At 42.4% G+C, this 57,671-nt stretch carries 63 protein-coding genes and 3 riboswitches (1 of these 66 running past the window's edge); of the genes, 1 reads left to right on the top strand and 62 read right to left on the bottom strand.

Translation table 11 applies throughout. The features are described from left to right. From CARFE_RS0106090 to fusA, 61 genes are all read right to left on the bottom strand, one after another. Positions 1–49, bottom strand: partial view of a DUF2225 domain-containing protein gene (locus CARFE_RS0106090; protein WP_028052112.1) — the 5' portion only. The gene continues 614 nt to the left of window position 1, outside the view; the window shows 49 of its 663 coding nt (coding positions 1–49); its start codon is at positions 47–49; its stop codon lies beyond the left edge, outside the window. A gap of 18 nt (positions 50–67) precedes the next feature. Then, the gene (locus CARFE_RS0106085) at positions 68–1,579 is read right to left on the bottom strand and encodes a DUF342 domain-containing protein (RefSeq protein ID WP_161625131.1); all 1,512 of its coding nucleotides are present in this window, start codon (positions 1,577–1,579) and stop codon (positions 68–70) included. Positions 1,580–1,636: 57 nt separating this feature from the next. Further along, a riboswitch (cyclic di-GMP riboswitch) is annotated at positions 1,637–1,721 on the bottom strand. 7 nt (positions 1,722–1,728) lie between these two features. Continuing rightward, positions 1,729–2,121 (bottom strand): flagellar motor switch protein FliN, encoded by a 393-nt coding sequence (gene fliN, locus CARFE_RS16440; RefSeq protein ID WP_051250195.1) that lies wholly within the window; start codon positions 2,119–2,121, stop codon positions 1,729–1,731. Then, positions 2,122–2,772, bottom strand: a complete 651-nt coding sequence (gene fliY / locus CARFE_RS16435; protein WP_051250194.1) for a flagellar motor switch phosphatase FliY — start codon at positions 2,770–2,772, stop codon at positions 2,122–2,124. Continuing rightward, complete coding sequence (fliM, locus tag CARFE_RS0106075; protein WP_028052110.1) at positions 2,765–3,772, bottom strand: flagellar motor switch protein FliM; 1,008 nt, start codon at positions 3,770–3,772, stop codon at positions 2,765–2,767. Before fliM ends, fliY begins: the two co-directional genes overlap by 8 nt. A 20-nt stretch (positions 3,773–3,792) precedes the next feature. Then, positions 3,793–4,158 carry a response regulator gene (locus CARFE_RS0106070; RefSeq protein ID WP_028052109.1) on the bottom strand — a complete coding sequence of 122 codons (366 nt, stop codon included), beginning with the start codon at positions 4,156–4,158 and terminating at the stop codon, positions 3,793–3,795. A gap of 30 nt (positions 4,159–4,188) precedes the next feature. Beyond that, positions 4,189–4,794, bottom strand: coding sequence for a chemotaxis protein CheC (locus CARFE_RS0106065; protein ID WP_028052108.1), 606 nt, complete (start codon positions 4,792–4,794; stop codon positions 4,189–4,191). A 22-nt stretch (positions 4,795–4,816) separates the two neighbouring features. Then, on the bottom strand, positions 4,817–5,581 hold the full coding sequence (locus CARFE_RS0106060) for a CheR family methyltransferase (RefSeq protein ID WP_051250193.1): 765 nt from the start codon (positions 5,579–5,581) through the stop codon (positions 4,817–4,819). Then, positions 5,581–6,060: a chemotaxis protein CheD gene (locus tag CARFE_RS0106055; protein WP_028052106.1), complete on the bottom strand. Its 480-nt coding sequence runs from the start codon at positions 6,058–6,060 to the stop codon at positions 5,581–5,583. The genes CARFE_RS0106060 and CARFE_RS0106055 overlap by 1 nt, the downstream gene beginning before the upstream one ends. Positions 6,061–6,074: 14 nt before the next feature. Next, complete coding sequence (locus CARFE_RS0106050; RefSeq protein ID WP_028052105.1) at positions 6,075–6,809, bottom strand: flagellar hook-basal body protein; 735 nt, start codon at positions 6,807–6,809, stop codon at positions 6,075–6,077. Continuing rightward, a complete protein-coding gene (locus CARFE_RS0106045; protein WP_028052104.1) occupies positions 6,809–7,573 on the bottom strand; it encodes a sigma-70 family RNA polymerase sigma factor in 765 nt (254 codons plus the stop codon). Before CARFE_RS0106045 ends, CARFE_RS0106050 begins: the two co-directional genes overlap by 1 nt. Beyond that, positions 7,563–8,210 carry a flagellar brake protein gene (locus tag CARFE_RS0106040; protein WP_084138816.1) on the bottom strand — a complete coding sequence of 216 codons (648 nt, stop codon included), beginning with the start codon at positions 8,208–8,210 and terminating at the stop codon, positions 7,563–7,565. Before CARFE_RS0106040 ends, CARFE_RS0106045 begins: the two co-directional genes overlap by 11 nt. A 7-nt stretch (positions 8,211–8,217) precedes the next feature. Next, the gene (locus tag CARFE_RS0106035) at positions 8,218–9,084 is read right to left on the bottom strand and encodes a MinD/ParA family protein (RefSeq protein WP_028052102.1); all 867 of its coding nucleotides are present in this window, start codon (positions 9,082–9,084) and stop codon (positions 8,218–8,220) included. 3 nt (positions 9,085–9,087) lie between these two features. Continuing rightward, entirely contained in the window at positions 9,088–10,140 is a 1,053-nt protein-coding gene (locus CARFE_RS0106030) for a flagellar biosynthesis protein FlhF (RefSeq protein WP_028052101.1), read from the bottom strand. 2 nt (positions 10,141–10,142) lie between these two features. Next, the gene (gene flhA, locus CARFE_RS0106025) at positions 10,143–12,194 is read right to left on the bottom strand and encodes a flagellar biosynthesis protein FlhA (RefSeq protein WP_028052100.1); all 2,052 of its coding nucleotides are present in this window, start codon (positions 12,192–12,194) and stop codon (positions 10,143–10,145) included. A gap of 12 nt (positions 12,195–12,206) precedes the next feature. Further along, entirely contained in the window at positions 12,207–13,268 is a 1,062-nt protein-coding gene (gene flhB, locus CARFE_RS0106020) for a flagellar biosynthesis protein FlhB (RefSeq protein WP_028052099.1), read from the bottom strand. Beyond that, positions 13,258–14,025 (bottom strand): flagellar biosynthetic protein FliR, encoded by a 768-nt coding sequence (locus CARFE_RS0106015; RefSeq protein ID WP_011343930.1) that lies wholly within the window; start codon positions 14,023–14,025, stop codon positions 13,258–13,260. The genes flhB and CARFE_RS0106015 overlap by 11 nt, the downstream gene beginning before the upstream one ends. 14 nt (positions 14,026–14,039) lie before the next feature. Beyond that, positions 14,040–14,309, bottom strand: a complete 270-nt coding sequence (fliQ, locus tag CARFE_RS0106010; protein ID WP_011343929.1) for a flagellar biosynthesis protein FliQ — start codon at positions 14,307–14,309, stop codon at positions 14,040–14,042. A gap of 20 nt (positions 14,310–14,329) precedes the next feature. Next, positions 14,330–15,001, bottom strand: coding sequence for a flagellar type III secretion system pore protein FliP (gene fliP, locus CARFE_RS0106005; RefSeq protein WP_456064302.1), 672 nt, complete (start codon positions 14,999–15,001; stop codon positions 14,330–14,332). Between the two features lie 76 nt (positions 15,002–15,077). Continuing rightward, a complete protein-coding gene (gene fliO, locus CARFE_RS0106000; protein WP_028052097.1) occupies positions 15,078–15,425 on the bottom strand; it encodes a flagellar biosynthetic protein FliO in 348 nt (115 codons plus the stop codon). Further along, on the bottom strand, positions 15,418–15,792 hold the full coding sequence (locus CARFE_RS14475; RefSeq protein WP_051250192.1) for a FliM/FliN family flagellar motor switch protein: 375 nt from the start codon (positions 15,790–15,792) through the stop codon (positions 15,418–15,420). The genes fliO and CARFE_RS14475 overlap by 8 nt, the downstream gene beginning before the upstream one ends. Positions 15,793–15,808: 16 nt before the next feature. Continuing rightward, positions 15,809–16,279: a flagellar basal body-associated FliL family protein gene (locus CARFE_RS15530; RefSeq protein WP_161625130.1), complete on the bottom strand. Its 471-nt coding sequence runs from the start codon at positions 16,277–16,279 to the stop codon at positions 15,809–15,811. A 20-nt stretch (positions 16,280–16,299) separates the two neighbouring features. Beyond that, on the bottom strand, positions 16,300–17,085 hold the full coding sequence (gene flgF / locus CARFE_RS0105985; RefSeq protein ID WP_028052096.1) for a flagellar basal-body rod protein FlgF: 786 nt from the start codon (positions 17,083–17,085) through the stop codon (positions 16,300–16,302). A gap of 80 nt (positions 17,086–17,165) precedes the next feature. After that, on the bottom strand, positions 17,166–17,540 hold the full coding sequence (locus CARFE_RS0105980; RefSeq protein ID WP_034541752.1) for a TIGR02530 family flagellar biosynthesis protein: 375 nt from the start codon (positions 17,538–17,540) through the stop codon (positions 17,166–17,168). Continuing rightward, complete coding sequence (locus CARFE_RS0105975; RefSeq protein WP_028052094.1) at positions 17,541–17,948, bottom strand: flagellar hook capping FlgD N-terminal domain-containing protein; 408 nt, start codon at positions 17,946–17,948, stop codon at positions 17,541–17,543. 12 nt (positions 17,949–17,960) lie between these two features. Beyond that, on the bottom strand, positions 17,961–20,069 hold the full coding sequence (gene fliK / locus CARFE_RS0105970) for a flagellar hook-length control protein FliK (protein WP_028052093.1): 2,109 nt from the start codon (positions 20,067–20,069) through the stop codon (positions 17,961–17,963). Between the two features lie 17 nt (positions 20,070–20,086). Further along, on the bottom strand, positions 20,087–20,506 hold the full coding sequence (locus CARFE_RS0105965) for a flagellar export protein FliJ (protein WP_011343920.1): 420 nt from the start codon (positions 20,504–20,506) through the stop codon (positions 20,087–20,089). A 3-nt stretch (positions 20,507–20,509) separates the two neighbouring features. Further along, positions 20,510–21,814 carry a flagellar protein export ATPase FliI gene (gene fliI / locus CARFE_RS0105960; RefSeq protein ID WP_028052092.1) on the bottom strand — a complete coding sequence of 435 codons (1,305 nt, stop codon included), beginning with the start codon at positions 21,812–21,814 and terminating at the stop codon, positions 20,510–20,512. After that, a complete protein-coding gene (locus tag CARFE_RS0105955) occupies positions 21,807–22,523 on the bottom strand; it encodes a FliH/SctL family protein (protein ID WP_028052091.1) in 717 nt (238 codons plus the stop codon). The genes fliI and CARFE_RS0105955 overlap by 8 nt, the downstream gene beginning before the upstream one ends. After that, positions 22,507–23,523, bottom strand: coding sequence for a flagellar motor switch protein FliG (gene fliG, locus CARFE_RS0105950; RefSeq protein ID WP_028052090.1), 1,017 nt, complete (start codon positions 23,521–23,523; stop codon positions 22,507–22,509). Before fliG ends, CARFE_RS0105955 begins: the two co-directional genes overlap by 17 nt. A 21-nt stretch (positions 23,524–23,544) precedes the next feature. Next, positions 23,545–25,131 (bottom strand): flagellar basal-body MS-ring/collar protein FliF, encoded by a 1,587-nt coding sequence (fliF, locus tag CARFE_RS0105945; protein WP_028052089.1) that lies wholly within the window; start codon positions 25,129–25,131, stop codon positions 23,545–23,547. Between the two features lie 25 nt (positions 25,132–25,156). Then, the gene (gene fliE, locus CARFE_RS0105940; protein WP_028052088.1) at positions 25,157–25,444 is read right to left on the bottom strand and encodes a flagellar hook-basal body complex protein FliE; all 288 of its coding nucleotides are present in this window, start codon (positions 25,442–25,444) and stop codon (positions 25,157–25,159) included. An 11-nt stretch (positions 25,445–25,455) separates the two neighbouring features. Further along, positions 25,456–25,872, bottom strand: a complete 417-nt coding sequence (gene flgC / locus CARFE_RS0105935; RefSeq protein ID WP_028052087.1) for a flagellar basal body rod protein FlgC — start codon at positions 25,870–25,872, stop codon at positions 25,456–25,458. 6 nt (positions 25,873–25,878) lie between these two features. Then, positions 25,879–26,289, bottom strand: coding sequence for a flagellar basal body rod protein FlgB (flgB, locus tag CARFE_RS0105930; protein WP_028052086.1), 411 nt, complete (start codon positions 26,287–26,289; stop codon positions 25,879–25,881). Between the two features lie 167 nt (positions 26,290–26,456). Continuing rightward, positions 26,457–26,543, bottom strand: a riboswitch (cyclic di-GMP riboswitch). 77 nt (positions 26,544–26,620) lie between these two features. Next, entirely contained in the window at positions 26,621–26,965 is a 345-nt protein-coding gene (locus CARFE_RS0105920) for a hypothetical protein (protein WP_028052084.1), read from the bottom strand. Between the two features lie 21 nt (positions 26,966–26,986). Beyond that, complete coding sequence (locus CARFE_RS0105915; protein ID WP_161625129.1) at positions 26,987–27,313, bottom strand: hypothetical protein; 327 nt, start codon at positions 27,311–27,313, stop codon at positions 26,987–26,989. A gap of 9 nt (positions 27,314–27,322) precedes the next feature. After that, positions 27,323–27,700: a flagellar export chaperone FliS gene (fliS, locus tag CARFE_RS0105910; RefSeq protein ID WP_028052082.1), complete on the bottom strand. Its 378-nt coding sequence runs from the start codon at positions 27,698–27,700 to the stop codon at positions 27,323–27,325. A gap of 14 nt (positions 27,701–27,714) precedes the next feature. Then, a complete protein-coding gene (gene fliD, locus CARFE_RS0105905) occupies positions 27,715–29,139 on the bottom strand; it encodes a flagellar filament capping protein FliD (RefSeq protein WP_028052081.1) in 1,425 nt (474 codons plus the stop codon). Between the two features lie 12 nt (positions 29,140–29,151). Beyond that, complete coding sequence (locus tag CARFE_RS14465; RefSeq protein ID WP_051250190.1) at positions 29,152–29,532, bottom strand: flagellar protein FlaG; 381 nt, start codon at positions 29,530–29,532, stop codon at positions 29,152–29,154. Between the two features lie 18 nt (positions 29,533–29,550). Continuing rightward, positions 29,551–31,548, bottom strand: coding sequence for a tetratricopeptide repeat-containing glycosyltransferase family 2 protein (locus CARFE_RS0105895; protein WP_028052080.1), 1,998 nt, complete (start codon positions 31,546–31,548; stop codon positions 29,551–29,553). Between the two features lie 75 nt (positions 31,549–31,623). Then, complete coding sequence (locus CARFE_RS0105890; RefSeq protein ID WP_028052079.1) at positions 31,624–32,451, bottom strand: flagellin N-terminal helical domain-containing protein; 828 nt, start codon at positions 32,449–32,451, stop codon at positions 31,624–31,626. Between the two features lie 119 nt (positions 32,452–32,570). Beyond that, entirely contained in the window at positions 32,571–35,057 is a 2,487-nt protein-coding gene (locus CARFE_RS15900) for a glycosyltransferase (protein ID WP_084138809.1), read from the bottom strand. Positions 35,058–35,184: 127 nt separating this feature from the next. Beyond that, a complete protein-coding gene (gene rfbB / locus CARFE_RS14455; protein ID WP_034541750.1) occupies positions 35,185–36,138 on the bottom strand; it encodes a dTDP-glucose 4,6-dehydratase in 954 nt (317 codons plus the stop codon). Between the two features lie 46 nt (positions 36,139–36,184). Continuing rightward, on the bottom strand, positions 36,185–37,036 hold the full coding sequence (rfbD, locus tag CARFE_RS0105875) for a dTDP-4-dehydrorhamnose reductase (protein WP_034541748.1): 852 nt from the start codon (positions 37,034–37,036) through the stop codon (positions 36,185–36,187). Positions 37,037–37,073: 37 nt separating this feature from the next. Next, entirely contained in the window at positions 37,074–37,550 is a 477-nt protein-coding gene (locus tag CARFE_RS0105870) for a dTDP-4-dehydrorhamnose 3,5-epimerase family protein (RefSeq protein WP_028052077.1), read from the bottom strand. Beyond that, a complete protein-coding gene (locus tag CARFE_RS0105865) occupies positions 37,550–38,614 on the bottom strand; it encodes a glucose-1-phosphate thymidylyltransferase (RefSeq protein ID WP_028052076.1) in 1,065 nt (354 codons plus the stop codon). The genes CARFE_RS0105870 and CARFE_RS0105865 overlap by 1 nt, the downstream gene beginning before the upstream one ends. 12 nt (positions 38,615–38,626) lie before the next feature. Continuing rightward, complete coding sequence (csrA, locus tag CARFE_RS0105860) at positions 38,627–38,845, bottom strand: carbon storage regulator CsrA (protein WP_028052075.1); 219 nt, start codon at positions 38,843–38,845, stop codon at positions 38,627–38,629. Further along, entirely contained in the window at positions 38,829–39,284 is a 456-nt protein-coding gene (gene fliW / locus CARFE_RS14450; protein ID WP_034541746.1) for a flagellar assembly protein FliW, read from the bottom strand. Before fliW ends, csrA begins: the two co-directional genes overlap by 17 nt. Positions 39,285–39,304: 20 nt before the next feature. Further along, positions 39,305–39,607, bottom strand: coding sequence for a DUF6470 family protein (locus CARFE_RS0105850; RefSeq protein WP_028052074.1), 303 nt, complete (start codon positions 39,605–39,607; stop codon positions 39,305–39,307). A 21-nt stretch (positions 39,608–39,628) separates the two neighbouring features. Next, positions 39,629–40,492: a flagellar hook-associated protein FlgL gene (flgL, locus tag CARFE_RS0105845; RefSeq protein ID WP_028052073.1), complete on the bottom strand. Its 864-nt coding sequence runs from the start codon at positions 40,490–40,492 to the stop codon at positions 39,629–39,631. Between the two features lie 14 nt (positions 40,493–40,506). After that, on the bottom strand, positions 40,507–41,928 hold the full coding sequence (gene flgK / locus CARFE_RS0105840) for a flagellar hook-associated protein FlgK (RefSeq protein WP_028052072.1): 1,422 nt from the start codon (positions 41,926–41,928) through the stop codon (positions 40,507–40,509). A gap of 12 nt (positions 41,929–41,940) precedes the next feature. Next, positions 41,941–42,315: a flagellar export chaperone FlgN gene (gene flgN, locus CARFE_RS0105835; protein ID WP_028052071.1), complete on the bottom strand. Its 375-nt coding sequence runs from the start codon at positions 42,313–42,315 to the stop codon at positions 41,941–41,943. Next, positions 42,316–42,585 (bottom strand): flagellar biosynthesis anti-sigma factor FlgM, encoded by a 270-nt coding sequence (gene flgM / locus CARFE_RS14445; RefSeq protein ID WP_051250189.1) that lies wholly within the window; start codon positions 42,583–42,585, stop codon positions 42,316–42,318. 58 nt (positions 42,586–42,643) lie between these two features. After that, on the bottom strand, positions 42,644–43,666 hold the full coding sequence (locus CARFE_RS0105825) for a protein-glutamate methylesterase/protein-glutamine glutaminase (protein ID WP_028052070.1): 1,023 nt from the start codon (positions 43,664–43,666) through the stop codon (positions 42,644–42,646). Continuing rightward, entirely contained in the window at positions 43,653–45,752 is a 2,100-nt protein-coding gene (locus CARFE_RS0105820) for a chemotaxis protein CheA (RefSeq protein ID WP_245570759.1), read from the bottom strand. The genes CARFE_RS0105825 and CARFE_RS0105820 overlap by 14 nt, the downstream gene beginning before the upstream one ends. A gap of 14 nt (positions 45,753–45,766) precedes the next feature. Then, a complete protein-coding gene (locus tag CARFE_RS0105815; protein ID WP_028052068.1) occupies positions 45,767–46,237 on the bottom strand; it encodes a chemotaxis protein CheW in 471 nt (156 codons plus the stop codon). A gap of 26 nt (positions 46,238–46,263) precedes the next feature. Then, positions 46,264–47,892 carry a methyl-accepting chemotaxis protein gene (locus CARFE_RS0105810; protein WP_028052067.1) on the bottom strand — a complete coding sequence of 543 codons (1,629 nt, stop codon included), beginning with the start codon at positions 47,890–47,892 and terminating at the stop codon, positions 46,264–46,266. Beyond that, on the bottom strand, positions 47,846–48,646 hold the full coding sequence (locus CARFE_RS0105805; RefSeq protein ID WP_028052066.1) for an OmpA/MotB family protein: 801 nt from the start codon (positions 48,644–48,646) through the stop codon (positions 47,846–47,848). The genes CARFE_RS0105810 and CARFE_RS0105805 overlap by 47 nt, the downstream gene beginning before the upstream one ends. Then, positions 48,627–49,430, bottom strand: a complete 804-nt coding sequence (locus CARFE_RS0105800) for a flagellar motor protein (protein WP_028052065.1) — start codon at positions 49,428–49,430, stop codon at positions 48,627–48,629. Before CARFE_RS0105800 ends, CARFE_RS0105805 begins: the two co-directional genes overlap by 20 nt. Before the next feature lie 81 nt (positions 49,431–49,511). Then, complete coding sequence (locus CARFE_RS14440) at positions 49,512–50,630, bottom strand: HD-GYP domain-containing protein (RefSeq protein ID WP_051250188.1); 1,119 nt, start codon at positions 50,628–50,630, stop codon at positions 49,512–49,514. A gap of 149 nt (positions 50,631–50,779) precedes the next feature. Next, a riboswitch (cyclic di-GMP riboswitch) is annotated at positions 50,780–50,868 on the bottom strand. Positions 50,869–50,960: 92 nt separating this feature from the next. Then, positions 50,961–52,979, bottom strand: a complete 2,019-nt coding sequence (gene fusA, locus CARFE_RS0105790) for an elongation factor G (protein ID WP_028052064.1) — start codon at positions 52,977–52,979, stop codon at positions 50,961–50,963. Positions 52,980–53,139: 160 nt separating this feature from the next. Here fusA and spoVB point away from each other — a divergent pair, with 160 nt between their 5' ends. Next, positions 53,140–54,639 (top strand): stage V sporulation protein B, encoded by a 1,500-nt coding sequence (gene spoVB / locus CARFE_RS0105780; protein ID WP_028052063.1) that lies wholly within the window; start codon positions 53,140–53,142, stop codon positions 54,637–54,639. Here spoVB and CARFE_RS0105775 read toward each other — a convergent pair. After that, positions 54,629–57,523, bottom strand: a complete 2,895-nt coding sequence (locus CARFE_RS0105775) for a DNA polymerase III subunit alpha (RefSeq protein ID WP_028052062.1) — start codon at positions 57,521–57,523, stop codon at positions 54,629–54,631. The two genes, spoVB and CARFE_RS0105775, sit on opposite strands and share 11 nt — an antisense overlap. Positions 57,524–57,671 lie beyond the last annotated feature (148 nt).

Below are 57,671 nucleotides of genomic sequence, written 5' to 3'. Positions count from 1 at the left end.
TGCCACAAAGGGGACACTTTATGGTTTTTGCGTAAAGGTCTTGGTTCAAAATAATCACTCCATTCCCTTATAAATCTTTTTCACCGGCAAAAAGCACCCCGTATTCCGTTTCCCTGAAGGTTTTCTGAAAACGACCGATTTTTAGTACCACCCCGGGGTTTACTTTTTTAATTTTTACGGTACTTTCCTTTCCCACAACAATTTCCATTGTCGTGCCCATCGGGGTTCCCACTTCGTCCAGAGCAACTACCTTTCCCGCCTGCAATCTTCCCCCTACTACTACCGTACCCCCTTCCGCGATGATTGACCCGGTAGCCGTCACAGTACAGTGGTAGAGGGATTTACCGTTTAAAATAAAATCCCCAAAAACATTAAACTTGCTGTTTTGACCGGAATAAACCGTTAGTTGAAATGGATTAGCGCGAGCGTTTTGCTGCTCCTCCTGAAAATATTTTACACCCATTTCTATTAAATGCCACCACAGATTTATTTTTTGATTTAAAACAGTGGCAGGAAAAGTTTCAGAAAAACTTCTTAAAAGAGCGGCAAAAACCCTTTCCACTTCCAGGAGCCGTTCCAATCCAGCCCGCCAAAAAGCCTCCAGTTCCGGTTTATTTTCGGAAATTCCCTGAAAAGTTTTTTTAATTTTCTCCAAAAGTTTATTAAGTTCCTCCGGCTTTTTATAAAGCTGCTGTAAGATCCGAAATAGCGTAACCGGTTTTTCATTTAAATGCGGCAACAACTCTTGAATTAAAATCAGCAAAGGATGAAAGCTTTCTCGAAACTCGTTTAAAACCCGGACGATCTTTGCCGCTAACATCGGTTTTAACCCTACGGTAATTTCGGAGTTAATCACATTTTTTCTCCCAATAAACGATTCCCCGGCATAAATTTTGGCCGAATCCACATTCCCAAAAACTTCCACCGAACCTTCGGCTTTTAGTAAAACGTTTTCCAGGACATTACCGTTAACTTTTATGCTACCAACAAACTGGTAATTTCCAGTCTTGTAGGTGAGGTCCCGGTCTAAAGTTAACAAATTTTGTACCCCGAATCCGGTATGACCGATTCGTACCGGTAACCCTTTCACGGTGGCATAAACTTTATCGTCCTTAATTTCAGCCCCCTTCTGGGCTTTTAGTTTCACCGGGATATAACCTTTGGCCTTTACCGGTTTTCCGAAAACATCAATCCCATCTTCCCCGGGTTTTCCCCTTTTTACTTCGGCTAAAAGCTGACCTTCGTTCACCTGCGGGAGCGATTTAAAATAATAAATCCGGTGGCCAAGCTTATCAACGGTATATTTTTCTTCTTCCGCTGTAAAATAGGTAATTATTTCATCGGGCACCGGCGGTAATGGTTCCTTACCCCGGGCAATTAGCATAAACTGGCCGGGATTGGCCAAAACTTCAGGTATGTTTTCTTCAATTATCCCGTACACAATGCCTTTCTGGCTTAAAAACTCTTTTAAATCCTGTTCCGTTACCGGAACTTCTCCCCCTTTCTCCCCTTCCAGCAAAGAATATTTGACATAAGCCTCCAGATTATTGTTGGTTAACTTTAATTCCCAGTTGACCACCGTGCCCCCCACCTTTTTTAAAATTAAAAACCTCCTGCCAGAGGAGGTTTTTTATCCTTTGGCAGCTGGCTGGCATAGCCTTACGGCTTTAGCCCCTGTAGCTTTGCGTCGCCGGCTTTCGCCGGGTTTGCCCTTAACGTTTTCTCTCATTAAATTTTGCTTAACCGTTCCTTGGGAGAGAGGATTTGATTTATTTTGATGCCAAAATTCTCCCCGACTACCACAATTTCGCCTTTAGCCACAAGGGTACCATTCACCAAAACTTCTACATCTTCGTCCACCAATTGGTCCAGGTCAATTATTGCTCCCGGCCCAAAGCTTAAAATTTCCTTGATGGGACGCCGGGTTCGTCCTAACACGACCTCAACTTTAAGAGGAATATCTAAAATTAACTCTAACTTTTCATCTGCCGGCAAAACAAATTGTTCTTCCGCTTTTTCAACTTTTTTCTCACTATTCGTAGCTTTTGCTCCTTCAAGCATTTCATGAGCCATCACGGCCGGTTCCGTCTCCGGGCTCCCATACACTTTGGCCAAAAGCATCTAGGCCACTTCCTTGGCCGTTGCCGGCTCCATCACCTGCATGATATCGGTATCGATCAGACCTTCAATTTGCATATTAAAATAAATTACCACTACTTCGTGGCCGCCAAAAGGTTCGTAGGTATCGTTTTCCCGGGAATTGATCATTTTGGACCTGGGCGGCGAAATGTTAATCTTTCTTTTAAATATTTCCGATAAAGCAGTGGCACTGCTGGCAATCATCTGGTTCATTGCCTCTTGGGCGGCACTTTGTTCTAACTCCGTTATCTCCCCCGAATGGGTGCCGTCCCCACCCATCATTAAGCTGGCAATTACACCCACTTCGTTTTCCTTTATAATCAGGACATTTTTCCCCGACAACCCCTCGGTAAATTCCACTTCGATAACCATATACGGCTCGCGGAAGCTGGCAAAAAATTCCTTTTCCTTTTGCACTTCCACCCGGGGGCTGGTAATGATAACCTTCCTGCCCACCAGCTGGGACAGGGAAGTAGCCGCCGAACCCATGGAGATATTGCCCGCTTCCCCCAGGGCATCTTTTTCCGCATCGGTTAGGATAATTCCGGTGCCGCTTCCGTCGGATTCGGAAGGAACTGGCTCGCTTCTTAAAAGAGCATCAATCTCTTCTTGGCTTAAAAACTGGTTATCCATCGGCTTCATCCCTCTCTATCATCCCAGTTATCTGGCAACAAAGCTTCTCCCCTACACGGCCGGGTTGCACCTTAAATAGCCTCTGGTCTTCGACAAAAAGTTCCAATTCTTCGTCAACCTTCCGATTCAAAACCACTATATCCCCAACCTCAATTTTCAAAAATTCCCGCACCCGCAGTTCGGTCCCCCCTAAAAGAGCAGATACTTCCAGCTCACTTTCCGCTAAAAAACCTTCCATGTGCCGGGCAAAAGCTTCCCGGTCGGCTGCGGTGGCATGGGAAAACCAGTAGCTGGCCGAAAGCTTTGCCAGTAAAGGATCCAAAACTTCAAAGGGAAGGCAAAGATTAATTAAACCATTGTTCCCTAAAATTTCAGTAGTAAACGTAATTATCGCGACAATTTCATTGGGGGAAAGTACCTGATGTAATCTTGGGTTGTTTTCTAAAGCCTCGATCTCCGGCTCGACCTTGATAATTTCCGCCCAGGCCTGGGCCAGGTTTTCCAAAAGCCGGTAGTTAAGCTTTTTAATCACCGCCAGCTCGATATCGGTAAGTTCCCGAACTTCCGGCGGCATATCACCGCTCCCACCAAATAAAAGGCTTATTATCGGGAAAATAAATTGCAAATTGGTCTCCATTACCATGCTGCCTTTCAGGGGATGAAGCTTAAAGGTTGTTATCAGGGTAGGGGTAGGAACCGAAACCAAAAAATCTTCATAGGTTGCCTGGTCTACCGAAGCTACTTTCACAGAAATATTAGTCCGCAAATATCCGGTCAGAAAGTTAGAAATTAACCGGGCATAATTATCGTGAATTAAATGAAGCGTGCGCAGGTTTTCCTTGGAAAATTTGTTGGGACGACGAAAATCATATTTGCGGTAGCGAACTTCTTCTTTTTTCTTTTCGGTGACTTCATCAATATTTCCCGAAGCAAGAGCTGCTAATAACCTGTCTATTTCTTCTTGAGATAAGACTTCTTTGCTATCACCAAGCTCCGGCAATTATATCCCGCCTTTCACCATTACCTCTTCAAAGTTTTCTCAAAGGCTTGTAAAATCCTGTCCTGCTGGAAAGGCTTTACAATAAAATCGATTGCCCCCGCTTGAATCGCTTCCATTACCAGCGCTTGCTGCCCCATAGCACTGCACATAATAATTTTAGCATTGGGGTCAATTTTTTTAATTTCGCGCACCGCTTGAATACCATCCATCTCCGGCATGGTAATATCCATCGTTACGATATCCGGTTTGAGCTCTTTATACATTTCCACCGCCTGGACACCGTTTTCCGCTTCGCCCACAACTTCATAACCGTTTTTTACTAAAATATTTTTAATCATCATCCGCATAAAAGCTGCATCATCCACAATTAATACTCGCGCCGACATTCATTTCCCTCCTGTATGAATTTAGAATATTTAGCTAAGGCCTAAGGCCGCAAAAATCTTCTGAAGCGAACCGGGCTTAGGAACAAAGAAAAAATGTCCTTTAATCTTTTCCCCCTGTTCGATTAAATTGGTGTCAATCACCAGAACCTGATCGTCAAAAGCCCCCGAAGCAATAAGCCCGGTCGAAAGGGTAGCCGCTAACATGTCATAGCTAAAAAGCGGCACTTCCGACAGCAGGGTTAACCCCGTTAAACTGCTAATAGCCTGGGCAAAAGAGCCGGCCAGGATGTTGCAGATTTCTTTTAAAACCGATGCGGAAAATTCATCCATTTCGTAACCGGTGGTCTCGGTACCGATTACCAGCTTCAACAATTTATTGGTACTTTCCTGATTAAAAATAAAAAGAATATCGCCAGGGGCATCCCCCTTTATCCCCAAAAAAACGCAAGCCACCAGTTCTTCGGGGCTCCCGATGCGCTGCAGGATTTCATCAAAATCAATCACCACTGCCTCGGGCACATCCATATCGATTCTTCGCGCCAGAAATTGGGCCAAAGCAGTAGCGGCATTAGCTATACCGATATTTCCTATTTCTTTTAAAGCGTCCATTTTTAAGGAATCGTTCACCTCGGCCACTTCCTACCCCCCCTTTTTTTTCTCACCCCAGGCGCCGGTAGAAACAGGGCTCCAAACGGATTAATCGATATTTTTCGGGATTGAAGATTACTTCGCTCCCTCCAATAAATAAAATGCCCTGAGGTACAAGGCTTTCGGAAAACTTGCGGTACAGGCCATCCTGGGCTTCTTTGGTAAAATAAATAATGACATTGCGGCACAAAATTAAATGGTAGCCTTTATCAAAACTATCTTTTAAAAGATTTTGTCTTTTAAAGTTAACTTTTTGCCTCAAAGCCGCTTTTACCTGGTAAACCTCCCCTTCTCGGTCAAAATATTTGGTTATCCATTCCCGGGGAACATTTTTCAGTGCCTCCGGCCCAAATTTGCCCTCCCGGGCGGCTTTTAAAATATTTTCGTCTAAATCCGATGCATCCAAGCGATAATTTTTAAATCCCAGTTCTTCCAGGAAAATGGCTACCGAGTACGGTTCAGCTCCCGTCGAGCAACCGGCGCTCCAAATCTTTAAATTCCCTTTTCCTTTGAATTCGGGCAAATATTTTTCGTACAGCTTGAAGAAAATCTTGGGATCGCGAAAAAATTCGGTAACGTTAATGGTCAGCGTATCGATAAATTTTTCAAACATTTTGGCATCTTTATCCATTGCTAAAAGAAGGTTACCGAAATCCTTCAATCCCGATTTTTCCAAAAAGAGATTGAGCCGCCTTTGTACCTGATTTTCCTTGTACTGGTTTAAATCAAGTCCGTATCTTTTATAAACTTCTGCTTTAAATTCGGCAAAGTTCATCATATCACCTTTACTATGTTGCCAATTATTTTTACCGTAACGTTGCCGGTAGCGGTATCTAAGATCATCGTCCTACCCTTATTCCCACCAACATCCTCCGCCACTAACTTCAGCCCCATCTGGGCTATTACCTTCCGGCACATGGCGATGTTTCTCTCGCCAATATTCATGACCGTCTGAGCCCCGGGGCCCGAAAACATCTGGGCTCCGCCCACCATTTTAACCTCCAGTGAACTTTTTCTCGCCCCCTGCTTTTCTAATTCCCTGACCACCAGAGGGATGCCGGTATCAGCAAATTTTTCCGGTTTAAGCTGCCCGCTAAACTGGGTACTATCGGGAAGCATGATATGTAACAGGGCACCCAACTTTAACCGCGGTTCGTAAAAACTTACCCCAACACAGGACCCCAAACCGTAAGTAACAATTTTGACAGGACTGCTGCCAAGCTTGTAATCGGCAATTCCCACCTGAAGTTCCATTTTTTTCTCTTAACCTACCGTACTTTTCCTAAATCATTTACCGCCTTGCTTAGCAGCTCATCCTGTACTTTGAGCCCCCGGGCATTGCTTTGAAGATACCTTAAACTTTCTAACAACGCTGGATATTCGCGATTGGGGTCAACATTGCTTTGCTCTAAATAGCCCTGCAAAACCAAAGCATTACCCCGACGTAAGTTGTTGGCCGCAGTTACAAAAAAATTCCCTCCGACTTTTTCCAAAGCCACAGGATCCACCGGCTCAACAACGCGCAACCGGTCAATATAACGCGAGCGTTCTTTATTGTAAATCCGCCCGTCTTTTTCCACGTAAAGTTCTTCATTATCGATTTTAATCGGTCCCTTTTCGCCCAAAACTCTGCTGCCGTTAGGTAAACACAGATAACCGTCCCTATTTACCTGAAAATCGCCGGCCCGGGTATATCTCAAGCCTGCAGGTGTTTCAACCACAAAAAAACCGTTTCCCACCAGGGCAAAATCTAAATTCCGCCCGGTAGGAACATACTTCCCGGAAGACAGGTCCAAATAATTTATATCGGGATTAACCCCGTACTCTAACATCCCCACCTCTTTACCCGCATAATTAAGTATCTTTTCCTCAAAACCGGAATTGACCGTTATATCGGCCCGGTACCCAACGGTATTGATGTTGGCTATGTTGTTGGCAATGGTATCTAACTGTTTAAGCCCTGCTTTCAGGCCAGTAGCGGAAATATAAATGCCCCTTAACATTAAACTCCAACCCCTTCATTTAACAATTTCCGTAATTTTCCTAAAGCCTTTGAAGCTATCTGGGAAACCCGGGATGTGGAGATGTCCAGCACTGCGGCAATTTCCTTAAGCGATAGCTCTTCTACATAAAATAACTGTAAAATTAACCGTTCCCGATCACTAAGCCTCTTTAGCGCTTCTCGCAATTCTTCTATCTCAACCCTTTGTAAAAATTTGTTTTCCGGCGAATATTTTTCATCATCTGCCAGCCCTGCAAAACGGTCAACCGAACCTTCGGGGTCGATAATCTCATCTAAAGAAAGGTGATTTTTTAAAGCAATTAAGGTTTTTATCTTTAAAACATCGCTGACGCTTACTCCCAGCTGCTCCGCTACCTTCTCTACCGGCACCTCTTCCCCCAGGGCGTTTAACAGCATTTCTTCGCTGGTTGTTACTTTTTTTATCTTATCCCACACCGAACGGGGTAGGAAGTTTTGCTTCCGCAGCTCGTCAATGATTGCCGCCCGAATCTTAAGAGAGGCGTACGATTCAAACTTCACACCGCGGTTCTGATCATACGTTTCCACCGCTTCAATCAACCCGATAATGCCGTAGCCCTCGATATCCTCCCGGGAAAGGTGGGTAGGAAGTTTTAAACTCATGGCCGCGGAAACCTTGCGGACCAAAGGCAGGTAATATTCCAGCAACTCATTTCTCAGTTGCAATGATTTATTTCGCCGATATTCCCTCCACAAACCGGCCACATCCAAGCTCTCACTTCCCATCGGCCAACATCCTTCGCGACTTCTGCATTTCCTGGAACAAATACGCAAAAAGTGTATCCTGCTCCTGTCTGCTGATGTTTACAAATTCAATTCCGTAATGATACACATGGTTTTCTTTTTTTTCTTCCCGTTTGACCAAACCATCCAGTACAAATTCCACAACATTTCCTTTCAATTCTATGTAAAATCGAACCTTTACACAGGCATCCACGGGCAAAGGCTCGTTAGTTGCCAGCTTAATTCCGCCGATACTTATGTCTACCGATTTCCCCTTTTTCCAGTTTAATTCGTCATCCTTTTTAACCAGAGCATAAAAAACCTCTAAAACTTTTTTCACCCGAACAAAACGGCGCAACTGAATCCTTTGTATCTCTTCGGGAGCCGGTAGCAGTAACTCGTAACCGAAAAAAGGCTTTTGCAACCGGCGTACTACCCGGGTAGAAAATTGATAACGGCACTCTTCAGCAACGTATTCAATTAAAACTTCCTGGGCAGGATACAGGAAAAGCAAAGTGCCCCGGTCAAAAGGTCCAAGAATTAGAAAGGTTTTTTCTTTAACCTCCTGAACCTGCGCCGGAAAGCTTTTTTTTACCGCCGGGTTGGGATAAAGCTCAAGTTTTAAAAACTCCTGCAACATAAATCACCTATCCAAAAATTCTTAAAAGCTTGGTGAAAAATCCGGCAAAACCGTCGGTTTTTTGTTCGACTAACTTATCTGAAGTAAGCTTTAGGGCAATTTTTTTCAAGTTTCTGGTGACCAAACTATTGGGAAATTGCAAATAAAACGGTTTCATCTGCCTTACCGCTTCGGAAAGGGAGCGGTCTTCCAAAAGATACCCCAAGTTTTCAATATTGAGGTTTAGAAATTTATTGGCGGCAAGAGTAATGCGTTCGGCAATTTTTTCTCCCTCTTTTTTATCCCGTACGCGGTTTACCACCAGGTAGATTTTTTGCTTGAGCTTGTACCGGGCTAACATTTTGAGCATTGTATAGGCATCGGTTATAGACGTAGGCTCCGGGGTAATAATTAACACTACTTCCCGGGCTGCCGCAACAAAGCTCATTACTTCCTTGTGGATCCCGGCACCGGTATCAATTAAGATTATATCATAATTTTGGGGAAGATTTTCAATTAACTGGATAATTTTTTTCCTTTGTTTTACATTTAACGAAGCCAGTTCTAAAAGTCCGGCACCGCCGGAAATTAAATCGACATTATTTTGTAATGGCGTGATTAAATCCTCAATATTTTTTTCGCTGTTTAAATAATCCAAAAGCGTACAGCGGGGAGTAACGCCAAAAAGGAGCTCCACATTGGCCAGGCCTAAATCCGCATCCAAAATTAAAATTTTTTTCTGTAAATCGGCCAGCGCGAGTGCTAAATTCGCCGTGAAATTCGATTTGCCCACTCCGCCTTTACCGCTGGTTACCGCAATTATCCGCTGCAGAGTAGCATTTTCTTTTGCTTCCCCTTTATTACCTTTAATTAATCCCACCGCCTGCCGGTACATCTCCTACCACCCCTTCCACACCTGCTCAACGATAAGCTCCGGGGTAGCAGATATTAAGTCCTCGGGAACATTCTGCCCAACGCCCAGGTAAACAATTGGCTTTTTAAATTTAACGATTAAGTTAATCAATACTCCAAATTTATCGGTTTCATCTATTTTGGTTACGATAAATTTATTAAAACCGCAAGGGGAAAAGTCTTTAGCGATTTTTTCCGCATCTTCGGGTTTGACGGTAGCGCTTATCACCAGATAGATGTCTTTTTCCTTTTTAACCGCATCCAAAAAACCGGCCAGTTCCTGAATTTGATTTTGCTTTTTGGATGGCCGGCCAGCGGTGTCAATAAAAATAGTTTCTCCCTCATTTTGCTTTTGCACCGCCCGCCAAAGCTCCATCGGTGAGCCGGCAACTTTAACCGTTGTACCGAGGTACTTGCCGTAAATCTTGAGTTGCTCGACTGCCCCCACGCGAAAGGTATCCAGGGTAATGAACCGTATTGGTTTTTCTTCATGAATTGCCAAACGTCCGGCAATCTTGGCCAGGGTTGTTGTTTTTCCCACACCGGTCGGACCAATTAATGCTTTTAAAGGAAAGTCCTGGATGTTTTCATAATAGGGTTTAATTAAATTTATTAAGTACTCTTTTACCCGCTCCACTCCGGAAGTTTCCTCCGGCGCCACTTCTTCAAAAAAATCCTGCAGTTCCAGCAAAATCTGCTCCACAATATCCGGTGCCAGTTCAAGCTTTAAAAGGCGTTCCTGCCAGCGGGCAAAATTACCCGTTTCGGTCCCGGTTACCCGCGCTAAATCCTTAACCATTAATTTTAATTCGGCCAAATCCTTTTTAACTTCAAAAGTTTCTTTAGCCACGTCTTTTCTGGGTTTTGCCGCTTCATCAACCGCCGCCAACACCTCCAAAACGGGCGGTTTAAAAAACCCGAGAATACCGGGCTGCCGAACTTTCCGGCTCTCCAAAATCATTGCTTCCGGTCCTAAATCAAATTTGATCATCTGGAGGGCTTCCGCCATATCTCTGGCCGTATACTTTTTGATCTTCACCGCTAATTCACCGTCCCTAAAATTTCTACCTCAACATCCGGTGGAATTTCATTAATGCCCAGCAAAATCGCCTGCGGATAAAAACGGTCAAGTAGCCGTCGCAGGGGTAAGCGCACCCGGCTGGAAGTAATGATTATCGGGTACAGTCCCCTCCGGCTAACTTCCGTCAGGGTTTGCTTTACCTTTTCAATAAACTGCTCGGTTCTTGCAGTATCCAGCAAAGGAAAAATTCCCAGGCTTGTTGGTTGCAAACTTTCGGCAATTTGCTGTTCCCACTGCGGGGTCAAAGTAACGGCATAAAGCTTACCTTCGTGCAAATACTGGCGTACGATTTGCCGGCGAATTTTTTGCCGCACCTGTTCGATTAAAAAGTCGGGATCCCGGTTCTGGCGTACGGCATCGGCCAAAGCTTCTAAAATGCTGGTTAAATCCCGAATGGAAACATTTTCTTTTAAAAGGCTTTGCAGCACCTTTTGAATTTCTCCGAGGGTTAAAAGTTCCGGATATACCTCCTCAACCACCGCCGGCTGGTTTTGCTTGAGGGTTTCTAAAAGTTCTTTTACTTCCTGGCGCCCCAAAATTTCCGCAGCATTCTTTTTAATAAACTCTGTAAGATGGGTAACCAAAACCGCCGATGGTTCGATTACGGTAAAACCTTCCATCTCTAAATTTGCTTTTTGGCTTTCCCGTACCCACCAGGCCTCCAAACCAAAGGCCGGCTCTTTGGTGGGAATGCCCTGTTCCGGAGTTTTTTCCCCGGTCGGGTCCAAAACCAGGAGGTACCCCGGCAGCAATTCGCCTTTTTCCGCTTCCACCCCGCGCAATTTAAAGACGTACTGATTGGGCGGCAGCTGCAAATTATCCCGGATGCGTATGGGCCGAACGTACAGACCAAGTTCTAAAGCCAACTGGCGCCTTACCGCTGCCAGCCTTCCTAATAAATCTCCTCCCTGGGTTTCATCGGTCAGGGTTATTAAATTGTAACCAATTTCAATTTCCAGGGGGTCTATGTTAAAGTAGTTTAACACATTTTCCGGCTCCCGCTTTTTGGGTACTTCTATTACCTGCTGGGTTTTATCTTTTACCTGACCGGTGTAACGAACCGCCAAATACCCGCCGTATCCTAAAAGACCTGCCAGGGAAATAAACAACAGGTTGGGCATGGCCGGAATCAATCCCAGCAGAAAGATTATGATCGCCGCCATAATCAAAACCTTGGGAAAAGCACCCACCTGCTTGGTAAACTCCCGGCCAAAATTTTCATCGGCTGACGCCCTGGTTACCAGAATACCGGTAGCGGTTGAAATTAAAAGTGCCGGTATCTGGCTAACCAGTCCATCACCAATGGTCAGCACGGTATAAGTTTGCAACGCCTGCAGCACAGGCATTTTCATCTGGATAACCCCAATTATCAACCCGCCCAGGATGTTTATCAGAAGGATAACAATCCCGGCAATGGCATCCCCGCGCACAAACTTGCTGGCACCGTCCATCGCTCCAAAAAAGTCCGCTTCCCGCTGCAATTTGCGGCGTTTTTGCCGGGCCTCCTGTTCGGTAATTAGACCGGCATTAAATTCAGCATCAATGGCCATTTGTTTTCCGGGCATCGCATCCAGGGTAAACCGGGCTGCCACTTCCGCCACCCGGCCAGCCCCGTTGGTGATAACGACAAACTGAATTACCGTGATGATTAAAAATACCACAAATCCCACTACATAGCTTCCACCCACCACAAAGCTACCGAAGGCCTGAATTACCTGTCCGGCCGAAGCCTGACTTAAAATAAGCCTGGTGGACGAAATGTTTAAGGCCAAACGGTATAAAGTCATTACCAGCAGAAGAGTGGGAAATATCGAAAATTGCAGCGGTTCGGTGGTAAACAGGGTAATGAGTAAAATAACCAGGGAAAAGGTTATGCTAAATACCAGTAAAATATCCAGCATAAAGGGGGGCAACGGAATAATGATTAAAACCAAAGTTAAAACGACAAACCCCGCTACGATTAAATCGTAATTATTTTTTAAGAAGGCGTTACCTTTAGAAACGGTAGCCACAGTCTCACCAACTTATCTTTTTCTTTTTTTGCGGTAAACCCAGGCGATAATCTCCGCCACAGCATTGTAAAGCTCTTCGGGAATTTCCTCGCCCACTTCACAATTTTTATATAAAAACCGGGCAACCTCAACATTCTCGACAATCTCCACGTTATGGGCCCGGGCTATTTCCTTAATCTTTTCTGCTAAAAATCCGGCTCCTTTCGCCACTACCTTCGGAGCCGCCATTTTGCCCCGTTCGTATTTTAACGCCACAGCAATGTGCACCGGGTTAGTAACCACAACGGTAGCCTGCGGAACCTCCCGGGCAATTTGGTTTAAAGCAATCTGCCGCTGCCGTTCCCGCAGCCGGGCTTTAATTAAGGGATCTCCTTCCGTTTGGCGGTATTCTTCTTTCAACTCCTGTTTGGTCATTTTCAGGGATTGATAATATTCCCGTCGCTGATACCAGTAATCAACAGCTCCAAAGACAAAGAGCACCAGAAGCGTATCCAGCGCAATCTTTTTAATTAAGCTAAAATAACCGTTAAAGTATTCAGCTGGCGCCTGACCGATTTTCTGAAAAATAAGCGGTAAATTACTTTTAATCCGGAGGTAAATTACTAAAGCCAAAAAGCTAAATTTCAAAAAGTTCTTAAGAAGCTCCACCCAGTTTCTCCGGCTAAAAATCCTGCTAAAGCCTGAGAGGGGATTTATTCTTTCCCAGCTTGGCTTTAACGGCTCCGTTGTAAAGATAAATCCTACCTGCACTAAATTTAATGCTATTCCGGCAAGCATTCCCAGGAGTAAAAACGGCAAAACAATTTTAAAACTCCAGCCAAAATAATAAAGTAACAGTCCCCGGACAGCAGATGGGGTAAGTTCAATAAACATATTTCGAAGAACATTTCGACTTAAAAGATAAAATTGCTGATAAAAGTAGCCTCCCAGTATCAGCAAAAGCAAAAAGAATATTAAGAACATTACCGCAAAGTTTAATTCCTGACTCTTAAAAACCTGCCCACGGCGCCGGGCTTCAGCTAACCTTCGGGGAGTGGGGGCCTCGGTACGCTGGTCTCTCTGCTCATCTGCCATAGCCTATTCCCCTTATGATGGCTAAAAGATTTTTTTCCATTAATTCCAGGTAAATTCCGGTAAAATACGCAATCCCGGGAAGTAAAAGCCATAAAGTGAAGATGGCCAGTAAAATCTTTAAACCAAAACTCAGCAGAAACACATTCATTTGCGGGGCAGTTCGCGCTAAAATGCCAAGAGCTAAATCGCTGATAAGCATCACCATGAGAAACGGTATGGCAATTTCAATCGCTACTAACATAACCAACGCGAAAATCTTTATTAGTAATTCGCTTAACCCCGGGTGCAGTAAACCTTTGCCGGGCGGAATTAGCTCAAAACTCACCGTCAAAAAAGTTAAGAGGCGGTGGTGTCCGTTGGCCAAAAAGTAGTTTAAGATGCCGTAGAGATAAATAAAATTGGCCATTAATCCGGCATTGGTCTGGGTCAGGGGATCAAATAGGGTAGCGGCGCTGAGTCCCGAAGTCAGGTCCATATACTGTCCGGCAACGAGATATAAATTGGCAAAGATTAAAGTTACGAACCCCAACAAAAGACCAATTAAACTTTCACCGATTAAGAGGAGAAAAAAATTCCGCTGAACGTCCGTTGCCGTAAAGCTTCCTGCCACCGTCGGCAGTAACAAATAGGCTACAATCAGGGTAAAAAACCCTTTGACCGCCGGCGGTACACCCCGTACCGGAATGATTAAAGGCGAGATGCCAAAAAAGCCGGCCAGCCTTGCCGCAATTATAAGAAAAATAAGCCACTGGGTCATCGTATCTTGAACTCCTAAAAGCGAACTTTAGCCATTTCCTGAAAGATTTGTCCGGTAAAGTCTACCATAATATTTAGCATCCAGCCGCTTAAGAGTAAAAGGGTTAAAAACACGGCAATTAATTTTGGAACAAAGGTTAGCGTTTGCTCTTGAATCTGGGTTGCCGCCTGCAAGATTCCCACTATTAAGCCAACCACCAGCGAAACAATAAGCGGTGGTCCTACCAGCAAGCTCAAAACGGTAAAGCTTTTTTGGGCCAAATGGATGAAATAGAGCGAAGCCATTTTTTCCCTTCTCTCCCGCTTTAAGAAAAACTGCTTACCAAACTCTTGACCACCAGGTACCAACCATCGGCCAGAACAAAAAGTAAAAGTTTAAAGGGTAAAGCTACGAGCATCGGCGGAATCATGAACATGCCCATGGACATTAAAATACTGGCAACAACCATGTCAATAATCAAAAACGGTAGAAACAACATAAATCCCATCTGAAATGCCGTTTTTAGTTCGCTGATGATAAAAGCCGGAACCACTACGGTAAAAGGTACGTCGTCTTTGGTTTGCGGCCGCGGCAATTTGGCCAATTCAATAAAAAGGGCCAGGTCTTTTTCCCGGGTTTGTTTCAGCATGAAATCCTTAAGCGGCGCTTCAGCCGCCCGGATAGCCTGCTCCTGGGTAATTTGATTATTTAAGTAGGGTTGGATGGCATCCTGGTTAATTTTATTAATTACCGGCGACATGATAAAAATGGTTAAAAACAAAGCAAGGCCAATTAAAACCTGATTGGGTGGCGCTTGCTGGGTACCTATGGCATTCCTTAACAGCGATAAAACCACCACAATGCGGGTAAAGGAAGTCATCAAAAGTAAAAAGGCCGGTACCAAAGCTAAAACGGTTAACAGTACCAAAAGCTTGACGGAGTTAACCACTTCCTGGGGCGAACCCTGCCCGTTAATATTAAGCTGGATATTGGGTATGGTAAGCGGTTCCGCAAGCGCTAATGAACTTACCCCCAGAGTTAATATCAATGAAATTCCCGTTATTAAAAGCTTTTTATTTTTTGATGCCACTTTTAATCTGCCCCACAACTTCAGAAATTTTTTGATTTAGCCTGCTCTCAAAGACATTACCGTATCCCGGTATTTCCGCTGGTGGATTCTCGAAGGTATCCAGCAACGAAACGTTATCTTCACCGTATCCCGCAAAATAATATTTATCATTGACTTTTAAAAGCACTAAGCCCGCTTTGGGGGAAAGGGGTAAACGGTCGATAATCTCGATATACCGGCTTTTGAAGCCGATGCGGAAGTTTTTCAGGTACCGGGCCAGGATGAACAAACCGGCCAGAAGCAAAACAAGTACAAAAAACGACCAAAAAATTTGCACAAAATAACTACCCAATTTTTTTCGCCTCTTTCCCGGTATCTTCGTCAGAATAGCCGGTGATCCTCACTCCGTACATTTCATTAATCACCACCACTTCTCCAACGGCAAACCGCCGACCGTCAATAAAAAGGTCGATTAAATCGCCAATACTTTTATCCAGCTCCAGGACATCTCCTTCTTTTAAAGCTAAAAGCTGGCGGACGGTCAGCTCGGTGGTACCCATCCGGGCCACTATCTCCATTTTAATGTTATTTAAAAGGGACATCGGCAACTTCTTTTGCCCGGTCGGTACCGGCTCTAATGGTGAAAATTCCGGTTTCCGGTATGTAGGAACATCGTCAACCATTTTTTTCAAAAATTCATCCACTTCATGGATTCCCAAAAAATTACCTCCCTTCTTACTGGATAATAAAATCGCTGAAATACACGTTTACGATGACAATTTTTTCGGACTTTTTCTCGACCTTTTTATTAAGTTCCGCCGCTGTATCCTGCAAAATTTTCAAGAGCTCTTTTTTTAACTTCTCGCTGGAATTATCACCAACAAGCTCCGTTGATTCCTTGCTTCTAAGAAAGGCAATAACCTTATCCTTAAAAATGACGCTTTTTTCTTCAAATACTTTCGTTGCCCCTTCCCCTTCTCCTTCGATTTCCACATTAATCCCAACCCGCAGATACCTGGAAGTATCTTTATCAGCCAAATTTACCACAATATCCCCTAACTTGGCGATAACGGTAGGAGGAGGGGGCGGCTCTTTCGCAGCCGCCCCGGAATTTTTCCCAAATAAGAAATAAGCTCCCCCTAAACCCGCCAGTACCGCTACTATCGCTACAATGACAATTAGCAATATTGTTTTTCCTTTGGTCACTTTTAACTTCACCTCAAATCTTATCTCTTAATATTCAAGAGCTCCTCCAGCATTTGGTCGGATGTGGTAATCACCCGGGCATTAGCCTGATAGCCCCTCTGGGTAACAATCATCTCGGTAAATTCACTGGCTAAATCCACATTGGACATTTCCAGGTAGCCCGAAACCAGGATTCCCTGACCTTGCTGTCCGGGAGTTACCGGCGAGGAAAAAGAAGTTTGGGTATCAATAGTAGCCGAATAAACGTTTTGCCCTATCCGTTCTAAGGTTTCCGGGTTTTTAAAGCTCATTAAGCCTATAGGACCCGCAAATTCTGTGGTACCATCGGAACGAACCAGCTTAATTTGTCCATCGTTTTGAATTGTTAAAGTTACTACAGCTTCCGGATTGTTTATTTGTATGTCAGCACCGTTTACGTCCTGCACCCGGTAACCATGGCCGTTTATTAAATAACCGTCTTTGTCAAGGTAAAAGACTCCTTCCCTGGAATAATAGGTCCTGGTGGTTACCGGATCTTTTAGTACAAAGAAACCATTACCCTGAATCGCCACATCTAAAGGACGACCTGTAGATTTAAGTCCGCCCTGGGTAAAAATAGTGTCTACCCCGGACACGTTGACCCCAAGGCCAACATAAGAAGGATAAACTCCCGACTGGTTGGTTTTCTGGTAAATTAAATCTTCAAAATTTACCCGGCTGGATTTGTAACCAATAGTATTAACATTGGAAATGTTATTGGCAACAACATCCATTTTATACTGATGGCTTTTTAAGCCCGAAATACCCGCATAAAGTGACCGAATCATTTTAACTCCCCCTTTAAATTTTTATTTTTTACCCGCCTCCGTCGTTCAGCGGGTGAGGGCCCCCTTGCGGTCCAGCCCTTTTACTTAAGTAAAATGGCACTGTCAATATTGGTAATTATTTGTTCTGCCAACTGCTCCGTTCTGGAAACGGTAATCACCGTTTTATTTACTACCGAAGCAATTATCGCCAAATCTCCGTATACCACCAAACTGTTTCTGGCTCCTTTAGCCCTGGCATTTTCTAACGCCCGGGAAATTTTCAACCACTCCTGCTCCGAAAGCTCAATCCCCCGTTCCTGCAGACGTTTTTCCGCATGGTGGGACACTTTGAGTTTGGCCTCCGTTTCCTGCAATAGCTGTTCAAAACTCCGGACCGATGCAGCTTTGGTCAGAGTTTGGGCTGCAGGTTTTTCGTTAACCGTTATTAACCCCTGGATCTTGCCAATATTACTCACTTACCTCACCTCGATAACTTTGTCCGGGCTATACTCCTGGCCGTTCACCACCAAACTAATCTGGTCCCCGGACCACCGTACGGCACTCACAACCCCCTCCACCAGCGTCTCGGCAGCGGTTGCTATTTTCACCGTTTTGCCGATTAAGGCTGCTGCCTGGGCCTTTTGTTCGAATTGTAAAAGCTTTGTTAAAGCATCGGTTAAGTTAGTAAGCTGCTCCAGCATCCCAAACTGGGCAAGTTCGGCAATAAATTCGGTACCATCCGCCGGGTTAAGGGGATCCTGATATTGCAGTTGCGCTAAGAAAATTTTCAAAAAAGCATCTTTATCCAAGTTCAATTTTGTTTGCGAGGCAGCATTTGCGGAAGTTGCCATCTGGGAGCTTACCGCGGTAACATCATTTATCACCCTTTCACCTCCTTATACCAAACAGTTCAACCCGGTAACTTTTTCCGCTAACGGATTTTTTTCCAATACCGGCTCAGCTACCGGACCATTTTGATAATTTCTAACCTTCTGAAGCCTGGCATTGTTTTTTGTGAAAGAAAAGGTATTCTGATTGAAAAAATTGCTACTCTGTTCCAGCCCCACATTAAAGCTACTTAACTCCAGGTGATGCTTTTGTAAAGTTACAGCTAACTCTCTGCCGGCATTCTGTAAATACCAGGCAGCTTCGTTTGAAAAAACTTTTAGCGAAATTTCTACATTTTTTCCCGTTAATTTTACCGTGACCTTTACTTCCCCCAGTTCTTCAGGATAAAGTTTGAACGACGCAGTTAAACTGGTACCCGCCTTTTGCGCTTTTTGCACCAGATTTTCTACTTTGGCCAAAAAAGAGGGAAAGTTAAACTTTAAATTTTCCGCAGGAAGCAAATTATCGAGAGCATTCTTTGCTACCTTTGGAGATAAGTCAAAAGTTGGTATTTCAACCGCTGGCTTTGTCTTTTCATAGCTTGCCGGATTTACTTCGCGAAGAAAGCTACCTTTAGCTGCTTTGGGAAGAGTTTTTGCTGCTTCTTTTTCCCTTATCGCCTGGCCTGGCTCAGGTAGCATCCCTTTTGAGCTAAGCTTTAGTCCAGCTTTTACTTCACCTTGTTCCGCTTGCGGAATGTTTTTCTTTCCACCGTTTTCAGCAACTACTGTTACTTCGTTTACCCGAAGCTCCACTTTTTCAAAAACCCTGTTCCCGTCCTTTATCCCCTCCGGGCTTGTCTCCTGCCGCATCCCTTTGCTACCCGGCACCACTTTTAACTCCGCCGGCAATTCCTTTTCTATAAAGACTGTCCCATCCACGTCTTGAAGAAAGCTTCCTTCCCCTGCATCCGCCGGAGCTACTGCTACCTCTTTACCCGGTACCGCAATACCCTCTTCCGTTACCGTAAAACCTTTTGCCCCTAACTCCCGACTTAAGTCTTCTTCTAACCCTATCAGATTAATCGCCTCATCGTTTACCTGACTTTTCCCCTGGAAAACCCTTACCCTTCCTGCATCTTCAGCATTTCCCGCTACCTCGTTTTCCAGAAGCGCCACTCTTTCAAAAACCCTGCTCCCGCTCCTTATCCCCTCCGGGCTTATCTCCTGCTGCATCCCTTTGCTACCCGGTACCACTTTTAGCTCCGCCGGCAATTCCTTTTCTATAAAGACTGTCCCATCCACGTCTTGAAGAAAGCTTCCTTCCCCTGCATCCGCCGGAGCTACTGCTACTCCTTTACCCGGTGCCGCAATCCCCTCTTCCGTTACCGTAAAATCTTTTGCCCTTAATTCCCGACTTAAGTCTCCTTCTACCCTTACCACATTAATTGCCTCATCCTTTGCCTGACTTTTCCCCCGGAAAACCCTTACCTTTCCTGCATCTTCAGCATTTCCCGCTACCTCGTTTTCCAGAAGCGCCGCTCTTTCAAAAACCCTGTTCCCGTCCTTTATCCCCTCCGGGCTTATCTCCTGCCGCATCCCTTTACTACCCGGTACCACTTTTAACTCCGCCGGCAATACCTTTTCTATAAAGACTATCCCATCCACGTCCTGAAGAAAGCTTCCTTCCCCTGCATCCGCCGGAGCTACTGCTACTTCTTTACCCGGTGCCGCATTACCCTCTTCCCTGACGGTGAAATCTTTTGCCCCTAACTCCTGACTTAAGTCTTTTTCTAACCCTATCAGATTAATTGCCTCATCCTTTGCCTGATTTTTTCCCTGGAAAACCCTTACCTTTCCTGCATCTTCAGCATTTCCCGCTACCTCGTTTTGAAGCTGCAATCTTTCGAAAAAACCGTCCCCATCGCTTATTACGGTCTCTTCCTTAGGCAATATTTCCTGCAGTAAAGGTAAATTCCAAGGACCAATAAGTACCGGCACTATGGTTGCTACCCCGGCAGTATCATCCTCGTTCTTCTGTTCCGTTTCGTACTTTTCGCTGCCAAGAACACCTGCTAAAAGAAGTTCAAAGCTGTCGGTTAACCAAGGTCTTCCTACAGTTTGCAGTTGTCCTTCCGGAGCAATTTTGAGCCCCTGCCAGCTCTGTTCTACCTTCAACCCCTTTTCACCTCCTTTCAATTCCTGCGGATATAGCCAAAAAGGGAAATTTCATCTAAAAAAGATTGATTTTCCCTTTCAAGCTCCTCACGGTAACTCGCTTTTGCTTTTTCTTTCAATACTTCCATCTTTTTCTGCTCAATTTTTTTGGCAAGATATTCTTCCTTAGCCCTTTCCCGCTCGTTTATAAGCCTTTCCAACTCTTTTTCCAAACGCCACTTTTCTGTAGCCAGGTACTCTATCCTCTCCAATTGATGTTCGCGAAATAAAAGGGAATCAATTTTCAGCTCGGCAGCAATGGATTCCCCAATCCGGTTGATCTTTTCTTCCTGGCGCCGGACCGCTTGAATTTTTTCCTGCACAACACGTTTTTGCTGTTCGACTTCTTGGGTGCGAATCTTTTCCACATTGGCCAGGCGAAAAGAAAATTTTTTCATTGATTATTCCTCCACCAGCAGGGTTTTCAACATTTCCTTGGTAGTAGTAAAATCTACTTTTTCATTTTGTTTTTGCTGTAAAAACTGGTTAATTTTTGGTACAAGCTGGATTGCCCGGTCAAGGAGGGGATTGGTTCCCGGCTTATAGGCACCAATTAAAATTAAATCCTCATTTTGCCGGTAAATATCAAGAATTTCCCGCATTTTCAGTGTTAACGCTAAATGCTGTTCATCAACAAGCTCAGGCATTAAACGGCTGTTGCTGGCCAAAAGGTCAATGGCCGGGTAGTGCCCCTTTCCGGCTAATTGCCGGCTTAACACAATATGCCCATCTAAAAGTCCTCTGACCGCGTCGGCAATTGGCTCGTTGAAGTCGTCTCCTTCCACCAAGACCGTATAAAAGGCGGTAATCGAACCTTTATCATCGTTGCCGGCTCTTTCCACCAATTTGGGTAATAAAGCAAACACCGAGGGAGTATACCCCCGGGAAGATGGGGGCTCACCGGCAGCAAGGCCAATCTCCCGCTGCGCCATGGCAAACCGCGTCAGGGAATCCATCATTAAGAGCACTTTTTTCCCCTGCTCGCGAAAATACTCAGCAATAGCCGTGGCCACAAAGGCACCTTTGACCCGAAACAATGCTGGTTGCTCCGAAGTCGCCACCACCAAAACCGATTTTTTAATCCCTTCACCCAAATCATTTTCAATAAAATCTAAAACCTCCCTGCCCCTTTCTCCGATTAGAGCTATCACGTTAACATCCGCTTCGGCATAACGGGCAATCATTCCCAGCAGGGTACTTTTACCCACACCGCTTCCGGCAAAGATCCCAAGTCTCTGCCCTTCGCCGCAGGTTAATGGGCCATCGATTGCTTTGATCCCGGTGGCAAACGGCTTTTTTATCCGCCGGCGTTGCAGCGGATTGGGAGGTTTGCGGTCCAGGGAAAAGCGCCGGCCGTAAATTTTGTCGGCATTTAAAGGCCTTCCCAAGCCATCAAGCACTTTCCCAAGTAAGCTTGTACCCACGGTAATTTGCAACTGACGCCGAAGCGGGCGTACCAGGCTTCCCAAGCTTACCCCGTTAATCTCCCCTAAAGGCATTAAAATGGCATTTTCCTCTTTAAAACCGACCACTTCGGCCAAAACCCGAGCGTTTCCGGCCAAAATCTCTACCGTCTCACCTACCGAAACCTTTAAGCCGTGCGCTTCAACGGTAAGACCTATGACCTGGCGGACCACACCCCAGGGTTTTAAAAACTCATGCTCCTTTATCTGCTCGGTGAGATACCCAAGGTTTACTCTATTCATCTCCGTAAGCTCCAGCTTTAAGCTTTTCTAAAATTTCATCAGCAAAGATTTTTAAAGAAATGACGTAATTTTCCTCACCCTTAACAACAACCGTTCCGGCCGGTAAATCGGTATCGGTGATTACGGGTATTTTTTCTTCCAAACCCTGTTGCTGTAAAATTTCTTCAATTTTCTCCCGGTCAGCAGGACTTACCTGAATTACCGGCACCATCTTTTGCGAAAACTTGGCAAGAGCGTCTACAAGCCATTTCCGGTAAAAAAGTGTTACAGCCTCCGGTAGCTCCCCTAAAAGCTTTTCAAGGGAAGTCTCGATAAAAGCTATAATCTCCTGTTCTACCCCTTTGATGATTTTTTCACGTTCCCTGTTTATTTCCAAAACTTTTTCGGCAATTTTCTTTTCGTATTCCTCTTTTAAAGTCGCTTGAAGTTTTTCAAATTCTTGCCGGGCTGTAGCCTGGCCTTCGGTATAACCCTGTTGGTAACCTTTTGCTTTTGCATCTTCTCTGATTATTTCGGCCTCTCGCCGGGCAGCGTTAATTATTTCCTGCGCTTTAATTTTTGCTTCGTTTAATAAAGCCGAAGATTCTTCATTGTTTTTTTCCACTTCTTCTGGTAAAATGACAATTTTTTTAATGGGAATTTTCAGCGCTTCCCCGTCGGGCCTCACCGCAACCCCTTCTAAAAGCTTACTTTTAGAAGACCAGGGCATCTTCACCACCCCGGGATATTATAATTTCTCCAGCTTCTTCTAAACGGCGAATAATAGCCACAATTTTCTGCTGCGCCTGCTCCACATCTTTAAGCCGCACCGGTCCCATGTAAGCCAATTCGTCGTTTAACATTTCCGCCGCCCGCTTGGAGAGGTTCTTCATAATCCGCTGCTTGACTTCTTCGGTAGAACCTTTTAAAGCAAAAGCCAAATCCCGGCTTTCCACTTCCCGCAGCACCCGCTGGATCGCCATATCGTCCAAGGTAACGATATCCTCGAAAACAAACATTCGCTTTCTAATTTCTTCGGCTAACTCCTGGTTTTCCTGTTCTAAATTTTCGAGGATATTTTTTTCGGTCGAACGGTCAACCCGGTTTAAAATTTCCACAACCGCTTCTATGCCCCCGGCTCTTGTATAGTTTTGTTCAAACACCGATGATACCTTTTTTTCCAATACTTCCTCAATTTCCCGGATAACTTCCGGAGAGGTTCTCTCCATAGTGGCAATTCTTTTGATAATATCGCTCTGCATTTCCGCCGGCATCGAAGACAGAATCATCGCCGCCTGCTCCGGTAAAAGATAAGATAAAATTAAAGCGATGGTTTGTGGATGCTCATTTTGAATAAAGTTAATAAGCTGCCGGGCATCGGCTTTGCGCAACATCTGAAAAGGCATTTTAGCGGTTAAACTTATTAATTTTTTAATGATTTCGTTTGCTTTTTGCGGTCCCAAAGCTTTTTCCAGCATTTCCTTGGCATAACTCACACCGCCGGTGGAAATATATTCCTGGGCCTGGTAAAGTTCCAAAAATTCTTCTACCACCTTTTGCCTTTCTTCCGGTGTAATCTGGCCGATAGTAGCTACCGCCATGGAAATTTTTTCAATTTCTTCTTCGGTAAAATGTTTGGCTAAAATTTTGGCCGAATGTTCCGGCCCCAGGGCAATTAGAAGCTTGGCTATTTTATTGATATTTTTCTTGCGTGTTTCTTCCCGGGCCATCTGGCATCCTCCTTGTCTGTCTTACTCGTCCGTCAGCCAGGCTCGCAGTACCATCGCAACTTCATCCGGATTTTTGTCCACCAGCGATTTTATTTTTTCTATATCCGACTGAACTTTCTGGATTACTATCGGTTCACCAGTTATTTCTCTTACAATAATCCCAGGACCTCTTTCGGTTGCAGCCGCAGCTTCCAGCTCACTGACTCCAACCGGAGCTCTGGGTGAAATGTCCGCAACTGCCGCAGTTTTTTTCCGAAAACGGCGTATCCCGAAAAATACTATAATGCTAAGAAAAACCAGGGCCCCGGCCCCTATGGCAAGCCATTTATACAATGCTTGTCTTGCCTGCTGTTCTTTCTGAGCTTGCGCCTGCTGTTCTTCCATTTGTTTTGCCAATGTTTTATCAAAGGTAATGGTGTTGATAATTATCTGGTCGCCGCGGTTTTGGTCATAGCCCATGGCCGCCGCTACAATATCCCGGATTTTATTTACGTCCGCCGCCGGCACTCCCGAATCGATAGCAATAGCGGCGGATAACCGCTTCACCGTTCCCGGTGCCTTGACCAATTTATAGACGGTTTGTCCAACCTGATAATTGCGGGTAAAGTCTTCTTTAACCTGAACTTCTCCGTTTGTACTGCCATTTATGTATGGGTAATTCTGATTGGTATTCGGTACCGTCCCGCCTATTCCGGAGGCACCGGGACTCCCGTAAACTACTTCTTTGCTCCCCTGTTCGCTGACCAGCGGCCCAGGGAGAGCTATCTGGGAGGTAGTTTCTTCCTGATTAAAATCCAGATCAGCATTGATACTAACTACTGCCTTTCCAGGACCTAAAATAGTGGTGAGCAGGTTATTAATTCGATTTGTTAACTCCGTTTCAAACTGCTTTTTCATTTCTTGCTGACGTCCAGATTGCGCCGATAAACTTGAGCTTAAATCCACCTGATCAGAAAGCACATTCCCGTATGTATCCACTACCTGAACATTTTCCGGCTTTAAACCTTCTACACTGTTCGCCACCAAGTAAATTATCCCTTTTATCTCTTGCGGCGTTAATTTTTTTAAGGGCTTCAATTTCAGCAAAATGCTGGCAGTTGCCGGTTTTTCCTCGGAAATAAAAACGCTTTTTTCGGGAAGGACTAAATGAACACGGGCATCCTCTACCGCATCCAACTGCACAATTGTTCGCCGTAGCTCCTCCTGCAGCGCCCGCTGGTAGTTAACCTGGTTTTCAAAATCACTGGCACCTAACTTGGTCTGGTCAAATAACTCAAAGCCAATACCGCTGTTTGTTTCTAACACCCCGGCACTGGCCAGTTTAATCCGGGCCTCATAAACTTGACTTTTGGGAACCAAAATCGTTGTCCCCTCATCGCCAAGCTTGTAATTTATTTTCCATTCCTTCAACTTTTCCGCAATAGCTCCCGCTTCTTTGGCATCTAAACCGGTAGCCAAAGGAGTATAACTGGGCCGTCCCAAAAAAATATACCCGAGCAACAATGACAGTACCGCCGTAAGTAGTAAAATCCCGTAAACCCGCTTTTGAAAGCTGCTTAAATTTTGGAAACGTTCCTTTATACTTGCCAGGAGGCTCTGAAAATCCATTTATTTCCCCCTATTCCGTCCATGATTAAATCTGCATCCGGCTAATTTCCTGATAGGCCTCAACTATTTTGTTGCGAACCTCCACCGCTAATTCCAAACTCAATTTAGCTTCCTGGGCCAAAATTAAAACCTGGTGAATATCATCCACTTTCCCGGCTAAAAAATCCTGGGTCACTTGCTCGGCTTTCAGCTGTTTTTCGTTAACTTTATCTAAAGCCTCAGCAAGTTTCTTTTCAAAATCTAAAGTTTTTGTTGATTGTGCCGAATTATTAGGCAGGATAGTTTTGGAAAAAGAAATGCCGGTAATCTCCATAATAACCCCTCCTAACGGCTAAGCTCGAGAGCCTTCGCATACATGGCTTTAGCCGTATTGAACACCGTAACATTGGCTTCGTACGCCCTCTGAGCAGCCAGTAAATTTACTATCTCATCGTTGATATTAACGTTGGGATATTTTACTAAACCGGTATTGGGATCCGCATCGGGATGGTTAGGGTTAAAGACATAGCGGTAGGGAGTTTTGGTATCTTCTACAATCTGACTGACCCTGACCCCGCCGCCTTTAAACCCGGTCTTCGCCTCCAGAATTTCCTCAAAAACCACGTCTTTTCGATTGTAGGTACCACCTGCAGGCGTCCGGGTAGTGTTGGCATTGGCAATGTTATCCACTATCGTATCCAGCCATAAACGGTGGGCGGTAAGGGCCGAAGCGGTTATTTGGAAAGAACTAAAAAATGCCATCTACACTTACCTCCTTCCACCGGTAATCACCATTTCTAAAGAAGCAAGGGTGCCTTTTAACCGCTCCACAGCCGTTTCATAATAAAGCTGGTTATAAGCCAAATCTACCATTTCCGTTTCGATGTCCACGTTATTTTTGTCAATTCTCATGGCAGTAGAAGTTTCTCGCTTAACTTCTGCAAAAGGTAAACTGAACCCTTTAGCAGTTAGATGGCGAGGATGGGTAGTTTTTAAAGAAAAATTACCTTTTTTTTGGTTTAAAAATTCCTGAACCTTTTCCTCAAACACCACTACTTCCTTCCGGTACCCCGGAGTATTGACGTTGGCAATGTTATGGGCAATCGCCTGCTGGCGGATTGTCGCAGCATCAATCCCCAGTTTCAAAAGGTTGTAGGTAACCCCTCCAAAAAGGTCCATCCGCTTCTCCCCTTTTTTCATAACTTTCTATATATATTTGACAAAATGAGCTAAATTCCTTTACCTTCTCAATTTTATTTTAACTTTTTCCAAAAAAAATTCAGCAAGATATCTTTGCTTTCACAAAAAATAAAAACCTCCTGCCCAAGGAGGCTTTAATCCCTACCCCCGGCAGCTGGCTGGCATAGCGGTTACCCGCCTTAGCCCCTTTAGCTTTGCGTCGCCGGCTTTCGCCGGTTTTGCCAAACTTTTCGAGGAAATCTTTCACAAAAATTAACTTATAAAAAATAACGAAAATTGTCAATATAAAACGAAAACAAAAAAAGAGGGTCTACACCCTCTCGTCCAGCAAAAGCCCTATGGTTTTGGTCAGGTCGGTAAACGCCGTTTTTAAATGCTCTAAGCTAACTCGTTTTAATACCCGGTTTTTCAGCTTATCAATGACATACCCCACTTCTTCCTGCTCATCATAAACAAATTCCAGCGCCGGGTTTAAAAAGTTGATTACCCGGTGAAACACATCCGCCGCAAGCTTCGGGATAAACTCCTTTTCTCCGTCATACTCCGGCTCATACCGCACTTCATCGGCAGTCTTTTTTATCTCCGGTACTTTCGGCTTTACCTGCTCCCGGTATTTTTGTAAAAACAATGGGTCAATATTGGGTATAATCACCATTTATCCCCCCTTTGTGGGGAATTAACGTTTTTTATCTAAGAAAATACCTTCCACTTGAAAGCCTTTTGCTAAATATGAATTAATCACCTTTTTTTCTCTTTTCACTTTTTCAATTTCTGTTAAAATTTTTTTCTTTTCCTCTTCTAAAAGCTTTATCGTTTTTTCATACACCGGTAATAATTCCTGAATTTCCTCAATCGTAATCTCTTCTTCTCCCGAATAATATTTTTTAAATTTTTCATTTATTTTCTGGAATTCATCAGTTATCACCAATTCATCTTTTGAAGATGTAATTTTTTCCTGAAGCCTTTTAAGCTCATTAAGAATTTCCTTAGAAGTTTTCACCATTATCATCCTTTAAATAGTAGCTTTCTCTTTAGCAGCAGCCGCTTGAACCCAGGCTTCTCTCAGTTCTTCCAAGTGTTTTTGCACTTCTTCGATACTCTGGCGGTCTTTCTTGACACTTCCATGAATTAGCCGGTACATAAAGTAATCATAAAGCTGATAAAGATTTTTGGAAATTTCATAATCCATATCCAGAGTAACCATCAATTCGGAAATTATGTCCTGCGTACGGCTGATATAATAGCTAAAATCATCGTATTTTTTCTCATCCAAAGCCTTAAGCCCTTGTTTTAAAAATTTAATTGCACCGTCATACAGCATAATTAATAATTTTTCCGGCGGGGCGGTAGCGATATTTTGTGTTTGGTATTGAGCATAGGGGTTATTCATTTATCTCACCTCGATTATTTCTTAGCAGACTGTAAGCCAATTTGTGCCGCTAACCAGTTACTTTGAGTCTGTAATCCAGCCATTGCTTTTTCTAACATGGTAAATTTATTCCAGAGTTCTTCTTCTTTTCTCGTTAAATAATCGTTAAACCGATCAATTTGTTCCTGGATATCTTTTATTTGTTCGGCAAGAGACTTATCTTTAGTCACCAGAATAGCATCGGTATGGGCGCCATTGGCTGTGGCATAAATAGCTAAACTTTCGACATAGGGCTTTAACCGGTCCATTACCCCATTTGCTGCGGCATTGGTGAAAATTTCCCCTACAGCTTTTGCATTTTGCTTGATGAGCTCCGTAAGTTTATTTTCATCCAAGGAAAGGGTGGCTTCCTTTCCGGAAGTAGATATGCCTATAGCCATTAAACTATTTAAAGTAACCGTCTTGCCATTGTAGGTTGCAGTTTCGGTAAGACCGGAAACAGCACTTCCCACTATCTGTCTTAATTGAAACATGATTTGCTGGGCAGTGGCATCTCCCTGCAAAACTCCTTTTGTTTTGGTATTGGGGTCATAAGCAGTTTTTGTTGCTAAATCGTTCATTAAATCATTATACTGGTTTACAAAAGTTTTTACTTTATCGATTATTGTTGCTGTATCATTGTCAACCGTTAAAGTAACTGTTCCCGTTTTCTTTAAAGTTAAAGTTACTCCATAGATGGCATCGGAAATGTTGTTGGAACTTCTGGTTAATGTTAAACCGTTAATAACCACCTGGGCATCGGTTCCCGCTTGCACGATAGTTACCGGATTACCATTAGCATCAGCCAATCCAAGAACTTGCAAAGCATCGCCGGTAACGGCAGTAAAGGAAATGGAATTTGCTGCACCAGTCGTATTAGCCGTTAGTAACAGCTTATTGTCCACTATTGAAGCTGTAACTCCTGCTTTGGCGTTGTTGATTTTATCCCGAATACTTACTAATGTATCAGTTGGACCAATCGAGATTACGATATCATTGCCTAAACTATCCTTTTGCACTACTCCACCAATGGCAATTTTAAAAGATGTAGAATTTAAATTTAAAGGAGTTGTGACTGAAGTTTGTTGTTTCGAAGCAATAATATAACTTTGAGCTAAAGTTTTAACCTCTATATTGTAGCTACCTTTTACAGCAGTAGATTGGGCCGACGCTGTTAAAACATTCACATCTGACGAGGTCGCAATTAAATTAGTATATAGAGAAGAACTCATTAATGAGTTTATTGTAGTATAAAGACTACTTAATTTGGATTTAATTTGTCCCCAGGCCGTTCTCACCGCTTCCAAATTTGACTTTCTTTGCTGTAAGTTTTCCAAGGGTTTTCTTTCCACCTGCATTAACTGTTCTATAATTTTATTGGTATCAAGACCAGACGCCAAACCACCAATTTGAATGGGCATTGCCCTCACCTCTTAAATTTTAGTATCAACCAAAATCCCTAATAATTTCTTAATCTCCGCCACTATTTCTAAAACCTGATGCGGCGGAATTTCCCTGATTACTTCTTTGGTCTCGGCATTAATTACCTTTACCATCAGCTCCTGTGAGTCCTGATGGATTTCAAATTTTAATTCCGTAGGAGTAAAGGAGTTTACAATTTTTGTTAATCTTTGTAATTCTTTTTCTAAAAATTTTACATCACTGCTCTCTGATAAACCTACATCATCCCGACTTTGTAATCCATTCTTACCTACTAATTCCTGTTTTTTATCCGCTCCTACTATAATTCCTATCGATTGAAAATTAACCCCATTATTCACTCCTAAATTTACCGGAGGAACTAAGCCAGCCATACTCCATTCCCCTTTTAATTATAATGAACTATAAACTTGCAATGCAGATTTTAAAATCTCAACATCGGGATAGTACGTCGAAGCTTCTTGCAAAACTTCTTTTGTAGATTTTAAATCGTTTTTTTCTTGCAATAAACCAATTAGATATAAATAATAATTTAACTGCTTTTCCCTACTTATTGCTTCTTTGATAAATGTTTCAGCTTCCTCGATTAAACCACGCATATGGGCTATTTTTCCTAAGAGATAAAAAGCTTCCGCATCTGCAACACCTTTTTCAACCGCAGCCAACAATTCTTCCACAGCACTGTCATAATACCTTGTAGCAAAGTACAGCTTGCCCAGTTTTAAATTTTTCTCTTCAATCCATTCGATTTTTTGATATAAATTATAAATTTTTTCAAATGCTTCAAATAACTCTAAATCTAAAAACTTTGCCATTAAAAAAGTAAGTTGCTCTTCATACTTTTCATAGTCGTTTTTCACAATTTTTAATACATCATTGTTAAATGCCGCAAGTAATAAATTACCTATTATTTGCCACTTTATTTCCTCTGCTCGAGTAAGTTTTTTCATATTCCACACTATTTCTTCAGTTTTACATTTAAGACTTAAATTTAATAATATTCGTAGAAAAGTTTTAATCATTAAATGGTTTTCATTTAAATTTTGACCATCAAGTTTTTCTATGACTTCTTTGGCTTCTTCATATTTTTTTAGATGAAGATACAATTCAGCTTCTTTTATTAATTTGTTCGTTTGGTCTGACAAATAACTATTTACTACCTTTAAAGCTCTTTCATAATCGCCTTTTAAAAACAGAAAATCAACGTATTTTTCGATTATAAAAGAATAGTCCTTATATTTTCGAAGTAATTTATCTTCCTTTTCTTCCAATTCGTGGTAACTTCCCCGTTCATAATACAACTTCAAAATAGGGATTACAGCTAAAATATAATTTTGTGCCAAAGACATTTCATAAAAAACTAAAGCTTTATTATAATTGCCTAAAGCTTCTTCGCAACTACCAATTCCATAACTTGCTAAATAAGAACCAGTACCATCATAATGAAATATTGAAGTTTCTAAGCTTTCACCAATTTCGAGACATTTCATAAAAGTTTCAATAGCTTTCTTATAGCTTCTTTGATTATAATAAACAACTCCTTTAAAATACACTAAATCAACATACCAAGGATATAACTGTTCGGCATCTTCAATAACCTTTAAAGCCTCTTGAAATTTTTTTAAATTTATTAATGAATTAACAATATGCCAAATTAAAGCATACTTAAAGCCTGGTTCTTTTTTACGTATCAATAAAAAAGACTTTTGGAAATTTTGTAAAGCTTTTTCGTATTCTTGTTTTCTATAATACTCTACACCAAGATTGTAATAATTGAATGCTTTAATTTCAACATCAATATTTTCAAAAGCGTTATTGGCTATTTTTTTAAGAATTGATATATTCCGCTCACTTTTCTTTTTAGTAGAAACTGTTTCTGGAATATAACCGTAGTGTTTTATAATAATGGTACTATCTCTAATTTCAACATTTTTTTTGAAACGTAGTTGCTCGTGAATAGGATTAATAAAGTATGGTTCAGCTCGCATAGGAAATAAAAGCATTCTTTTGGCTGTAACTGTTCTTTGTTTTGTAAAATCCAGGAAATTAATTACATTGACTAAATAAGCAACATTTTCATCTTTATTAACTAGCTCCAACACTTTATCCTTGCTACTAACATCTAATTCTTCATCAGCATCTAAAAGTAAAACCCAATCACCTGTTGCTTTTTCCAACGAAAAGTTCCTTGCTGCACTGAAATCATCAACCCACGGAAAATCAAAAATTTTCGCCCCAAAATCTTTAGCTATAGCTTTAGTATTATCTGTAGATCCCGTATCGACAACAACAATTTCATCAGCAATATCTTGCACACTCTCAAGGCAATTTCTAATATATCTTTCCTCGTCTTTTACAATCATGCAAACCGATAGTTTTTTTTCTCCCATTTTTTCACCACTTTAAGCTAATTTTAAAGAGGCCAGCCCTTAAAATGGCTGGCCCAAAAGATAAAATGTATTTGTTTATCGGAGAAGCTGTAAAACCGCTTGCGGCGCCTGGTTAGCTTGAGCTAAGATAGCAACACCAGCTTGTTGTAAGATTTGGTTCTTAGTAAAGTTCATCATTTCTGCAGCCATATCAACGTCTCTAATCCGGGACTCAGAAGCACTAAGGTTTTCAGATGCTATACCTAAGTTAGCAATGGTATGTTCTAAGCGGTTTTGTATTGAACCGAGGTTAGCTCTATAGGTAGATACCTTTTGTAATGCAGAATCTACTTTACTAATAAATGCACTTGCAGATGCATTATCGGTAATAGCTAAGTCAGCTGAACTCAAGCCTAAAGAAGCTGTACCGGCATTATCAATGGTAAACGCAATAACTTGACCTGCATTTGCTCCAACTTGTAAAGTTACTACTAAACCAGTAGCTACAGCCAACAAATTCTTGGTGTTAAATTCTGTGGCCCCAGCAATTCTGTCAATTTCGTTAAATAATTGATTAAGCTCAGTCGTAATCGCTGAAATGTCTTGATTGTTTAAAGTACCGTTTGCCGCTTGAACTCCCAGCTCTCGCATCCGTTGCAAGATATTTTGAATTTCGCTCAAGCCACCTTCAGCAGTTTGAATTAAAGAAATACCGTCTTGAGCATTTCTAATCGCTTGGTTTAAGCCACGAATCTGCGCTCTTAACTTTTCCGAAATAGCCAATCCAGCAGCATCATCTCCAGCCCGGTTAATCCGTAAACCGGATGAAAGCTTTTCCATCGATTTTTGTAAAGCATTTGAAGTGCTATTAAGCGCTCTCCACGCATTTAATGCTTCAATATTGTTGTTGATTCTAAGACTCATATTTTTTCCTCCTCCTTGATTTTTTCTTTGGCATCCCTGCCAGTTATTTTAAGTCAGGTGGCCACCTAACTTTTCTATTTCTTATTTCGGAAATAAACGTAAATTTTTTATAGTAAATTTTAATTAATAACAATCTTGGCTTTATCAAAAACTTCTGCCCATTTTTTGGTTCTTTCATCGATAACAATACACGCCTTCGCCAATTTAATTAAACTTATTAGATCATAAAAATAACTTTTACTGTAATGCAGTAATATGTCTGGACAATTTTCAGGAGTAAAACCAGCTCTTGCAATGGATTTTATTAATTTTTCCTCCAATTCTTCATGATTTTGATTGTCATCTGCTAAAACCACTAAAATTTCATTTTCTTTTATTTTTTTTATTAATTCAGGTATTAATGTTTTATCTAAATTACCTCCATTTCTTCCTAATGCTAAGAATAAAACTTCTTTTTTCTCTGGTATACCAAAATCTTCTCTATCTTTCACTAACTTTATAAATAAAAAGTTTTCTATTAATTTTAAATCATTGGTTTTAACTATTTCATTAAACACTTCCCATTTTCTAATGTATTTTTCTTTATTTTTTTGCATTAATTCTTGGTAATCGATTTTTTCCGAAATAAAGGTTTTACTCCCATAATGATGAATAAACACATCATCAGCAATCTTAAGTTTAAATCCAGCAAGATAGGCTCTTCTACATAGATCATCATCTTCAAAATTTCCGATTTCGAATAAAGGATCAAATCCCCCAATTTTTTCAATTACTTCCTTTTTAGCGAGAAGACAAAATCCTACAAGGCGTTTTGTTTCTCTTGTTTCTCTATAGTTTACCGCTTCCCACTTGCTTGCAAATTCCAATAATTCCTTTAGGTTTTTATAGTTTGCATTAAGAACTAGTTGCTCTCCTGATACATAGTTTGTTCGCGGTCCTATTAAACCGGTTTTTTCATCCATATTAAGATCTAAAATTAATTTTTCTAGCCAGTTTGGTGTAACTATAGTGTCATTATTTAAAAAAACTACATATTCGCCGTTAGAATAAAGTAAACCTATATTATTACCAAAGCCATAACCAACATTTTCTGGAAGGAAAATAACTTTAACATCATCTCTTCTTTCTTGCAATTCTTTTAAATATTCAATTAGATCCCTTTCCGTTGAACCATTATCGACTATAATTAGTTCAAAAGGTAAACTTGTATAGTTCAATACAGATTCAATGCATTGTTTCGATATTTCATAGTTATTAAGTGTTAAGATAATTATTGAAGTTAATTTTGTGAACCGCAAATATTCTCTTGGTTTTACCTTATATATATACTGATAAGTATCAATATCAGCAGCAAAGCTTCTTACATCTAATGCAAATGCTCCTAGTAATTTTATTAAAATTTCTTTCTGATTTGCTTCAAGTGGCACAACAATTTTACTAATTTTAATAACTTCCAAATTAAGATTTTTCATCATATTATAAATAATATATTTCGTAAAAATACGTAAGTGAGTTTTATCCATTATTCCAGCTTCCTCATATGATAAATCGCCAAATAAAATTTTCATAATTATAGACCAATGACGAAAATTTGGAACACCAATAATAAATTCCCCATTGTGAGCCAATTTACTTTTTAATTTCTTAATAATAACTTCTGGCACATTTAAATGTTCGATAACATCAGCAAGAATAATTGTATCGAAAAAACGGTCAGGTAGCTCATTTATCTTTTCATAAATGTCTCCCACTAATACCTTATCAAGGTACTGCTCTGCTTCTTTTGCAATATCTCGATTAATTTCAACACCATAAACAATAGTTCCAGGCCTTTCATTTTTTAGTTTCCTTCCAAGCAAGCCAGCTGCACAACCTACATCTAAAATCTTTTTAGCATATGGTTCAACAAGTGAAACAATTTCAGGACGTTCGTTGTGATAATAATCAATTCCTAAAGAATATTCATCTAAAAATACTTTTCTATATTTTTCATAATCATTTTTTATCTCTATAATACCACAATCATGGACGCACCATGGCTTAGTTTGTTTTGGAATAACTATTTTATAGCCCCTTTTTGCAAATTCCATACACTGCGATATATCATAAAAATGCCAACCTGTAAATAGATCTTCCCTCCAGGGAATATCATATTGAGTTATCATTATTAATCCATCGACTGCCTTTACTTCTTCAAAATCACCTTCTACCTCATTAAAAGCCAATAGCTCCATCTTACCTGTATGACTTTCATAAACCTTTCCGTATTTTTCTGATGAATGCCACCATATTCCATTTGATGGTATAGTTTTTGAGCCTATTACTCCTATCATGCCTATCGCTTCATCTTTATTAAATACCTTTATTATCTCATGGATAAAATTTTTGTTTATAATAAATGTATCTTGATGTAAATACACTTTATATTTTGCATCACTACTTAGCATCCCTTCATTATATCCTGATGCCATACTTTTTGCACCCTTTATAGCTTTTATCTCAACTTCATAACCTTCGGGAATATGTAAGTTAGATATGTACTTTAAACATTTATCGTATAGTTCCTCATTATTGACACATGTTATAAAACAGACTTTCCTATTCATTTAATTACGCTCCTTATTTAATTGATTCCTCATACTTGTGAAGCTTACTAACTCTTTTTTGTTACATTTAAGTCAAATAAAAAATTTTAATAGTTTGCATATGCTCATTTTATTAGAAATAGCTACTTTAAAATGCATTGAGAAGCAAAAAATAGAAATATTTTTTATACCAATCTACTAAAAATTTTATTCCCTTTTCAAAATTAACCTTATGTTCCCAACCATATAAATTTTTGATTTTATCACTAGACAACGAATACCTAAAATCATGTCCTGGCCTATCTTGAACAAAAGTAATTAATGACTCGGGTTTTCCAAGAATCCGTAAAATTTCTCTTACCACTTCAATATTTCTTTTCTCTTCCCCGCTTCCTATATTATAGGCTTCCCCAGGTTTGCCTTTCTGAAGTAAGAGATAAACCGCTTCTACACAGTCGTCAACATAAAGCCATTCCCGCACATTTAATCCTTGCCCATACACGGGGATTGGTTCATTATTTAGAGCTTTTTTGATAACTACAGGAATCAGTTTTTCCGGATACTGCCATGGCCCATAATTGTTACACGGCCTTGCTACTACTACCGGAAGACCATATGTTCGGTGATAGGCCCGGGCTAACATGTCGGCTGCTGCTTTGGATACAGAATAGGGCGAGTTTGGCCTTAAAGGCGATTCTTCGGTAAACTGGCCTTCTTCTCCCAGTTCCCCGTATACTTCGTCGGTAGAGATATGAACAAATTTTTCAATTCCGTATTTTCTACAGGCATCAAGCATTACCTGAGTGCCTTTTACGTTGGTTTCTATAAAAGGTGTTGGGTCCTGGATGCTGCGGTCTACATGGGATTCAGCTGCAAAGTGGACTACCGCTTCTGGTTTCTCTTTGGCAAAGATTTCTTCTATGGCAGTTTTATCTGCTACATCTGCCTTATAGAATTTTATCCGGTCTCTTACTTCTTCTATCCTTCTTAAATCTCCGGCATAGGTAAGCTTGTCTACTATTATTAACTCGTGGTCATAAGCATACTTTCTCACAAAGGCACTGCCAATAAAGCCTGCTCCTCCGGTAACAAGGATCTTCATTTTTGACTCCTTTCAAGTTTGTTTAGTTTTTTATCTTTTATCTTTTTTATATCTTTTTTAGTTCTTTTAAATATTTTTCCGTAGATTCCTGCCAGGTTTCGGGAAGATAACCCAACAGGTTTTTTAATGGAAAGTTACTTAGTTTTGAGTATCTGGGTCTCTTGGCTTTGGTGGGAAAATCCTGACTTGCTGCCGGTATTAGTTCTCCCTGCCAGTTAAGGTAATCTAAAATGAATTTGGCCCAGTCGTACCTTGAGGCTTGGCCTTCCCCTGATAAATGATATAAACCATACTGTTCGGTTTTAATTAGGTCTAAGGTTATTTTCACGATTTCTTCAGTATAGGTGGGACTACTTATCTGGTCTGTTACTATTCTCAATTTTTCATTTTTGCTGGCCCAGCTTAGAAGCTTATAGATAAAATTTTGTTCGCCATCACCAAAGACCCAGCTGACCCGGATTACATAGGTTTTAGGATTATGTGTCAGGATTTCTTTTTCTCCCAAAAGTTTGGTTTTCCCGTAGTGGTTAATTGGCTTTGGCTGATCGGATATAAGGTATGGCTCTTCTTTTTCGCCATTAAAAACATAATCGGTGCTGTAATGGATCACAGTAGTTTGGTATTGGGCAGCTAAATTACCTATGTATCTTAATGCTATTCCATTTACCAAAAGAGCTTTTTCTTTTTCTTCTTCGGCTTTATCTACTTCGTTATAGGCTGCACAGTTTATTAAGTACTGAGGACGAAAGTTTAAAAAGAGCTCTTTTAGCCGGTGTAAATCAGTGATATCTAATTCTTTCCTGGTAAGAGGTAAGCATTCTATCCCTATGGATTGTAGCTTCTTGGTAAAGGCTTTTCCTAATTGTCCTCCAGCTCCAGTTATCACTACTTTTTTCATGTTCTTCTTTCCTTTAATTGATTTCTTCTGTTTATTTTTAATCAATTATGAATGGAGAGTTCTCTTTATTTTCCCAGCGTACTTCGTCTACCGGTTCTTTTCTTCCCCTGCCGGCATAGAGCTTATTGGGAGCATTGAAAACTAAACCGGGTTTGGTACTTATGTTTTTATACGCATGAACTACTCCCGGCGGTATGATGATTACTGCCGGGTTATCTTCACCAGCATAAATTATCTGACGGTTGCCAAATGTTGAACTGTCTTTTCGGTTGTCCCAGAGATAGATTTTAAAGTTGCCGGGGCCTATAAAAGCAAAGTAGTCGGTTTGTTCTTTGTGTTCGTGGGGACCACGAACTATGCCCGGTAAAGTCTGAGAAATATAGCTCATAACTGGCATTATTGTTTCTTCTATTTCATCCTGCCGAAAGAGTTCGCAAAGCCAACCGCGTTCATCTATGTGTTTTTTTAGAGGTCTTATTATTACCCCTTCAATTTCTCCTTTTTTAAATTCCACTATAACCGTACCTCCGCATCATCACCAATCATTAGTTTTACGGCTTTGTTTACGGAACCATCTTTTACCACTTTTGTTTTTCTTCCTATTAAGCTTTCATCAAGCCTTTCTACACCGATAATTTTCGAGTGGTCAAGAATTACCGAAAATTCTATGGCTGAATTTTCTACCAAACAGTTGTTGCCAATACTGGTATAGGAACCGATAAAGGAATTTTTAACTTTTGTATTTTTCCCAATTACTGCTGGGCCGCGGATAATGGAGTTTTCTATTTCTGCTCCTTCTTCAATTACTACTCTTCCGTTTATTTTTGTTTTCTCATCAATTTTTCCTCTTATATCCCTTTGTATTAAGTCATCTAATACTACCCGGTTTGCTTCCAGTAAATCGTCTTTTTTCCCGGTATCAAGCCACCAGCCGTTTATTTTATGAGCTTTAACCATGCCTCCCTGGTTTATTAATTCCTGGATTGCATCGGTAATTTCCAGCTCCCCTCTCCAGGAAGGCTTAATTCTGTCTATCGCAGAAAATATTTTTGATGAGAAAATATAAATACCAACCAAAGCTAAGTTTGATGGTGGCTCTTTTGGCTTTTCAATTAGTCTTTGAACTTTAAAATTTTCATCCACTACTGCTACTCCAAAGCGGGTTGGATCCTGTACTTCTTTTAATAATATCGTCGCATCATAGCGGTTTTCCTTGTATTCTTCTACAAACTCTTTAATTCCGGAGTTTATCAAGTTGTCTCCTAAGTACATGATAAAATCATCATCTTCAAGATAATCTTTGGCTACTTTTACCGCATGGGCAAGACCTAAAGGTTTTTCCTGAAGAATAAAAGTAAATTTTGCAGGAAAACCAGCATTTGTAATGCTTTTCTTGATCTCTTCCCCGGTTTCCGGGGCAATAATTACTCCAATATCAGTTATACCGGCATTAATTATGTCATCAATTACAAAGTGTAATATAGGCTTATTGGCTACAGGTACTAATTGCTTTGCTATACTATAGGTTAACGGGCGAAGGCGCGTGCCTTGACCGCCGGAGAGAATTAGGGCTTTCATAAAAATTCCCCTCTACATGTCAAAATTAATTTTTTCAATACTTTCCCCCACAGCTTCTTTATTCTCCCTCTCAATCTCCCGCCAGATTTCTTCCCGGTAAATGGAATAATGTTGCGGAGCAGTGATTCCAAGCTTTACCTGCCCCCGTTCGCTGTCAACCGCCAGCACGGTAATTTCTATTTCACCGTTAATAATAATTTTTTGGTTCACCTTTCTATTTAGTACCAGCATCGGCTTTCTCCTTTACCTTGCTTAAAGATATTGGATAACGAACAGGGTAGTTAGCCTCTAAAATTACCTGGCGGGCTATCTTTTCATGTAAATTAAAAACAACCGGTGCTTTTAAATTTATAATCATTTCTTGAGCTTCAGGCGGTATGCGCACGATATTTAAACTTAAGACTGGGGTTTCTTCAAATAATTTTAGAAGGCCTTGCTGTTCGCTACTCAACTCAACATGATAGTCAGCAAGTAGCTGTGACGGCTCAATTAAAATAAAGTAAATTTCCGGTTCCTCCACGGCTATTAAAAAGAAAAAAGGACTATTCTCCCGGTGCCGTATAAGTAAAAACTTCTTTAGATGACTAAAACCAGGAAGTCCTTCGGGAAAAGAAAATATTTGCGATTCATCGGCTTCAATTTCCCCAAAAGCCGGAGAAAAAAAACGCAAAATAAACACCACCTTAAAATTTAGAGATAAACATCAAGAAAAACAGAACTACTTTTTATAAATTTAATTTCCGGTCTTACCGAAGGAAGCATACGTACCGTAAGCTCGACATCTTGAAGTGGTGGAACAACGATATTTTCAATAGTATTTCCTTTTTCAAAAGCTGCTAATAAGTTCCCCTCTTCAACCCTTCTCGCGATTCCCTCAAGGGCCGCATCCATGCCTTTCTTAGCTTGAGCTCGCGAAAACTCTACCGGGGTTAAATACCCAATATCGGCCCGACAGCGAGTCGTATCGATTAATACCCGTACAACATTATTCATAATATCTCAACCCGCACTAAATTACCGTAAAAAATCTACTAATGTTGGTGGTAAAATCCTTGCCCCCACGGCTAATGCCGACCGATAAACGTTCTCCTGATTTTTTAAAGCAATAATGGTAGCGGCAATATCCGCATCTTCGGTTTTGGATAAAAGCTCTTTTTCCGTTTCCAGCTGGGCTAAAAGGCGGTTTTGCATTAATTCTAACCGGTTAGTCCGCGCCCCCACCTCGGCGCGAACGGCCAGTACACTGTTTAAATTATTGTCCAGGGAATCTAAATCCGAAGACAAAGCGGAAATGTCACCGTTAGTTAAATGATCGATTATTTGGTCCAAAGTGTTTATAACATCGGGAAAAAGTGGTGAACCCAGGGTATTAACCTGGACTTTAATGTTGCTCCCAATTTCAAAGTAAATTCCATCACTATTTCCCCGCCAATTACTGCCATCCCAGGGCTGGTTATCCACTTCTGTCCCACCAAAAATATACTTGCCGGCAAACTGGGTATTGGCTACAACGCCTACCTGCTCTTTAATTTGTTTAATCTCTTCAGCAATGGAATTCAACGACTCCTGGGGTAAACTGCTATTAGCTCCATACACGGTTAATTCTTTGACCCGCTGTAAAAGGTTGGTAAGTTCATTTAAAGCCGCATCGGTAGTATTAAGCCAATTTAAACCATCCTCGAGATTTCTCTGATACTGCTCTCCCTGAGTAATATCACTGCGGTACTTCATCGCCCGCAGTAGCTTCACCGGGTCATCGGACGGTTTGGTTAAAGCTTTACCGTTGGACAGCATTTGCTGGCTTTTTTCCATATCGGCCAGGGTGCGGTGCAAGTTATATAACATGTTATCCTTAAGTATTCCCGGGGTTATTCGCACCTACATTCCCTCCTTTACCGGCCCACTATGCCCATGCGGTTTATAACAATGTCCATCATTTCATCGATAGCGGTGACGATGCGGGCAGCAGCGCTGTAAGCATTTTGGTACAAAATCATATTGGCCATTTCTTCGTCTATAGAGACTCCGCCCGACTCCATCCGCTTGTTGTTTAAGTTTTTCGTTAAAAGCTGTTCGTTCTGGTACATGCGCTCGGCTTCCTGGGCATCAACCCCCAGGCGGGAGATGATGGTACGGTAAAAGTCATTAAAAGTTGCCGTTGGGGTAGTCGAACCGGGAAGTGTCATCGTAAGCTTGTCCTTTAACTGGGCGATAGCTAAAGCAATTTCGCCATCACCGGGACTGGGAGTTTTGGCAGCAGCAATGTTGTTTAAATTGGCACTTACTTCAGGAGCTAAAGCAATGGTTTGGGCATCGGTTCCGTCAAAAAAGTTGTATCCCGGATTGGTCATGGGTGAACCCAAAACATAACCCTGCGTATGAAGATTATTGGTTTCTATAATCAACGTCTGGGCCAGTGAATCGAGGTAATCTTTCATCGTTTGTACATCGACATCCCGGGCCGCAAGGTTGGCAGCCAGCTCCCCTTTTTGGGATGTTATGGTTACCGGCGTATCATCACTCCAAAAAACTTCAAAAAAGCCACTGGCGTTTTTCTCTATCTTAAACGAATCCACCGTTAAACCATCAACTAATTTTTTCCCACCGATGTCAATGGAAATAGTCCCATCCTGATTATCAATTAATGTGAAGTCAATAAGCTTGGCCAGCTTGTTTAAAAGTTCATCCCGCTGGTCCATCAGGTCGTTGGCGTTAAATTTGACAATATTTGTTTTAAAAATCTGGTCATTTATATCCCGAATCTGCCGGGCAATGGAATTTATTTCTTCAACATTAGCCTGAACCGCAAAATCAATATCATTTTGCAAGCTGTCTAACTGTCCCCGCAGGTGGTTAAAAGTTTCGACCAGAGCCTTGGCCGTTTGCTGCACCACCGCCCGGGTTGCGAGGTTTTCCGGGTTTTTAGAAAGCTCCTGCCAGGCATTCCAGAAGCGGTCCATTAGCTGATTTAAACCGGTATCGGAAGGTTCGTTGATTATTAGCTGAATTTTATCTAAAACATCAAACCGGGTTTCCCAGTAGCCTAAATTCATTAATTCCTTGCGGTACTCAATGTCCATAAAAGTATCCCGAACCCGTTCAATTGATGCCACCACTACCCCGGTACCTACCTGGCCCGGCTGCATCGGGGCAAAAAGGGAAGGCACTGGAAAGGGGGTATTGGGAGCAAAATTTACCCGCTGCCGGGTATAACCGGGCGTATTGGCATTGGCGATGTTGTGGGAAGTAATATCTAAAGCTAACTGCTGGGCCCGAAGGGAACTTAAAGCTGTTTCCAAACTTAAATTAAACATTTAAAATCCTCCTTAAACCTGCCGGTCCAGGATTGATGTATTGCCCTCCGGCAGTAAATTTTTCTGCAAAAACTGGTTAAAAGCAAGTTCCTGCCGTAAAAGAAGCGTCAGGGTTTCATTTTTTTCCTGCACTTTGCGGGCGTAATCTTTGAGCTGGGTAATTATTTCATCATCTTCTTTGCTTAAATCCTGACCGTACGTTGCCGCATACCGTTCTTTTTCTACTTCCGCCACTTCCGCCGCTATTCCCGCCATTTTTTGTAAGTTTCTGCTAAAATCTTCAATCTTTTGGTCGATTATGTTTTGAATTTGCTCTTCAATGATAACTAAAAGTTCGGCTAAAAGCCGAACTTCTTTCCGAAAAAGCTCCTTAATACCTTCCTCCATTTAAAATTCGCCCCATTCTTTTAACTTTGCAGCCAATTTTTCTACGTCAATTTGGTACTCTCCGGATAAAATCTTTTCTTTTATTTTACTTACCAATTCCTCCCGCACTTCGGGAATTTCCGCAAGTTTTTTCCTGAGTTTAAGGATTTCCTGCCCGCTTTCGGTTAAAACAACCTCATCGGTTTTGCTTTTATCGTTCCGTGCCGCCGAAGGAACCGCTTTAGCGTAAAGCTCCACTACATTCTTAAAATCTACTCCGTTTATCCTCATACTATCCCCTCATATCATTTTGGTGCTATCTAATACTTCGGAAAAAAATTTAATTTCTTTAGATATTAGCCGCAATTTCTTCAGCAATTGCCGATAGGGGCAAAACCCTGGAAACACCCCCTATATCTACTGCCGCTTTGGGCATACCGTAAACTACCGAAGTTTCTTCGTCCTGGGCAATGGTATAGCCTCCCCGTTCTTTGATAGCTTTCATCCCGAGCGCCCCATCCTTTCCCATGCCCGTTAGCAAAACTCCTATGGTTTTGCTGCCCGCAACTTCCGCTGCCGAAAGCATCGCCTCATCCACCGACGGGTAGAAATGAGCCGGCAAGTATTCCACCGGCTCAATTATTTTAGCTATTAAACTACTTCCGTACTTTGCAATTTTAAAGGTATAACCAGCAGGGGCCACATAGACCGTTCCCGGGAGCAACTGCTCGTCTTTTTCCGCTTCCTTTACCTTTAGCCGGGAAACTCTGGCCAGCTGGTCCGCCAGCGGCTTACTAAAACCGCGGGTAATATGCTGGATAATTACAATGGGCACCGGAAAGGTTTGCGGAAGTTTGGGAATGATTTCCCGTAAGGCCGGCGGTCCACCGGTAGAAGCACCTATCACCACCAATTGCCGGCCATTTTTACCAAGGATAACATTTTTGGGGTTAAGCGTCCCTCCGGTAAAAGGTTTCGGACGTTTTTTAGCTGATACAGCTATTTTTATCTTTTCTTTTAACTCAGAAATAACCTTATTCCAATCCCCATCTTTTGGTACAAAATCTACAGCACCATTTTCCAGGGCTTCAATAGTTGCCTTAGCTCCATGGGTTGTTAAAGAAGAAAGCATGATTACCGGTACCGGATAAACTTTGTTTAACTCTTTTAAGGTACTAAGACCATCCAGTACCGGCATTTCTAAATCCAGCGTAACTACATCGGGCTTAACTAATGGGATTTTCTTTAAAGCTTCCTGACCATTTTCCGCTTCCCCAACTATCTGGATTTCGGGCCATAAAGCCAGACTTGTCTTCAGCCGGAGACGGATTAAGGCCGAATCATCCACAATAAAAAGTTTATACCGCGACATTTAATTCACCTATTTCATTCTCCTGCAAAATCCCGCGGGCATCAATGATAAGACCGATCCGGCCATCGCCAAGGATTGTAGCTCCCGATAGACCCTTGACCTGACCGAGGTATTCACCCAGGGATTTAATCACAATTTCCTGTTCACCCAAAAGGTTATCGACAATCACGCCCAGTCGGTGATTACCGGTACCTAAGATTACCACAAAATACCATTGTTTTTGCTCCTGATCTTCGGGCAGATTAAAGAGCTTGGACAGGGAAATCAGCGGAAGCACTTTGCCCCGTAATAACATCACATCATAATCCGAAACCTTGCGGAGCTCTTCTTGACCGGCAATTAAGGTTTCCTGCACAAAATTTAAGGGAAATGCATAGATTTGCCCTTGATGCTCTACTAAAAGAGCCCGGATAATCGCCAATGTCAGGGGCAGGCGAATGGTAAACGTTGTCCCTTTCCCTACCTGGCTTTCCACCTGGACTTCACCGTTTATCTGCTCGATCTGGGATTTCACTATATCCATACCAACGCCCCGGCCGGAAATATCGTTGACCTTCTGGGCTGTCGAAAGCCCCGAGCGGAAGATTAGTTTAATGGCCTCTTTATCCGAAAGCATTTCCGCTTCCCGCTCGGATATCAGGCCTTTTTCCACCGCCTTTTTCCGAACCGCCTCGGGGTCAATCCCCCGCCCGTCATCTTCCACAGTAATCACTATATTATTTTCCAGGTAAGCTGCAGCCAGACGCAGCCGTCCTGCTCTGGGCTTTCCCAGCTTTTCCCGTTCTTCGGGAGGCTCTATCCCATGGTCCAAAGCATTTCTAATTAAATGAATTAACGGGTCCCCGATTACTTCGATGACGTTTCGGTCCAGCTCCGTTTCCTTACCTTCTACAATAAACTCAACTTCTTTATTAAGCTTCTGGGCTAAATCCCGCACCATGCGAGGAAAGCGGTTAAAAACCTGAGCAATGGGCAACATGCGGGCTTTCATAATTACATCCTGCAAATCGGTAGTAATTTGTCCGACATGGGACGATATTTCCGCTAAGGTCTCTACTAATTCATTATTTTCCCGGCTGAGAGTATAAAGTTTATCAATGACACTTAAAAGGCGAGTCCGGTCAATGACCAGTTCTCCCACCAGGTTCATTAATGTGTCCAGCTTCTGGACGTCCACCCGAACGGTTTGCGTTACCTTTTTCTCCTCCGCTGGAGCTACAGCGGAAGTTTTAGTTTTTACCTCTGCCGCCGGCTTTTCCACCGTTGCTGTTTTTTCCGAAACTATATCTTTTACGTCAGTTTTTTCTACCTTTTGCTCCTCGTTTCTTGCTTCTATGTTATCTTCTAACTGTTTTGCGATAATTTCCACCCGTTCTACTTCGGGGATAGTTAATAAGATGTTTTGCAGCCGGTCTTCGTCTTCGTTTGTTGCCAAATAAACGATAAAATCGTTGAAATCTTCTGTTTTTACTAAAATTTCCTCGGCAGGAACGGTTTTGATCACAGTTCCGAGTTCCTTTAATTGCTGCAATACGATAAATGCCCTGACCGATTTCATTACCGCAGCAGGATCAAGATAAACCTTGATTTCAGATAGCTGATACCCTTTTAACTCAAATTCCCTAATTTTTTCTATTTCTTCCCCAGAAAATTCCGCCGTCTCCCCTTCAGGAGCTTGAGTTTCGGAAGATTTAGCTCCCGTACCCGCCACCGCTTCCTTAAGTTTGGCTATAATCTCGGTGGTGTCATACTTTTCAGCATTTTCGGTCACGATTTCATCCCTCAAAATTTTTAATGCATCTAAAGCCTCAAAAAGAACGTTTATGAGGGAAGAAGTGGGCTTTAATTCGTTATTCCGCATCTTATCAAAGATATTTTCAATTTCATGGGTAAGGGAAGACATCTTGGTAAAGCCCATTACCGCCGAGGAGCCTTTAATGGTATGGGCAGCCCGGAAAATCTCCTGTAAAACTTTGGGATCATCTTCCCCCGACTGTTCTAACAAAAGTAAATTATCGGTTAATACCTGAATTTTTTCTTCCAATTCATCCAAAAAAACTGCCATTTCCGCATCGGAAAACACCACAGCTCACCTCAAATTTACATATTTGCTAAAGCTTCTTTTTCTTCACCTTTTAAAACCCGGTTTAAGTCCAGTAAGATAATCATCCGCTCGTCTTTAATGGCAATCCCCTGAATAAAAGACGAATCGATATCGTTAATCATGGAAGGGGTTGATTCGATTTCCACATCGTTTAAACGAAATACTTCCATCACCGAGTCCACAATCATCCCCACCGTTATTCCATCAACATCCACTACAATAATCCTGGTAGCTTTATCTCTTTCCACTTCCGGCATCCCCAGGCGTTTCCTTAAATCAATAACCGGGATAATTTTTCCCCTTAGGTTAATTACTCCTTCGACAAAGTAAGGGGTATTGGGAATTTTGGTGATATCGGTCATGCGAATGATTTCGTAGACCTGAGCAATGTCAACGCCGTACTGCTGCTGGTTTAAGGTAAAAATGACAATTTGCGCCTCACTTTTATTCGTTAAATTTTCAGCCATCCTTAAAACTCCTCCTCATTATTTCTTTATTTGGTATTAAAATAAGCTACCTGGGCCTTAATCTTATTGGAAGCCTCAACCAGGGTATGAGATGTTGCCGCCAATTCTTCGGTGGTGGCCGCCGTTTCCTGGATAACTGCAGAAATAGAGTTAATCATTTCCATGGTGCGATTAGCGCGCTCAGCAACTTCATAGCCATGTTTAGCAATTTCTTCAATCATTGCCACTACCGAATTAACCGCATTTAAAATCTGGTTGAAAGCATCTTTATTTTTGACCACCATTTCATTGCCATCGTTTATAGCCGCAAAGGTCTCCTGACTGCTCTTTTGAATTTCAAAAACCAGTTGTTCGATTTCTTTGGTGGATTTTGCCGAACGTTCCGCAAGCTTTCTAACATTTTCCGCCACTACCGCAAATCCCCGACCATGTTCACCGGCACGAGCCGCTTCAATTGCCGCATTAAGGGCTAAAAGGCTTGTTTGTTCGGCAATATCCTCAATAACCGCTAAAAACTCGGTAATCCTGGAGATATTGCTTCCCAGACGCCTGATCTCCCGGTTAATTTTTTCCATACTGGCGCTTAACTGGTCTACGGTTTTGGCACCGGTTTGCGCCTGGGCCATGGTTTCTTCCGAAACCCTGGCCGCATTGGCCGCTTGATTGGCAGCTTCCTGGATTCCCTGCACGATCTCATCAACTGCCGTAGTTGCTCCCTGAACTTGAGCCGCTTGCTCCGTTGCTCCCCGGGAGACCTGCTCCGCCACCGAAGCCACCTGATCGGAAATCCCGTACAAGTTTTCTAACTCCGAAGTTATTGTGGAAATTAGACTATTTAACTTTAAGACCATGTTATTTAAGTCTTTCGATAAATCCCCTAATTCATCATTTTGTTTAATTTCAACCGTACAATTAAGACAACCTTCTTCAACCTTATGCACGATTTCTCTTAATTTTTGTATAGAAACAATAAGGGGATTTGTAATAAAATAACCAATAGCCATCGCTAAAATTGCCGCCAAAACGGTACTGCCGCCCACGGCTCCGGCTGCAATTTTAAAGATTTTTAAAAGCTTTTCCCGGGCTTTGTTATCTTCTTTTTTAGCAGTATCTTCAAGTTTGTTTAAATGGTGCATTATATTCCGCGCATTGGTTTGGAGCATATTCATGGCGTTCTGAGTTTGCTCGAAATTGGTATTAGTAATATTTTTTTCTAATAAATTTTGGGATTTATTTAAAATAGCTGCAATTTCATCATATTGTTGCGTTTCTTCGCTGCTATGAGCCAATTTTTTGGCTGTGGTCAAAAGCCTGGAAATTTCCTGATAGTTTTTCTTTACCTCCGCCAGCCGTTTTGGATTCGGAAAAAGAAGGTAATCGGTGGCTGAGTTAAAAAATTGAAAAAGGGACGTTTTTAATTCCCCCAACCGCTGGAGTTCCCCTAAAAGTTCTTTATTTTGCTTTTCATGGCTCTGGTTTACCAGGTACGTAGAAAAGACCGCACCGGTTCCTCCTATCACCATCATCGAAGCCAGAATAAAAGTAAGGATAAACAGCTTGGCCCTGATACCTAAGCGCAGTTTAAATCCCCCCATTAATTCTCCCCCTTTAATTTTGTCCGGGTACTTTCCCGCTTTTTGGCTCCACCGGTTCATACTTGCTCCTCAAAATAACAATATCCACCCGCCGGTTCTTCTGCCGGTTTTGCTCTGAAGTATTGGGAACTTTAGGGCGATATTCTCCGTATCCTACCGCCGATAAACGATAGGGCGGAAAATGAAGCCCATCAATTAATTCATGGACAACCGAAGTTGCCCGGGCCGTGGAAAGTTCCCAGTTGGACGGAAATCTACTGTTGTTTATAGGCAGATTATCGGTGTGTCCTTCGATGCGAATATAGTTGGGAAGCGGTAAAAGAATTTCCCCGATTTGCCGCACAATAGCCCTTGCCTGAGGAGACAGCTCTGCCGAACCTAATTTAAATAAAATGGCATCTTTAAAGGAAATAACCACTCCCCTTTCTTCCAAGGTAGCCGTCACACTGGCATTCAAACCTTTCGCTTTTATGTACGACTCGACTTTAGCCTTGATCATCGCTAAATTAGCCGTTTCCTTCAAATCCTTTTCATCAACCGCCGGTAATTGCTCCTGGCTGGCTTTTCCCAGGTTGCCCTGTACAGTTGCATTGCTCCCGGTAACCACATCCGGTCCGGCATTGGTAAGCACAATTCCGCCCCCGCCTAGGGCTTTACTCAAAGAATCAGCAAGGGCACGAAACTTTTGCGCGTCAATATTAGAAAGGGCATATAATACAATAAAAAACACCATCAAAAGGGTAATCATATCCGCATAGGTAATGAGCCAGCGTTCGTGGTTTGGTTTTTTTTCCTCATGCTGACGCCGCTTCATTTAATTCACCCTTACCTTCTCTTAAGCTTTGCTCCCGGAGCTTGGGCTTTAAGAATGACCGGAGTTTTTCTTCAATTAGCATCGGGTTATGTCCTTCCTGCAGCGACACCAATCCTTCTAACATCATTTCCCGCACTAACAGTTCTTTTTTGCTTAAATTTTTTAGTTTTGCCGAAAAAGGCAGCCATAAGATATTCGCCGAAGATACTCCGTAAAGGGTAGCGGTAAAAGCCATCGCAATTGCCGGACCAAGCTTATCCGGGGTGGAAAGTTGCCCTAAAACGTGAACCAGTCCCATAACCGTACCGATAATCCCCATCGTCGGGGCATAACCACCGGCCGCTTCAAAAAATTCGGCCCCCACCCGGTGTCTTTCTGCAATAGCGTAAATTTCATTTTCCAAAATCGAGCGGAAAAGTTCCGGGTCGGTACCATCGACAATTAACTGTAAACCCCGGCGTAAAAAGTCATCCTTGATGTTGGGCAGGTCATTTTCCAGAGCCAGTAACCCTTCCCGCCGGGCTTTTTGGGCAAGCGAAACTATTTGTTTTACCACTTCCAGTTCGTTTAACGGCTTTTGAAAAAGCATGATTTTAAAGTACTTGGGAATTGCCAGTACCTCTTCCGTCGAAAAAGCAATGATACTGGCACCGATTGTTCCGCCAAAAATTATTAAAGCCGCCGAAGGTGCTACCAGGGCAGAAATAGTACCGCCTTCCATTAAAAACCCGGTTACCAGGGAAGTAAAAGCTAAAACTACCCCTAAAACCACCATTATTTCCATCTTTTCTCGCCCCTTAAATCTTTTTTTAAGCGTCTTTTAACCTAATTATACCAAATTTTTTAAAATATTTGTTTGTTTTTGTTACCCTTGCGTTAAAATTTGCGCAATACTTTCGTTAGCAACTTCGGGATACAAAACAATTTTCGTAACCATCAATTTATATTCTTCTGCCAGGGAAAGATAGTACGGTTCTACCGGCCGCCCATTATCGGCAATTACCCGAATTACCGGTCGATCAGGAAACCCCACAGGTGTTCCGGTAACTATGCCTTCAAGGCCATTATTTAATAAAACCTTTGCTCCCACCGGATAAACGGCAATAGACGAAGCAAAGCTTTTAACCGTATTCAGGTCAAATTCGCCGCCTCCAAGGGCTAAAACAAATTCGTAAACCTCTTTGGGATCTATGGGATCGCGATAAACTCTTTTGGAAGTCATGGCATCATAAACATCGGCCACCATGATTATCTTGGCAAATTTATGAATTTTATCGCCACTTAACCCCTGCAGATAGCCGCTACCATCCAGCCGCTCATGGTGCTGGATTACACCCTGAACCACACTGCTGCCAAAGTTAAGGTAACGGGAAACAATTTCGCCCCCTTTTTCCGGATGAAGCCGAATTATCTCCATTTCTTTCGGGGACAATTTTCCCGGTTTATTTAAGATGGTCCAGGGTACTTGGGTTTTGCCGATATCGTGTAAAAGACCGCTGATACCCAAATTGATAATTTCATCGTGTTTAAAGCCGGCTTTTAAAGCAGTGGCCATAGAAAGCAAGGCTACATTTACCGAATGAAAGTAAGTATAATCGTCAATATTCCGGATATCATAAAGGTCTAAAAGAAAACCCTTTTTATCCAAAAGCTCGGCTAACATTTCCGCTGCGATTTCTTTAAGTTGCTCCCGGTAATTGGCGACTTTAATCGCAAAATACCTTTCCTGCAAAATATCCTGATAAAGATTGTTTACCACATTTAAAGCCCGGCGCCGAACCATTTCAGAAATTACAAAGGCTTCGGTAAAATCATCCTTGCCATCGTAAATGTAAAGCCAGCTATATTTCAACTTTTTGAGCCGATTAATCATGACGGAGGTTAATACAGTCCCGGCATTAATTAAAATCCGTCCCTGCCCGTCCATTACCGGGTAACCAACTTTCAGACCGGGGATTAGATACTCGACGGGAATGCGACGCATATTTACACCTCTACCGCCATTATTTTTTTATTTTACAACACAGTTCCTGCTTTCAAAAGATATTTCGAACTTTTCCTCATCGAACTTTGGAAAATACTAAAACCCTCCTGCCGTAAGGTCGGCGGAGGGTTTTCGCTTAAAATTCCACCTTCGGCAGCTGGCTGGCATAGCAGGAGAAGCTGCTTTAGCCCCTGTAGCTTTGCGTCCCCAGTTTTCACCGGGTTTGCCTTTTTCGGAAAATGTTATTTAATTGCGCTTTACACCATTCTTGCCATACAGAATTAAATCATTAAACAGGAAAAATCGTCAAGAAAAATTTGCAGAATCGTTTTATTCTTCTTCTTTCTTGTTTAAGTTTGCTTTCTTAATAATTTCTTCCTGGAGTTTGGGCGGTACTTCCTGGTAGTGGCTGAAAGTCATGGTATAAAAGCCCCGGGCCTGGGTCATCGCTTTAAGGTCAATATTATATTTTAACATCTCGGCGTACGGTACATAGGCTTTAACCCTGGCCCAGCGGCCCTGGGTTTCCATGCCCAAAACATGGCCGCGTTTACCGTTAAAATCGCTGATTACATCCCCCATAAATTGCTCCGGTACCGTCACTTCAACAAGCATTACCGGTTCCAAAAGTACCGGATTGGCTTCCCTTACCCCTTTCTTGAAAGCCTGACTGGCCGCAATCTTAAAAGCCAGTTCGGAAGAGTCCACCGGGTGATACGAACCATCGTACAGTACCACCCGCACATTCATTACTTTATAACCGGCCAGTACTCCTTCATTTAAAGCTTCCCTTATTCCTTTTTCCACTGCCGGGAAATACTGTTTGGGAACGGCACCGCCAAAAATCTCTTCACCAAACTCAAACTCTTTATCCGGCAGGGGTTCTAATCTAAGCCACACATGGCCGTACTGACCCCGGCCACCGGTTTGCTTTTTATATTTACCTTCCACCTGGACCGTTTTCCGGATGGTCTCCCGGTAAGGCACCCGTAATTCTTCGGTTACCACTTCAACACCATACTTCCGTTTAATTGCTTCGAGAACAATTTCCAAATGGAGTTCCCCCATGCCGGAAAGGAGGTTCTGGCGGGTTTCCAGGTTTTTTTCAAGGCGGAGTGTTGGGTCTTCCTCCAAGGCGCGATGGAGGGCAGTGGAAAGGCGGTCTTCATCGTTTTTACTTTTGGGGAGAATGGCAATGGTCATGTTAGGAGTGGGATAATCTACCGGTTCAATTTCCACCGGTTTATCTTTTAAACTCAAAACATCGCCGGTACCGGTTTCGGAAAGCTTTATTAAGCAAGCAATATCTCCGGCATTAACCTCCTGGGTTTGAACTTGCTCTTTGCCCCGCATATAAAGGATATGGCCGATTTTTTCCGGTTTATCCTTATTAAAGTTATAGAGAATAGTTTCCGGTTTTAAAGAGCCCCCCAAAACTTTAACAAAGTTAATCCTGCCTACATACGGGTCAGCTAATGTTTTAAACACATAAGCCACCGGGTGATCGTAACTTTTTTGGGGAGGCGGCAGCAGTTCACAGGAAGCATCCAACAAATCTTTAATGCCGATATTTTTTGTGGCAGAGCCCACAAAAAGAGGGTAAAGTTTGCCGGCCCGTACCCCTTTTTTGAGCCCCAGGGCAACCTGCTCAGGGGTCAGTTCCGCTCCATCCAAATACATCATTAAGAGCTCATCATCATTTTCCGCCGCAGCTTCCGTTAATTGCAGCCAGGCTTCCATCACCCTCTCTTCATACTCGGCCGGTATTCCACTTTCGGTTAAGTTGTTGCCGTCAAAAATGTATGCTTTATTTCTTAAGATATCGATATATCCTTTAAAGTTTTCCCCTTCGCCAATCGGTAAATGAAGGGGTACTACTTTAGCCGAAAGAATCTCCCGGATCTGATTTAACGTTTTTTCAAAATTGGCATTTTCCCGTTCTATTTTGTTAATAAACACAAAACGCGGCAAACCAGCATTGTCTGCAAGATTCCAGACCACTTCCGTCTGAATCTCCACGCCGGACGCCGCGCAAACCACAAATATTGCCCCTTCTACAACTTTTAAAACACTTTTTACCTCACCGATAAAATCCGCATACCCCGGAGTATCGATAAAGTTTAACTTATGGTTGTTCCACTCGCAGGGCACAAGGGAAGCGTGAATGGTCACCTTCCTTTTAATTTCCTCGGGGTGGTAGTCGGAAACAGTATTTCCGTCCTCCACCCGGCCCATTCTCTTCAATACTCCGGTGTTGTAAAGTAAAGCTTCGGTAAGACTGGTTTTGCCCGCCCCGCTGTGGGCAAAGATACCGATGTTTCTTAAAAACTCTGTAGGGTAGCTTTTCATTTAAAAGCCCTCCTAAGGATTTTTTATTAGTAATATATTATTTCAGCATAATTTCGGGTTTTCCTTTTATTTTTTTGAAATTTTTTTAATTCTACGGGAATTTCCGGAAGCATAAACTTTTTTAACAACGGCTAAATTCATCGGGTAAAGGGGTAACGGTATGTCTCTTTTGTACGGAACTCTTTTAATGAGTTTCGTAAGCTTTTTAAATCGTATCTTGGGTTTTGTTTACCAGGTCTTAATCGTAAGACTCCTCGGGGCCGAAGGTATCGGCTACTATAATATGGCCTATCCGGTTTTCGTTTTTCTGCTCGTACTCTCAACCCTTGGTATACCCCTGGCCCTCTCCCAAACCATTGCCCAGGAAGGTTTTAAAAACCGGGCTCATAGTAAAAACCTTCTTTTCTTCTCCATAATTTTCCTTTTGTTGTTTAGCCTTACCGTTTTAGGGCTGTTTTTTTCCTTGCTTCCCCTAATTCGGCATCTTCTATTTCCTTCGGAATATAGTTTTTACGCTTTTTTATGGTTGATACCCTCAATTCCGGTAATTGCCGTCTCCTCAGCTTTAAGAGGATATTTTATCGGCCTTTTACGCTGGAATATTCCGGCCCTGGCGCAAAATATCGAACAAATCGTTAGAATTTTGGTCTCCCTAAGTTTAACCTCAGCCTTTATTAACATAAGCTTAAAAGATGCTCTCCGCGGTCCTTCCCTGGGAGTCCTTGCCGGAGAAACCGTTGGCCTTCTGGTAGGAGTAGCATTTTTGGATAAAAAATCATGGTTTTCCCCGAAAATTCCCCTAAATTACCTTCGCAAAATCTTTTCCCTGGCAATTCCCGTGACCCTTACCCGGGTGATGGCCACCCTCCTTTCGGCTTTAGACGCTCTTTTAATCCCAAAGGCATTGGTCCTATCCGGCCTATCCTTTCGGGAAGCCACCGCCACATACGGTTTATTTTCGGGAGTGGCCATGACCCTTCTTTTAACGCCGGCAGTTATTACCAATACCCTTTCTACCACTTTAGTGCCCGGTATTGCTGAGGCCTTCGGTCAGGAAAACTTTTCCTTAATAAGAAGCCGGAGTTTTTATGCTTTTAAGCTTTCCCTCATCGCCGGTCTTCCCGTTACGGCTATTTTGCTGTTATACGCCGCTCCCCTTACGGCTTTACTCTTTAAATATCCCGAAGCCGGTCAATTGGTGGTAATTTTAGCTTTAAGCGGACCTTTTTTGTACTGGTACCAAACGGTTACCGGCATCTTTCAGGGTCTGTCCCAACCCCAAACCCCTTTTTACATTTTGTTAGGAGCAAGCGGAGTTAAAATCCTGTGCCTTCTGCTTCTAACCCCCAGGATAGGGATTACCGGCACGTGTCTTTCTTTTGCCCTTTACCATTTTCTCCTTTTCATCTTAAGTTTGTGTGCCTTAAAACTTAAGCTTCGCACTTTAACTTACGACCAAACCCTTTTAAAAGTGATTTTTGCTTTTCTCGGCTCCCTTGGCCTGGGTTATGGCTTTTCGAAAATTTTCAGTCCCGCCATCCCCTTTAACCTTGTTTCAGGGATATTGTTTGTTGGTACTTCTTACATCTTACTCCTGCTGGTTCTGGGCGGGATTACCTCTTATGAATTAAGCCGTTTATACCGGCTTTTTAAGCGATAGGAACAATTTTTCGAGCAAAGAGGCGCCCGTCTTTTTCCTGCGCCCAAATTTGGACAAACTTTTTGGTTAAACTCCAGAACGATTTACCGTACAGGGATGCTGGAACTAACACTTCGTAAAATTCCTGCTGGTTTTCCAGAGTAAGGGTTAAAAACGGTTCTCCTTTGCGCGTATAGCGGCGGCGACCAAAAGTTACCTCTCCGGTGATGATTAATCCCTCCCGTGTTTTTTCGACTTTTGCCTCCAAATCCAACCAGAATTTAACACCGATAACTTTCTGAGCTTTTTTAAGATAATCGCCGGCCTCTTTTTCCTTTTTCAGGGAAAAGTTTGGTTCCGCAAAAAGACCGGGGATTGGTTTAAAAAGTTTATAAACCTCCAAACAATAAAGAAGACTTTCCCGGCTTACCCCAAAACCGTCAAAAGCTCCGGCTAAAATGAGGTTTCTTATTGTTTCGACCGAAAGCTTGTGCCCCGCCCGCTGCCAGAAATCCCAAAAAGACGTGTAGGGCCTTGTTCTCCCTTCTAAAATTATCGAAGCCGCTTTGGGGCCAACCCCTTCGATATCTTTAAAACCTATTCTAATCCCGTCTTTAACTTCGGTAAAACCGTACTGGCTTTCGTTAATATCCGGAAGCAGGATTTTAATCCCTCTTCGTCCAGCTTCCCTCAGGTAAAAGGACGGTGGATAAAATCCCCCCTCGGAATTTAAAAGTAAGGTGAAATAAGTTTTGGGCCAATGGGTAATAAGGAAGGTGGAGTAATAAGCCAGATAAGCGTATGATACGCCGTGGGCTTTATTAAATCCGTAACCGGCAAAGTTTTGTAACAGGCTAAAAATTTTTTCCGCGTCAGCAGCCGAATAACCGTTTTTTACCGCTCCCATCATAAACTCTTCTTTAAGTTCCGCCATAATCTTTCGGTCGTGTTTGGACATCGCTCGCCTGAGGTCATCACTTTTGGCAAGATCAAAGCCGGCAACTAACGCCGCTATTTTAAGCACCTGTTCCTGGTAAAGAACTAAACCGTGACTTTCCTCTAAAACCGGTTTTAAAGCGGGATGAGGGTATACCGGAGGGGCTTTTTGGTGTTTGGCTAACAGATAGTTGTCCACCTGTCCGCTCTCTAACGGTCCCGGGCGAAAAAGGGCCAGCACCTGGGCTAACTCTTCAATATTCCGGGGAGCAACTTTACCAAGATAATACCGCATACCATCGCTTTCCAGCTGAAAGCAACCGATGGTCTGGGCCTTTTTAATCCTTTTCCAGGTTTCCCCGTCGTTTAGGGGAATAGAAGCGTTCCTTCGACTCCGGTGGACAACGGTTAACAGCCTTAAACCCAAAAGGTCCACTTTTAAAAATCCTAACCGTTCCACATCATCCTTATCAAACTGGGTAATTTTCTCACCGCGAAAAGAGGAGGCCAGGGGAATTTGCTCTAAATCTTCCCGGCGAGCCACTACCAACCCGGAAGCATGAACCGAAAAGTGCCGGGGATGTCCTTCAAAAAACCGGGCTAAAGTTAATAGCTTACGCATTACCGGATCTTCCAAAGCCTTACGTACCTCCGGCAAAGCCTTGAGAGCTTTTTCAATGCTGCTCCCGCCAAAAGCCGGGAGAAGAGGGGTTATTTTGTTAAGTAAAGGTTCGGGATAGCCCAAAGCCTTTGCCACTTCCCGCACCGCACCCCGGGCGGCAAAGGTTATTACCGTACCGATATGGGCTACTCCGTCATCGCCGTATTTTTGGAAAAGATAGCGGATAACTTTCTCCCGGTCCAGATGGCCAAAATCTAAATCCACATCGGGTAAAACTTTCCGCCCGGGGTTCAAAAACCGTTCAAACAAAAGACCGTGTTTTAGAGGATCAACCTCGGTAACGCCTAAAAGATAAAGCACAAGACTTCCTGCGGCCGAGCCCCGTCCGGGACCTAAAGCTAAATCCTGGGATTTAGCAAACCGTACCAAATCATGCACGATTAAAAAATAGCCTGCAAGCCCCAAGCGTTTTATGATCTCAAGTTCATAGTTAAGCCTCTCTTTTACTTCCCGGGAGACCCGGCCATAGCGCGCATAGGCCCCTTCAAGGCAAAGCTTTCTTAAATACTCATCCTTTTCTTCCGGACAGGTAAACTCCGGAAGTTTCAAGTCATCCCCGGGAAAAAAGTCTCCAACTTTTTCGGCAATTTCCAGGGTGGTCTTTAAACTATGGGCAACAGGCGCAAAAATCTTCGCCATCTCGTTTGGCGAAAGATAGTAAGCATAAGGGGAAGTTCTTTGAGGAATCTGGTCTAAAGTTACATTGTTTTTCATAGCGCAAAGCAGCCGGTAGAAGAAATAATGGTTTTTTTCTAAAAAGCGGGGATTGCTGCTTCCGGCAAGTTTTAACCGGTATTTTTTTTCGATGGCTAAAAGGGCTCTGATGTTTTCGGGATTAGTTAAAAGATCGTCTACCTTTGCCAGGAGGTAAAAATCATCGCCAAACGCCTCTTTAAAATTAAGAACATTTTTTAACCCCGCCGCTAAAAACTCTGCCCCGCCAAGGATGATAAGGCCCCGGGCTTCCAAAATTTCGGCAAGGGACAGTACTTCCTTGCCAAAATACTTTTGGGTAGCTGCCCGCACCAAAAATTTATACCCTTCATTATCCCGGGCGTAAAGCCAGAGGGTTCCTGCCTCACTTTTAACTTCAAGCCCTAAAAGAAGCTTTAAATTAAAATTTTTCGCGGCAAAAAACGCTTTGGCAGCGCCAAAAAGATTGGTATCGGCAATGCCCACTGCTTTTAAGCCCAGGCGAGCGGTTTTCTCCATTAAACCGTCAAGCTTAATACTGCTTTCCAAAAAGCTATATCCGGTTTTAATGTTTAATGGCACATACTCTATCATAAAACTTCCCTCTTTCGAATGTATGTTCGATTTTATTATACAAAAAAAATAACACCGTTACCACCATTTTGCGAAAATATTTACCGTCTCCGTCAGCAATAATAAAAATAAAAAGAAGGGGTGAAACACAGATGGCAAAATTTACTCC

Source organism: Carboxydothermus ferrireducens DSM 11255 (genome assembly GCF_000427565.1).
In the GTDB taxonomy this organism is placed as follows: Bacteria; Bacillota; Z-2901; order Carboxydothermales; family Carboxydothermaceae; genus Carboxydothermus; species Carboxydothermus hydrogenoformans.
The sequence above is the reverse complement of the archived record's forward strand: the minus strand, read 5'-3'. Positions and strand labels throughout refer to the sequence as shown.

Coding starts and splice junctions, on each gene's coding strand:
- fliS (WP_028052082.1), bottom strand. CDS start 27,700: ATGAATAACCCCTATGCTCAATACCAAACACAAAATATCGCTACCGCC.
- flgK (WP_028052072.1), bottom strand. CDS start 41,928: ATGTTTAATTTAAGTTTGGAAACAGCTTTAAGTTCCCTTCGGGCCCAG.
- CARFE_RS0105800 (WP_028052065.1), bottom strand. CDS start 49,430: ATGGAAATAATGGTGGTTTTAGGGGTAGTTTTAGCTTTTACTTCCCTG.
- flgM (WP_051250189.1), bottom strand. CDS start 42,585: ATGAGGATAAACGGAGTAGATTTTAAGAATGTAGTGGAGCTTTACGCT.
- CARFE_RS0106040 (WP_084138816.1), bottom strand. CDS start 8,210: ATGTTGCAGGAGTTTTTAAAACTTGAGCTTTATCCCAACCCGGCGGTA.
- CARFE_RS15900 (WP_084138809.1), bottom strand. CDS start 35,057: ATGAATAGGAAAGTCTGTTTTATAACATGTGTCAATAATGAGGAACTA.
- CARFE_RS0105965 (WP_011343920.1), bottom strand. CDS start 20,506: ATGAAAAAATTTTCTTTTCGCCTGGCCAATGTGGAAAAGATTCGCACC.
- fliQ (WP_011343929.1), bottom strand. CDS start 14,309: ATGGCTTCGCTCTATTTCATCCATTTGGCCCAAAAAAGCTTTACCGTT.
- CARFE_RS0105850 (WP_028052074.1), bottom strand. CDS start 39,607: ATGAATAATGTTGTACGGGTATTAATCGATACGACTCGCTGTCGGGCC.
- flhB (WP_028052099.1), bottom strand. CDS start 13,268: ATGGCAGATGAGCAGAGAGACCAGCGTACCGAGGCCCCCACTCCCCGA.
- CARFE_RS14465 (WP_051250190.1), bottom strand. CDS start 29,532: ATGGCTGGCTTAGTTCCTCCGGTAAATTTAGGAGTGAATAATGGGGTT.
- CARFE_RS0105825 (WP_028052070.1), bottom strand. CDS start 43,666: ATGTCGCGGTATAAACTTTTTATTGTGGATGATTCGGCCTTAATCCGT.
- flgB (WP_028052086.1), bottom strand. CDS start 26,289: ATGGACCTTTTTGGAGGGGTTACCTACAACCTTTTGAAACTGGGGATT.
- CARFE_RS0106070 (WP_028052109.1), bottom strand. CDS start 4,158: ATGTCGGCGCGAGTATTAATTGTGGATGATGCAGCTTTTATGCGGATG.
- flgC (WP_028052087.1), bottom strand. CDS start 25,872: ATGGCATTTTTTAGTTCTTTCCAAATAACCGCTTCGGCCCTTACCGCC.
- fliI (WP_028052092.1), bottom strand. CDS start 21,814: ATGAATAGAGTAAACCTTGGGTATCTCACCGAGCAGATAAAGGAGCAT.
- spoVB (WP_028052063.1), top strand. CDS start 53,140: ATGTCTCTTTTGTACGGAACTCTTTTAATGAGTTTCGTAAGCTTTTTA.
- fliY (WP_051250194.1), bottom strand. CDS start 2,772: ATGGATAACCAGTTTTTAAGCCAAGAAGAGATTGATGCTCTTTTAAGA.
- CARFE_RS0105805 (WP_028052066.1), bottom strand. CDS start 48,646: ATGAAGCGGCGTCAGCATGAGGAAAAAAAACCAAACCACGAACGCTGG.
- CARFE_RS0105955 (WP_028052091.1), bottom strand. CDS start 22,523: ATGCCCTGGTCTTCTAAAAGTAAGCTTTTAGAAGGGGTTGCGGTGAGG.
- CARFE_RS0105890 (WP_028052079.1), bottom strand. CDS start 32,451: ATGAGTCTTAGAATCAACAACAATATTGAAGCATTAAATGCGTGGAGA.
- rfbD (WP_034541748.1), bottom strand. CDS start 37,036: ATGAAAAAAGTAGTGATAACTGGAGCTGGAGGACAATTAGGAAAAGCC.
- CARFE_RS0105915 (WP_161625129.1), bottom strand. CDS start 27,313: ATGGTGAAAACTTCTAAGGAAATTCTTAATGAGCTTAAAAGGCTTCAG.
- CARFE_RS0105810 (WP_028052067.1), bottom strand. CDS start 47,892: ATGAACCGGTGGAGCCAAAAAGCGGGAAAGTACCCGGACAAAATTAAA.
- fusA (WP_028052064.1), bottom strand. CDS start 52,979: ATGAAAAGCTACCCTACAGAGTTTTTAAGAAACATCGGTATCTTTGCC.
- CARFE_RS0106015 (WP_011343930.1), bottom strand. CDS start 14,025: ATGACCCAGTGGCTTATTTTTCTTATAATTGCGGCAAGGCTGGCCGGC.
- fliN (WP_051250195.1), bottom strand. CDS start 2,121: ATGCTTTTGGCCAAAGTGTATGGGAGCCCGGAGACGGAACCGGCCGTG.
- csrA (WP_028052075.1), bottom strand. CDS start 38,845: ATGCTGGTACTAAATAGAAAGGTGAACCAAAAAATTATTATTAACGGT.
- flgF (WP_028052096.1), bottom strand. CDS start 17,085: ATGATTCGGTCACTTTATGCGGGTATTTCGGGCTTAAAAAGCCATCAG.
- CARFE_RS0105775 (WP_028052062.1), bottom strand. CDS start 57,523: ATGATAGAGTATGTGCCATTAAACATTAAAACCGGATATAGCTTTTTG.
- fliG (WP_028052090.1), bottom strand. CDS start 23,523: ATGGCCCGGGAAGAAACACGCAAGAAAAATATCAATAAAATAGCCAAG.
- CARFE_RS0106045 (WP_028052104.1), bottom strand. CDS start 7,573: ATGGGAAGTGAGAGCTTGGATGTGGCCGGTTTGTGGAGGGAATATCGG.
- CARFE_RS0106035 (WP_028052102.1), bottom strand. CDS start 9,084: ATGTACCGGCAGGCGGTGGGATTAATTAAAGGTAATAAAGGGGAAGCA.
- rfbB (WP_034541750.1), bottom strand. CDS start 36,138: ATGAAGATCCTTGTTACCGGAGGAGCAGGCTTTATTGGCAGTGCCTTT.
- CARFE_RS0105895 (WP_028052080.1), bottom strand. CDS start 31,548: ATGGGAGAAAAAAAACTATCGGTTTGCATGATTGTAAAAGACGAGGAA.
- fliE (WP_028052088.1), bottom strand. CDS start 25,444: ATGGAGATTACCGGCATTTCTTTTTCCAAAACTATCCTGCCTAATAAT.
- fliF (WP_028052089.1), bottom strand. CDS start 25,131: ATGGATTTTCAGAGCCTCCTGGCAAGTATAAAGGAACGTTTCCAAAAT.
- CARFE_RS0105920 (WP_028052084.1), bottom strand. CDS start 26,965: ATGGTGATTATACCCAATATTGACCCATTGTTTTTACAAAAATACCGG.
- CARFE_RS14440 (WP_051250188.1), bottom strand. CDS start 50,630: ATGCGTCGCATTCCCGTCGAGTATCTAATCCCCGGTCTGAAAGTTGGT.
- CARFE_RS0106060 (WP_051250193.1), bottom strand. CDS start 5,581: ATGAACTTTGCCGAATTTAAAGCAGAAGTTTATAAAAGATACGGACTT.
- CARFE_RS0106055 (WP_028052106.1), bottom strand. CDS start 6,060: ATGGAACTTCAGGTGGGAATTGCCGATTACAAGCTTGGCAGCAGTCCT.
- flgN (WP_028052071.1), bottom strand. CDS start 42,315: ATGGAGGAAGGTATTAAGGAGCTTTTTCGGAAAGAAGTTCGGCTTTTA.
- CARFE_RS0105815 (WP_028052068.1), bottom strand. CDS start 46,237: ATGGCTGAAAATTTAACGAATAAAAGTGAGGCGCAAATTGTCATTTTT.
- CARFE_RS0106050 (WP_028052105.1), bottom strand. CDS start 6,809: ATGTTAAGGGGCATTTATATTTCCGCTACTGGCCTGAAAGCAGGGCTT.
- fliD (WP_028052081.1), bottom strand. CDS start 29,139: ATGCCCATTCAAATTGGTGGTTTGGCGTCTGGTCTTGATACCAATAAA.
- CARFE_RS0105865 (WP_028052076.1), bottom strand. CDS start 38,614: ATGAAAGCCCTAATTCTCTCCGGCGGTCAAGGCACGCGCCTTCGCCCG.